This window comes from Thalassolituus sp. UBA6592 (assembly GCF_002433655.1).
Classification (GTDB): domain Bacteria; phylum Pseudomonadota; class Gammaproteobacteria; order Pseudomonadales; family Oceanobacteraceae; genus Venatoribacter.
Genome location: NZ_DJIO01000082.1, coordinates 929 through 53,894, shown reverse-complemented (window position 1 = coordinate 53,894; position 52,966 = coordinate 929). Strand labels below are relative to the sequence as shown.

49 protein-coding genes and 1 pseudogene are annotated in these 52,966 nt (G+C 51.3%); 32 read left to right on the top strand and 18 right to left on the bottom strand.

Annotated features, from left to right (window positions below; translation table 11 throughout):
• Positions 1 to 167: 167 nt before the first annotated feature.
• Entirely contained in the window at positions 168 to 1,421 is a 1,254-nt protein-coding gene (nhaD, locus tag B2Z72_RS08360) for a sodium:proton antiporter NhaD (RefSeq protein WP_297004529.1), read from the bottom strand.
• A 316-nt stretch (positions 1,422 to 1,737) separates the two neighbouring features.
• On the opposite strand from nhaD, the gene B2Z72_RS08355 reads away from it, so the two are divergent.
• Entirely contained in the window at positions 1,738 to 2,115 is a 378-nt protein-coding gene (locus tag B2Z72_RS08355; protein ID WP_297004527.1) for an endo alpha-1,4 polygalactosaminidase, read from the top strand.
• Positions 2,084 to 2,446, top strand: coding sequence for an endo alpha-1,4 polygalactosaminidase (locus tag B2Z72_RS08350; RefSeq protein ID WP_296982879.1), 363 nt, complete (start codon positions 2,084 to 2,086; stop codon positions 2,444 to 2,446). Before B2Z72_RS08355 ends, B2Z72_RS08350 begins: the two co-directional genes overlap by 32 nt.
• 81 nt (positions 2,447 to 2,527) lie before the next feature.
• Here the strand turns inward: B2Z72_RS08350 and B2Z72_RS08345 are convergent, their stop codons facing one another.
• Together B2Z72_RS08345 and B2Z72_RS08340 are read right to left on the bottom strand one after the other, a co-directional pair.
• Positions 2,528 to 3,175 (bottom strand): cyclic nucleotide-binding domain-containing protein, encoded by a 648-nt coding sequence (locus B2Z72_RS08345; RefSeq protein ID WP_296982878.1) that lies wholly within the window; start codon positions 3,173 to 3,175, stop codon positions 2,528 to 2,530.
• 419 nt (positions 3,176 to 3,594) lie between these two features.
• On the bottom strand, positions 3,595 to 5,190 hold the full coding sequence (locus B2Z72_RS08340) for an ABC-F family ATPase (RefSeq protein WP_296982877.1): 1,596 nt from the start codon (positions 5,188 to 5,190) through the stop codon (positions 3,595 to 3,597).
• Between the two features lie 253 nt (positions 5,191 to 5,443).
• Here B2Z72_RS08340 and B2Z72_RS08335 point away from each other — a divergent pair, with 253 nt between their 5' ends.
• Positions 5,444 to 5,734, top strand: coding sequence for a SemiSWEET family transporter (locus B2Z72_RS08335; protein ID WP_296982876.1), 291 nt, complete (start codon positions 5,444 to 5,446; stop codon positions 5,732 to 5,734).
• 78 nt (positions 5,735 to 5,812) lie between these two features.
• Here the strand turns inward: B2Z72_RS08335 and yeiP are convergent, their stop codons facing one another.
• Entirely contained in the window at positions 5,813 to 6,385 is a 573-nt protein-coding gene (yeiP, locus tag B2Z72_RS08330; protein WP_296982875.1) for an elongation factor P-like protein YeiP, read from the bottom strand.
• 246 nt (positions 6,386 to 6,631) lie between these two features.
• Between yeiP and B2Z72_RS08325 the strand changes: the two genes are divergently transcribed.
• Complete coding sequence (locus B2Z72_RS08325) at positions 6,632 to 7,633, top strand: hypothetical protein (protein ID WP_296982874.1); 1,002 nt, start codon at positions 6,632 to 6,634, stop codon at positions 7,631 to 7,633.
• Positions 7,634 to 7,666: 33 nt separating this feature from the next.
• On the top strand, positions 7,667 to 8,212 hold the full coding sequence (locus tag B2Z72_RS08320) for a DUF924 family protein (protein ID WP_296982873.1): 546 nt from the start codon (positions 7,667 to 7,669) through the stop codon (positions 8,210 to 8,212).
• Positions 8,213 to 8,271: 59 nt separating this feature from the next.
• On the opposite strand, the gene B2Z72_RS08315 is transcribed toward B2Z72_RS08320, so the two are convergent.
• From B2Z72_RS08315 to B2Z72_RS08305, 3 genes are all read right to left on the bottom strand, one after another.
• A complete protein-coding gene (locus B2Z72_RS08315) occupies positions 8,272 to 9,330 on the bottom strand; it encodes a CvfB family protein (protein WP_296982872.1) in 1,059 nt (352 codons plus the stop codon).
• A 75-nt stretch (positions 9,331 to 9,405) separates the two neighbouring features.
• Positions 9,406 to 9,990 carry a hypothetical protein gene (locus B2Z72_RS08310; protein ID WP_296982871.1) on the bottom strand — a complete coding sequence of 195 codons (585 nt, stop codon included), beginning with the start codon at positions 9,988 to 9,990 and terminating at the stop codon, positions 9,406 to 9,408.
• Positions 9,991 to 10,126: 136 nt separating this feature from the next.
• Positions 10,127 to 10,405, bottom strand: a complete 279-nt coding sequence (locus tag B2Z72_RS08305) for a peptidylprolyl isomerase (RefSeq protein WP_296982870.1) — start codon at positions 10,403 to 10,405, stop codon at positions 10,127 to 10,129.
• Between the two features lie 172 nt (positions 10,406 to 10,577).
• On the opposite strand from B2Z72_RS08305, the gene upp reads away from it, so the two are divergent.
• The 3 genes from upp to gtfA all read left to right on the top strand — a co-directional run bounded on the left by upp (position 10,578) and on the right by gtfA (position 14,230).
• Positions 10,578 to 11,204 (top strand): uracil phosphoribosyltransferase, encoded by a 627-nt coding sequence (gene upp, locus B2Z72_RS08300; protein ID WP_296982869.1) that lies wholly within the window; start codon positions 10,578 to 10,580, stop codon positions 11,202 to 11,204.
• A gap of 92 nt (positions 11,205 to 11,296) precedes the next feature.
• Positions 11,297 to 12,589: a uracil-xanthine permease family protein gene (locus B2Z72_RS08295; RefSeq protein WP_296982868.1), complete on the top strand. Its 1,293-nt coding sequence runs from the start codon at positions 11,297 to 11,299 to the stop codon at positions 12,587 to 12,589.
• A gap of 198 nt (positions 12,590 to 12,787) precedes the next feature.
• Positions 12,788 to 14,230: a sucrose phosphorylase gene (gene gtfA, locus B2Z72_RS08290; protein WP_296982867.1), complete on the top strand. Its 1,443-nt coding sequence runs from the start codon at positions 12,788 to 12,790 to the stop codon at positions 14,228 to 14,230.
• Positions 14,231 to 14,253: 23 nt separating this feature from the next.
• On the opposite strand, the gene B2Z72_RS08285 is transcribed toward gtfA, so the two are convergent.
• Positions 14,254 to 14,670, bottom strand: a complete 417-nt coding sequence (locus B2Z72_RS08285) for a cyclophilin-like family protein (protein ID WP_296982866.1) — start codon at positions 14,668 to 14,670, stop codon at positions 14,254 to 14,256.
• Between the two features lie 232 nt (positions 14,671 to 14,902).
• Positions 14,903 to 16,588 carry a 2-isopropylmalate synthase gene (gene leuA / locus B2Z72_RS08280; protein ID WP_296982865.1) on the bottom strand — a complete coding sequence of 562 codons (1,686 nt, stop codon included), beginning with the start codon at positions 16,586 to 16,588 and terminating at the stop codon, positions 14,903 to 14,905.
• Between the two features lie 341 nt (positions 16,589 to 16,929).
• On the opposite strand from leuA, the gene B2Z72_RS08275 reads away from it, so the two are divergent.
• The 5 genes from B2Z72_RS08275 (at position 16,930) to B2Z72_RS08255 (ending at position 21,966) form a co-directional block, all read left to right on the top strand.
• Positions 16,930 to 17,415 carry an Lrp/AsnC family transcriptional regulator gene (locus tag B2Z72_RS08275; protein WP_414716364.1) on the top strand — a complete coding sequence of 162 codons (486 nt, stop codon included), beginning with the start codon at positions 16,930 to 16,932 and terminating at the stop codon, positions 17,413 to 17,415.
• Between the two features lie 94 nt (positions 17,416 to 17,509).
• On the top strand, positions 17,510 to 19,138 hold the full coding sequence (locus tag B2Z72_RS08270) for a sensor histidine kinase (RefSeq protein WP_296982863.1): 1,629 nt from the start codon (positions 17,510 to 17,512) through the stop codon (positions 19,136 to 19,138).
• Positions 19,139 to 19,216: 78 nt separating this feature from the next.
• On the top strand, positions 19,217 to 19,576 hold the full coding sequence (locus B2Z72_RS08265) for a translation initiation factor Sui1 (RefSeq protein WP_296982862.1): 360 nt from the start codon (positions 19,217 to 19,219) through the stop codon (positions 19,574 to 19,576).
• A gap of 1 nt (position 19,577) precedes the next feature.
• On the top strand, positions 19,578 to 20,138 hold the full coding sequence (locus B2Z72_RS08260; RefSeq protein ID WP_296982861.1) for an NAD(P)H-dependent oxidoreductase: 561 nt from the start codon (positions 19,578 to 19,580) through the stop codon (positions 20,136 to 20,138).
• Positions 20,131 to 21,966: a monovalent cation:proton antiporter-2 (CPA2) family protein gene (locus B2Z72_RS08255; RefSeq protein ID WP_296982860.1), complete on the top strand. Its 1,836-nt coding sequence runs from the start codon at positions 20,131 to 20,133 to the stop codon at positions 21,964 to 21,966. The genes B2Z72_RS08260 and B2Z72_RS08255 overlap by 8 nt, the downstream gene beginning before the upstream one ends.
• A 122-nt stretch (positions 21,967 to 22,088) precedes the next feature.
• On the opposite strand, the gene B2Z72_RS08250 is transcribed toward B2Z72_RS08255, so the two are convergent.
• The gene (locus tag B2Z72_RS08250) at positions 22,089 to 22,484 is read right to left on the bottom strand and encodes an acyl-CoA thioesterase (protein ID WP_296982859.1); all 396 of its coding nucleotides are present in this window, start codon (positions 22,482 to 22,484) and stop codon (positions 22,089 to 22,091) included.
• Between the two features lie 223 nt (positions 22,485 to 22,707).
• Between B2Z72_RS08250 and B2Z72_RS08245 the strand changes: the two genes are divergently transcribed.
• Both B2Z72_RS08245 and tadA read left to right on the top strand, forming a co-directional pair.
• On the top strand, positions 22,708 to 23,208 hold the full coding sequence (locus B2Z72_RS08245; RefSeq protein WP_297004525.1) for a MotA/TolQ/ExbB proton channel family protein: 501 nt from the start codon (positions 22,708 to 22,710) through the stop codon (positions 23,206 to 23,208).
• 148 nt (positions 23,209 to 23,356) lie between these two features.
• Positions 23,357 to 23,920: a tRNA adenosine(34) deaminase TadA gene (gene tadA, locus B2Z72_RS08240; protein WP_349676713.1), complete on the top strand. Its 564-nt coding sequence runs from the start codon at positions 23,357 to 23,359 to the stop codon at positions 23,918 to 23,920.
• 50 nt (positions 23,921 to 23,970) lie between these two features.
• On the opposite strand, the gene mltF is transcribed toward tadA, so the two are convergent.
• Complete coding sequence (gene mltF / locus B2Z72_RS08235) at positions 23,971 to 25,416, bottom strand: membrane-bound lytic murein transglycosylase MltF (protein WP_296982856.1); 1,446 nt, start codon at positions 25,414 to 25,416, stop codon at positions 23,971 to 23,973.
• 503 nt (positions 25,417 to 25,919) lie between these two features.
• Between mltF and purL the strand changes: the two genes are divergently transcribed.
• The 5 genes and pseudogenes from purL to B2Z72_RS08210 form a co-directional block, all read left to right on the top strand.
• The gene (gene purL, locus B2Z72_RS08230; protein WP_297004523.1) at positions 25,920 to 29,807 is read left to right on the top strand and encodes a phosphoribosylformylglycinamidine synthase; all 3,888 of its coding nucleotides are present in this window, start codon (positions 25,920 to 25,922) and stop codon (positions 29,805 to 29,807) included.
• Positions 29,808 to 30,186: 379 nt separating this feature from the next.
• Positions 30,187 to 30,471: a hypothetical protein gene (locus B2Z72_RS08225; RefSeq protein ID WP_296983228.1), complete on the top strand. Its 285-nt coding sequence runs from the start codon at positions 30,187 to 30,189 to the stop codon at positions 30,469 to 30,471.
• Between the two features lie 5 nt (positions 30,472 to 30,476).
• A complete protein-coding gene (locus tag B2Z72_RS08220; RefSeq protein ID WP_296983227.1) occupies positions 30,477 to 30,893 on the top strand; it encodes a helix-turn-helix transcriptional regulator in 417 nt (138 codons plus the stop codon).
• Positions 30,890 to 31,384 (top strand): hypothetical protein, encoded by a 495-nt coding sequence (locus B2Z72_RS08215; protein WP_296983226.1) that lies wholly within the window; start codon positions 30,890 to 30,892, stop codon positions 31,382 to 31,384. Before B2Z72_RS08220 ends, B2Z72_RS08215 begins: the two co-directional genes overlap by 4 nt.
• A gap of 50 nt (positions 31,385 to 31,434) precedes the next feature.
• Positions 31,435 to 31,560 (top strand): annotated as a pseudogene (locus B2Z72_RS08210) (transposase); the annotation flags it as partial.
• A 1,441-nt stretch (positions 31,561 to 33,001) separates the two neighbouring features.
• Here B2Z72_RS08210 and B2Z72_RS08205 read toward each other — a convergent pair.
• The 3 genes from B2Z72_RS08205 to B2Z72_RS08195 form a co-directional block, all read right to left on the bottom strand.
• Positions 33,002 to 34,006 (bottom strand): transposase, encoded by a 1,005-nt coding sequence (locus tag B2Z72_RS08205; RefSeq protein WP_414716368.1) that lies wholly within the window; start codon positions 34,004 to 34,006, stop codon positions 33,002 to 33,004.
• A gap of 185 nt (positions 34,007 to 34,191) precedes the next feature.
• Positions 34,192 to 34,656, bottom strand: a complete 465-nt coding sequence (locus B2Z72_RS08200) for a nuclear transport factor 2 family protein (protein ID WP_296983224.1) — start codon at positions 34,654 to 34,656, stop codon at positions 34,192 to 34,194.
• 331 nt (positions 34,657 to 34,987) lie between these two features.
• Positions 34,988 to 36,163, bottom strand: a complete 1,176-nt coding sequence (locus B2Z72_RS08195; RefSeq protein WP_296983223.1) for a PilT/PilU family type 4a pilus ATPase — start codon at positions 36,161 to 36,163, stop codon at positions 34,988 to 34,990.
• A 434-nt stretch (positions 36,164 to 36,597) separates the two neighbouring features.
• Here B2Z72_RS08195 and trxA point away from each other — a divergent pair, with 434 nt between their 5' ends.
• From trxA to B2Z72_RS08170, 5 genes are all read left to right on the top strand, one after another.
• A complete protein-coding gene (gene trxA / locus B2Z72_RS08190; RefSeq protein ID WP_296983222.1) occupies positions 36,598 to 36,966 on the top strand; it encodes a thioredoxin in 369 nt (122 codons plus the stop codon).
• 342 nt (positions 36,967 to 37,308) lie between these two features.
• On the top strand, positions 37,309 to 38,604 hold the full coding sequence (gene proV, locus B2Z72_RS08185) for a glycine betaine/L-proline ABC transporter ATP-binding protein ProV (protein WP_296983220.1): 1,296 nt from the start codon (positions 37,309 to 37,311) through the stop codon (positions 38,602 to 38,604).
• A complete protein-coding gene (gene proW / locus B2Z72_RS08180) occupies positions 38,601 to 39,719 on the top strand; it encodes a glycine betaine/L-proline ABC transporter permease ProW (RefSeq protein WP_296983219.1) in 1,119 nt (372 codons plus the stop codon). Before proV ends, proW begins: the two co-directional genes overlap by 4 nt.
• 69 nt (positions 39,720 to 39,788) lie before the next feature.
• The gene (gene proX / locus B2Z72_RS08175) at positions 39,789 to 40,802 is read left to right on the top strand and encodes a glycine betaine/L-proline ABC transporter substrate-binding protein ProX (RefSeq protein WP_296983217.1); all 1,014 of its coding nucleotides are present in this window, start codon (positions 39,789 to 39,791) and stop codon (positions 40,800 to 40,802) included.
• Between the two features lie 175 nt (positions 40,803 to 40,977).
• The gene (locus tag B2Z72_RS08170; protein WP_296983215.1) at positions 40,978 to 41,448 is read left to right on the top strand and encodes an SHOCT domain-containing protein; all 471 of its coding nucleotides are present in this window, start codon (positions 40,978 to 40,980) and stop codon (positions 41,446 to 41,448) included.
• A 154-nt stretch (positions 41,449 to 41,602) separates the two neighbouring features.
• Here the strand turns inward: B2Z72_RS08170 and ypfH are convergent, their stop codons facing one another.
• Positions 41,603 to 42,232 carry an esterase gene (gene ypfH / locus B2Z72_RS08165; RefSeq protein WP_296983213.1) on the bottom strand — a complete coding sequence of 210 codons (630 nt, stop codon included), beginning with the start codon at positions 42,230 to 42,232 and terminating at the stop codon, positions 41,603 to 41,605.
• Between the two features lie 102 nt (positions 42,233 to 42,334).
• Positions 42,335 to 42,892 (bottom strand): cytochrome b, encoded by a 558-nt coding sequence (locus tag B2Z72_RS08160; protein WP_296983212.1) that lies wholly within the window; start codon positions 42,890 to 42,892, stop codon positions 42,335 to 42,337.
• Between the two features lie 499 nt (positions 42,893 to 43,391).
• Between B2Z72_RS08160 and B2Z72_RS08155 the strand changes: the two genes are divergently transcribed.
• From B2Z72_RS08155 to B2Z72_RS08140, 4 genes are all read left to right on the top strand, one after another.
• On the top strand, positions 43,392 to 44,042 hold the full coding sequence (locus tag B2Z72_RS08155; RefSeq protein WP_296983210.1) for a glutathione S-transferase family protein: 651 nt from the start codon (positions 43,392 to 43,394) through the stop codon (positions 44,040 to 44,042).
• On the top strand, positions 44,039 to 44,653 hold the full coding sequence (locus B2Z72_RS08150; RefSeq protein ID WP_296983209.1) for a hypothetical protein: 615 nt from the start codon (positions 44,039 to 44,041) through the stop codon (positions 44,651 to 44,653). Before B2Z72_RS08155 ends, B2Z72_RS08150 begins: the two co-directional genes overlap by 4 nt.
• A gap of 362 nt (positions 44,654 to 45,015) precedes the next feature.
• Entirely contained in the window at positions 45,016 to 46,020 is a 1,005-nt protein-coding gene (locus tag B2Z72_RS08145) for an HlyD family secretion protein (protein ID WP_296983208.1), read from the top strand.
• A gap of 6 nt (positions 46,021 to 46,026) precedes the next feature.
• Positions 46,027 to 47,580, top strand: coding sequence for a DHA2 family efflux MFS transporter permease subunit (locus B2Z72_RS08140; protein WP_296983206.1), 1,554 nt, complete (start codon positions 46,027 to 46,029; stop codon positions 47,578 to 47,580).
• A gap of 85 nt (positions 47,581 to 47,665) precedes the next feature.
• On the opposite strand, the gene B2Z72_RS08135 is transcribed toward B2Z72_RS08140, so the two are convergent.
• Complete coding sequence (locus B2Z72_RS08135) at positions 47,666 to 48,535, bottom strand: LysR family transcriptional regulator (RefSeq protein WP_296983205.1); 870 nt, start codon at positions 48,533 to 48,535, stop codon at positions 47,666 to 47,668.
• 158 nt (positions 48,536 to 48,693) lie between these two features.
• Between B2Z72_RS08135 and B2Z72_RS08130 the strand changes: the two genes are divergently transcribed.
• Positions 48,694 to 49,416 carry an NAD(P)-dependent oxidoreductase gene (locus tag B2Z72_RS08130; RefSeq protein WP_296983204.1) on the top strand — a complete coding sequence of 241 codons (723 nt, stop codon included), beginning with the start codon at positions 48,694 to 48,696 and terminating at the stop codon, positions 49,414 to 49,416.
• A gap of 129 nt (positions 49,417 to 49,545) precedes the next feature.
• Here B2Z72_RS08130 and B2Z72_RS08125 read toward each other — a convergent pair whose 3' ends face one another.
• Positions 49,546 to 50,265: a proteasome-type protease gene (locus B2Z72_RS08125; RefSeq protein WP_296983201.1), complete on the bottom strand. Its 720-nt coding sequence runs from the start codon at positions 50,263 to 50,265 to the stop codon at positions 49,546 to 49,548.
• A gap of 312 nt (positions 50,266 to 50,577) precedes the next feature.
• Between B2Z72_RS08125 and hemH the strand changes: the two genes are divergently transcribed.
• On the top strand, positions 50,578 to 51,597 hold the full coding sequence (hemH, locus tag B2Z72_RS08120; RefSeq protein ID WP_296983200.1) for a ferrochelatase: 1,020 nt from the start codon (positions 50,578 to 50,580) through the stop codon (positions 51,595 to 51,597).
• Between the two features lie 297 nt (positions 51,598 to 51,894).
• Complete coding sequence (locus B2Z72_RS08115) at positions 51,895 to 52,716, top strand: crotonase/enoyl-CoA hydratase family protein (RefSeq protein WP_296983199.1); 822 nt, start codon at positions 51,895 to 51,897, stop codon at positions 52,714 to 52,716.
• The last annotated feature ends 250 nt before the right edge of the window (positions 52,717 to 52,966 follow it).

Genomic DNA, 52,966 nt, shown 5'->3' with positions numbered 1-52,966 from the left:
AGCCGAAGGCGTATCCGGTGCCATGGCCTGCATTGGATAAGCTGCCGCAGCCGATGCAGCAGTGGCTGGTGGAGCACAGGGATTATATCGAACCCCTGCATCAGCGTTACCAACAGTACCGCTGAGCAGGAAGAGAAGAGACTGCAGCTGCAGTAGTCCTGGCAGGCTCAGTTGATGATCTGACCAAGCAGCAGGGTAGAGCTGTAGCCAAAGGTGTAGGCAATCAACAGCGCCAGCAGAAATTTCAGATAACTGCCGAAGGTCAGCTCGTTGATTTTGCTCATTGCCACAATACCGGCAGATGAGCCGATAATCAGCAGTGAACCACCCACACCCACAGCGTAGGTCAGCGCCATCCATTCCTGCAGACTCATGGTCACGTCAGCTTTCAGCAGAGCGGCGGTCAAAGGCACGTTATCAATCACAGACGACAGCAGCCCCATCAGGTAGTTGGCGGCCCAGGCCGGCATGATTTCGTACAGGCTGACAAAGCTTTTCAGCGCGTGAATTTCTTTTAGCGAGCCAACGATCAGCAGAATACCGAGGAAGAACAGCAGAGTATCAAACTCAATCTGACGGATGTAATTCAGAATCGGATGATTTTCCGTGTCTTCGCCATAGGCGCGGGCCACCAGAAACATCACCGACATACCGGTTAAGAAAGACAGCACTGGCGGAATATCAAACAGCACGTTACCACCGATGGTGGACAGAATGGTCAGCATAAAGACAGCACCAATCACCAGATCGACACGGGCAAGGTCGTTCTTTTTGTGATTGATCACGGCCACATCTTTTAACGGCAGGGACAGCATAAAGGCCAGCAGCAATACAGCGCACAGGGCGGGAACGGAAAGGAACAGCAGATTGGTGATGGTCACCTTGCCATCAAGGAAAATCATCAGCGTGGTAACGTCACCGGTAATCATGGAAACGCCACCTGAGTTGACTGAAAACACCGCAACCGTAGCGAAACGCAGGGTCTTTTTAGCTGGCAGATTGAGCGACAGAATCAGTGCCACAGAAATCAGTGTGGCGGTAATGTTGTCGGCCAGCGATGAAAAGACAAAAGCAAACAGGCCGGTCATGATCAGCAGTTTCCGTTCCGATACCTGCTGCGGCAGAAAGCGGTAAATCAGGCTTTCGATCAGACCTTTTTTGTTCAGGTAAGCAACGAACGTCATGGCTGCCAGCAGGAACAGCCAGAGACTGGCGATCTCCGCAATATTCTCATCCAGCCCTTCACGCACCAGTGCATGTGTTTCTTCATTCGGGCTGAACATAAACAACAGCACCCAGGACAGCGCACCGAGAAACAGCACCACCTGTGCCTTATTAATGTGAATGACTTCTTCGAGTATGACTCCGAGGAGACCCAGCAGGGCCAGGGCGATCAGGACGTAGGGCAGAAAATCGGGCATGTTATTAAAGTATCCGCAGGCAGGCTCAGTAAAAGAACGCCCGTTGTGAGTAATACCCGCAACAGGCCGGTGCTCCATTGTAAAGTTGAGTCAGTTGCTCAGAAAGTAGTAAAAGTGCGGCAAATTGTCAGATTGTTGAAAAAATGGCGCCAGATGCACGGGCTGTGTGGCCCGCAGTCATAGCAGTGATCTGCGCAAAAGACTGTTTTTCTGTGCGTTGGTGCGGCTTTTATTGCCTTTATTGCCGCTGGCAGGTGATTCCGGCGTCTGATTGGTTATGCTCAACTTCGCGGACGATACAAACTAAGGAATTTCAATGACGCATTTTTCTCTGTGGCGGCGCAGCCTGCTGACACTTTTTATCGCGGCTTCGGCTACCGGTCTGACAGCTTGCGGAGGTGGCTCTGGCGGCGGCTCAGGACCGGACAATGACAATGCAAATCAGAACGATCCGGACACCTCAGCCCCAGATCCTGTGAGTGGAGGTGACTGGTATCAGCCGGCGCCGGGTGTGAGCTGGTACTGGCAGCTCAGTGGCGATCTGAATACCGGCTACAGTGCAGAAATTTATGACATCGACCTGTTCGACAATTCTGCCTCAGTCATTGCTGATCTGCAGGCTGGCGGGCACAAAGTCATCTGTTATTTCTCTGGCGGTTCCTATGAAGACTGGCGTGGGATTAAGCGCTGCTGATCAGCTGAGTTATAACCGCTTTATTGCCAACGAAGCTCATACGCGTGGTCTGGCCGTTGCTCTTAAAAACGATCTGGATCAGGTGACTCAGCTGGTGGATTATTTCGATTTCGCAGTGAACGAGCAGTGTGCGCAATACGATGAATGCGATCTGCTCGATCCCTTTGTTGCCGCCGGTAAGGCCGTACTGCAGGCAGAGTATGCCAGTGAATATCAGAGCACATCGGGTCTGGCATTGCTGTGCAATGAGATGGCGGGCTCTGAGTTCAGTACGCTGGTGTTACCGCTGGATCTGGATGACAGCGTCGCGCCACGCGGCTGTGACGACTGACGTTTAACGGGGTGATGCGGAATGCGGTGATAAGCAGCTGAAGACTGACTCCGCGGCGGAGTCAGTCGGGCAGAGGTCTGGTCAGAACTGCTGCCAGCTGCCGCCCCTGTTCAGGGATTCGTTCCATTCACACAGCAGGTCTGCCTGAATGTGTGCCTGTTCGAACAGGAATTCCAGTTCTTGCGGGGTGTTTTTTTCACCGGAGTACAGTGGCAGTTTGCGCAGGCGGGCAACCAGCGGGTGATCCGGAACCTGCATTTTGTTCTGTTCCAGTGTCCAGCGGATGTGGTTGCTGAGCATCCTGAAGAAGCTGATCTTGGTACTCAGGCTGAACAGGGTAAAGTCATGCAGATCGTTAAAGTGCTGATAATCAATGCCTGCCAGCAAAGCGCTGCGGCCGCCCACTTTGATCGAAGCGGAGCGTTTTGATTTCATCACCATGGCCATCACGCCGAACATTTCGCCCGGGTTCACCGTGTTGATGATGTCCTGATCATTGTCGTCTGACATCACCGCCAGCTGACCTTTGAGCAGGAAATAGAGTACGTTGGCATCTTCCCCGCGATGCAAAACAATTTCATTTTCATCTGCAGTCACAAACTGAGTCACACTCATCAGTAATTCAAACTGAGTGGGATCTGTCTGGATCAGATCTTTGAAGAAGGTTACGCCGTTAACGATACGATGAAGGGTATCGATCGGGTATTCTTCGCGGGTAATTCGACGCATGGTTTCTCCACAGTTTTTGCCGCAAACGGACGCGGTATGTCGGAATATAACACGCGACCAGTGGCGTTAAAGGTCGTATCCGGCAATATTTCAGGTGAGCATTGATCTGTGTGACAGGGATCGCAGGTTGACCACGCAGACTCCGGTTTCACTGCTATGGGATATTTATAAACAGCTGTGCCAGTCTGGAAGGAATGCGTAGTGAATTTTACCGGAGATGTCACGATCACTAGCAGCTAGTGCAATTTTCGCAGCGGATAATAACAGATGTAAAATGGCTCATCATGTCCATTTATCAGACTTTATGACCAGTTGTCCGTGGCAGGGTTTTCCATAAAAAAACCGGAACAATCGTCCCGGTTTTTTTAATGGTTTTGCTCAACGCCTTATGAATAAATTATTGCTTATAAAAGCATTATTTATTCAACGCCCTGGGAGCGCAGGTACTCATCATAAGTACCGTGGAAGTCGACGATCTGGTTATCGCGGATTTCCAGAATACGGGTTGCCAGAGAGGATACAAATTCACGGTCGTGAGACACAAATACCAGCGTACCTTCGTACATTTCCAGTGCCATGTTCAGCGACTCAATGGATTCCATATCCATGTGGTTGGTCGGTTCGTCCATAATCAGTACGTTGTGATCCGCCATCATTAATTTACCGAACAGCAGACGGCCTTTTTCACCACCGGAGCAGACTTTCACTTTCTTCTTGATATCGTCCTGATTGAACAACAGACGACCCAGAGTACCGCGTACGATCTGATCATCGTGTTTCTCGGTTTTCCACTGCTCCATCCACTCGAACAGATTCAGGTCTTTGGCGAATTCGTATTCGTGGTCCTGAGCGTAGTAACCGATGTTGGCATTCTCTGCCCATTTTATCTCGCCACCGCTTGGTGTGATGTCGTTAACCAGACACTTCAGGAAGGTGGTTTTACCCACGCCGTTAGCACCGATTACCGCGATCTTTTCTCCGGCTTCAACCAGCAGGTTGGTGTTTTTGAACAACGCTTCTTCGCCTTCATAAGCGTGGCTCAGGCCTTCGACTTCCAGCGCCAGACGGTGCAGTTTCTTTTCCTGATTAAAGCGGATAAACGGGTTCTGACGGCTGGACGGCTTGATGTCATCCAGTTTGATTTTATCAATCTGCTTGGCACGGCTGGTGGCCTGCTTGGATTTGGAGGCGTTGGCCGAGAAGCGCGAAACGAACTGCTGCAGTTCAGCAATCTGGGCTTTCTTCTTGGCGTTTTCGGACTGCAGACGTTCACGGGCAGCGGTCGAGGCGATCATAAAGTCGTCATAGTTGCCCGGATAGATTTTGATGTCGCCATAGTCGATGTCGGCCATGTGCGTACATACAGCGTTCAGGAAGTGACGGTCGTGGGAGATGATGATCATCGTACACTTCATGTTGTTCAGAATGCCTTCCAGCCAACGGATGGTGTTGATATCCAGGTTGTTGGTTGGTTCGTCGAGCAGCAGGATGTCCGGGTTAGAGAACAGTGCCTGTGCCAGCAGCACCCGCAGTTTCCAGCCCGGAGCCACTTCGCTCATCGGGCCGTTGTGCAGTTCTGAATCAATACCGGCACCGAGCAGCAGTTCACCGGCACGGGATTCAGCGGTATAGCCGCCCATTTCAGCGAACTCACCTTCCAGCTCGGCGGCGCGCATATAGTCGTCTTCGGTGGCTTCCAGGTTGGCGTAAATCGCATCACGCTCTTCTTTAACAGCCCACATCTCTTTGTTGCCCATCATCACAGTGTCGAGCACGGTGAATTCTTCAAAGGCGAACTGATCCTGGTTCAGCTTACCCAGACGTTCATTCGGGGTGACGCTGACGTTACCTGCGGTAGGCTCCAGCGTACCGTCGAGGATCTTCATGAATGTGGACTTACCACAGCCGTTGGCGCCGATCAGGCCGTAGCGGTTACCTTCCCCGAATTTGACGGAGATGTTTTCGAACAGCGGCTTGGCACCGAACTGCATGGTGATATTAGCGGTGGAGATCACAGAGGAGTCCTGAAACTGGTGTTTGTGGATAGTTGAATGGCGGCGATTATACGGATTTTGCGGCGAAAAAACGAACACCCGGGCAGTCTGGCAGGTCCGTCAGTTTTACCATCATATTTCCTGAACAAATCCGTTGGTTTTTTGAATACATAGCCCCTGCCGTCTGTATTTAAATCAGTGGCTGACCCGCATCGCTCAGGGCAACGAGCCTTAAGCGCATGCCTTTTAAACCAGCCCAGTAACGGAGAGTTCCATGACAACAGCTGCTGCCACGCAAGAGCACTATGAAAAACTGATCAACCGCCTCGGCTGGTTTGCCTCTGTAATGGGCATTCTGATGTTCTCATCCTACATCGACCAGATCCGCCTGAATCTGAATGGCCAGCCGGGTTCGGTGATTCTGCCGCTGGCGACCACGGTCAACTGCTTCGCCTGGATGGCGTATTCGTATCTGAAGCGCGACCGCGACTGGCCGCTGTTCTGGTCCAACAGCGTGGGGGCTGTGTGTGGCTTTGCCACGGCGGTGACGGCGCTGATGTACTGAAGTGCATGCCTCACGCAGCTATAAAAAAAGCGCCCACAGGCGCTTTTTTTGATCGTGCACTAAGTGCTTACTTCGCGCTTATTTACCGGCGCGGCCGAGAAAACGACGTTCCTCGATGTTGATACGCACAACATCACCGGTAGAGATATGCTCAGGCACCTGTACAACCAGACCTGTGCTCATGGTGGCAGGCTTGGTACGGGCAGTGGCTGAGTTACCTTTTACGGAAGGTTCGGTGTCAGTGATTTCCAGCTCTACTACTAAGGGCAGATCCAGACCCACCGGGGCACCGTCGATCAGAATCACCTGTACGCCTTCAGTCTGTTCGTTGATAAACAGCACTTCTTCAGCGATAGAGTCTTTGTTCAGGTGGTATGGGGTGTAGTCTTCGTTGTCCATGAAAATGTACTCGTCGCCATCGGCGTAAGAGAACATGGATGGACGCTTCACCAGATCGGCCAGGGTCAGCATTTCAGAGTCCTTGAAGGTCTCGTCGACTTTGTGGCCGCTTACTACGTCGTACATACGCATACGGTACAGGCTGCCGCCAGCACGGCCCTGTGGTACGGAACGTTCAATATCTTTTACGAAGTACACGCTGCCGTTGTATTCGATCGCAGCGTTCTTTTTGATTTCACTGGCTTTTGGCATAACAGAGAGCTCCTGAGTGGCACCGGGGCGCCGGTCAGATATTAAAAAGAAGGCGATAATACTTGTTTCAGCTGCTGAAGACGATACTCATGACATACTGGTCAGGAAAATAACCACAGAGCTGAACCTGACCTTTAATGCACAGGTCAAAGGGTGTCTGAGAGGAAAGCTCAGAGGATGGCCAGAATTCCGACAGGCTTATACGATCACTTTTAATAACAACGGGTTAACAGAAACAGGACACCTATGTATACGGATGACGATCTGACTTACGCCACAGAACAGGGCGTGTTCAGTGCTGAGGCGGTTGCTGACTTCCGGCGGCTGATGAATGAGCGGCGCGACTCGGTCGCCGTGGATGAAGAAAACTTCCGCCTGATCACCAGCTTTAATGATGTCTTCGTGGTGATTGCCTGCACGGTATTGCTGTTGTCTGTGTCATGGCTTTTGGGCGGTGCCGGAGATGCGGTGCGCTATCTGGCGGTGGCCGTCGCATCCTGGGCTGTGGCGGAGTTTTTTGTGTTACGCCGGCGCATGGCGTTACCGGCTATTTATCTGCTGTTTACCTTTATCGGTGGCCTGAGCGCGATGATGCTCAGCATTGTAGACAGTGATAACAGCTGGCAGATGTTGCTGGCGGCTGTGGTTGTGTTTACCGGAGCCTGTCTGCACTGGTTGCGTTTTCGTGTGCCTGTGACCATCGCCGCCGGCACCGTAGCGGTTATTCTGGCGCTGATGATTGTGATCGGTGGCGTGCTGGATTTATCTGCGAACGGTCTGCTGGTGTACGTTTTCTGCGCCGGTATCGGCGTATTTCTGCTGGCCATGGTCTGGGATTCCCGTGATCAGCAGCGTATTGGTCATCAGTCGGATGTGGCGTTCTGGCTGCACTTACTGGCCGCGCCGTTAATGATTCATCCGGTGTTTTACTGGAGTGGGCTGGTCAATGCGGAAGCGTCAGTGGCGCCTGTGGTGCTGGTGGTCGCGATGTACGCACTGATTACTCTGATATCGATTGCCATCGACCGTCGGGCACTGATGGTGTCGGCGCTGGGTTATGTGATCTATTCCATCGCCAATGTGATGCAGGAATACGGCAATATTGAATACGGTCTGGCGTTGACGGGTCTGATCATTGGGGCGTCGCTGTTATTACTGTCGGCGTTCTGGCATAAAGCGCGGCGCTGGCTTTTAGGCTGTTTGCCTGATTCTGTTATGCGCTGGCTGCCAGCGGTCGGCAGCGCCTGATCAGTCTCCATGGGAACATAAAAGGAAAATATGATGAGCGATTCCGCGCAGGACGTGCTGGATTTTTGGTTCTCGGAACTGAAGCCCAAACAATGGTGGGTTAAAGATACGCAACTGGATCAGCAGATTGCCACGCGTTTTGGTCATGTGCATCAGCAGGCACATAACGGCGCGCTGAAACATTGGCGCACAACGCCATCAGGGCGTCTGGCAGAAATCATCGTGCTTGATCAGTTTTCGCGCAATATCTTCCGAGAGAAGCCGCAGGCCTTTGCCTGCGATGAGATGGCGCTGCTATTGGCTCGTGAAGCGGTGGAGAAGGGCGCTGATCAGCCGCTGCCGGTTCAGCAACGGGCGTTTATGTATATGCCGTTTATGCACAGTGAATCTTTGGACGCTCATAAACAGGCGCTTACGTTGTTTGCTCAGCCTGGACTGGAGGCGAATCTGGCGTCAGAGCATAAGCATCTGGCTATTCTGCAGCGTTTTGGCCGCTATCCACATCGCAATAAAATTCTCGGGCGGGAATCCACGGCTGAGGAAACGGAGTTTCTGACTCAGCCGGGATCGTCTTTCTAGACGTGGTTACTTCCGGGCGCTGGTTATTACCCGGGCAATAGTTACTGCCCGGGTAGTCGTTACTTCTTCAGGCCTAAGGTCTTGCCGGTTTTGGCCTTCGGATTACGGTAGACCTTTTTCGCGCTACTGTTTTTTGCCGTCTTTTCGCCGCTGGCAGCGGCATCCTGATGCCTGGCGTTTTTAGCTGAGGATTTCTTATTGGTCTGGGTTTTCTTTTCCGGCTCTGCCGCTGTGCGCGATGCACGGGTCGATTTGCTGTCTTCGGCACTGGCGAGACGAATCTGATCGTCTTCAATCATGATTTTGCGTTCTTTAAACAGCTTGCCGATGGCCATTTTGAACGTACGTTTGCTGACGCCGAAATGCAGTTCGATTAAATCCGATGGCGAACGGTCACTGAGGCCCAGTACACCGTTACCTTCTTCCAGTTTTTTCAGAATACGCTTCGCCAGTGGGTCGGCTTTGCCGTGACCTGCTGGTTCCAGCATCAGGTCGAGACGCATGTCTTCACGCAGGCGCTTAACATAGCCCAGCATGCGCTGACCAACACGGATAGGTTTGCGGATGTCGTCGTTATAAAGAACGCCCCAGTATTTGTTATCGACGACGGCTTTGTAGCCCAGGTCAGTGCGCTGGGCGATCAGCATTTTTACCGCGTTACCTGTGTCGTAGGCGTCTTCCACTCCGCCCCAGGCGCTTTTCACTTCATCTTTAATAAAGCGGTTTAAGCGTGTGCTGCCGATCAGACGGCCGGTGTTATCCAGGGTGATGTAAACGGCGTATTGCTTGCCGGCTTCCATGCGTTGCTTCTGCTCGGCAAAAGGCACGAACAGATCTTTCGCCAGACCCCAGTCGAGGAATGCCCCGGTGTTGTTAACATCCACGGCTTCCAGCCATACCACTTCGCCCACCTGACCGCGTGGGCGCTGCGTCGTGGCGATCAGACGATCTTCGGAATCCAGATACACAAACACCGGAATCTGATCGCCAATAGCGGTATCGGCCGGAATCTGTTTGCGTGGCAGGAGAATGCGGGTGCCTTCTTCGTCTTCCAGATACAGTCCCTGAGGCAGTTCATCAGTCACGGTCAGGGTGTAATAGTGTCCGGGTTCGGTCATGGGATTCTCGATTGAAAGCAGGAGGGGATGTAAAGCCGCATAATAGCACAGCCCGCAGCCGCTATCAGTGTCTGATCACTGCAGCGCTTCCAGCTGCCGGACCAATCTGCGCGGTGCGATGCGCAGGGTTTCCGGCATACCGGGTACCACCCGCATGGAGACCGTCATACCAGGCTTCAGACGTTCGGCCAGCCGGCCATCATCATCTTTGAACTCATGCATAACGGTGCGGGTTTTACCGTCATAGTCGGTAGAAATATACAGGTCGGTGAATATCTCACAGACTTTTCTGTTGTTCTTCGGGCCGCTGAACTCTTCCCGTTGCTCAATACTGACTTCGGTGACTTCTGCCTCGATATAGCGACCGTATTTGCGGCTTAGTTCCGATTCGTAGTAATACTCCGTGCTGTTGATAAATCCTTCTATACCTAAGCGAAAGAAGAAAAAGGCGGCATAGCCAAGAGCGCCCGCGCCGGCCACTGTCAGCAGCATGGTGTCGAATTCTTTTTGTCCGGCAGCAGTAACTGCTGCACCTGAACAGATAATGGCCAGAAAGCCGGGGATCAGACCAATCAGAAAGATAATGGCGGAGGGGAATATGTTGTTGATGGCGTGCTTGCGTTTAAGCGCACGCTGTTCCTTCAGCGGGATACGTGTCATTCCATGACCTTATGTTGTCAGTGTCTGTTAAGCCGCATTTAGTCAGTGCTATGTCTTACTCAGAGGCTTGTCTTACTCACCGGCTAAGCGATGTTTAACTGAATGCGGTGATCAGTTATTGATAAAACACATTCTGTCAGTTGCGGTAAATGGTTTCAATAAGGTGCCAGCCAAAGCGGGTTTTTACCGGCCCCTGAACTTTGAGTAACGGGCCTTTGAATACCACGTCATCAAAGGCTTTCACCATATCGCCTTTGTTGAACTCGCCAAGGCTGCCGCCGTTCTTTTTGCTCGGACACTGGGAATATTTCTGCGCCAGCTTGCTGAAGTCTGCGCCGCCATCCAGCTGCTTTTTCAGGTCTTCAGCCTGTTCACGGGTTTTTACCAGAATGTGTCGGGCGCAGGCGCGGGGCATCGGAGTCTCCGTTGATGATCCTGTGTCGGTGAGTATTGAGCGGCGGGCATTGTCGTTCAGATTGTCTGAAAGTGCAGTAAAAATTGACCAGCTGGTTAAAATTCTGCTGCCAGCAGGGGCCGCTCTGTGAGAAAATTATGTGCACTATTGTACCTTAGAAACAGAGGCTAATATGAGCGTTCACGAAATAATTCATCCCCTGGTCCGCCATAAAATCGGTTTAATGCGTAACAAAGGGATGAGTACCCGCGGCTTCCGCCAACTGGCGGGCGAGGTTGGCAACCTGCTGACTTACGAAGCAACCAAAGATCTGGATCTGGAAGATTACACGCAGGATGGCTGGTGTGGCCCGGTAACCTGTCAGCGTATCCGCGGTAAGAAAATCACTGTTGTGCCGATTCTTCGCGCCGGTCTGGGCATGCTGGATGGTGTGCTGGAACTCATTCCAAGCGCAAAAATCAGTGTGGTTGGCCTGTACCGTGATGAAGAATCCCTGGAGCCTGTCAGCTACTTCGACAAACTGGCTGGTGATATTGATCAGCGTATGGCGCTGATTGTTGACCCTATGCTGGCCACTGGCGGTTCTATGGTGGCGACCATTGATCTGCTGAAGAAACACGGCTGTACCAGCATTCGTGCGCTGGTTCTGGTAGCGGCACCGGAAGGCATCAAAAAAGTTCAGGATGCGCATCCGGACGTTGATATTTACACGGCGTCTGTTGATAGCCACCTGAATGAACAGGGTTACATCATCCCGGGTCTGGGCGACGCCGGCGATAAAATCTTTGGTACTAAGTAAAACCCTTAGTACTAAGTAAAACCCTTGGTACTAAGTAAAACCCTTGGTACTGGGTAAAACCCTTGGTAATAGTCTTGCGGGAAAATTTTTGAATGCAAACGAATTCTGATTCGTCTATGGGCTGGCGGACAATTCTGTCCGGCGGTCAGATGTTATTTGTGGCTTTCGGGTCACTGGTTCTGGTGCCTCTGCTGACTGGTCTCGACCCCAGCGTTGCTCTGTTTACTGCGGGTCTGGGCACACTGATTTTTCAGTTAACCACCAAACGTTCTATGCCGGTTTTTCTGGCATCGTCTTTTGCTTTTATCGCACCGATTATTTACAGCACCCAGACCTGGGGCACTCCGGCCACCATGGGCGCGCTGTTCTGTGCTGGTCTGGTGTATGTGGCGCTGTCAGCTGCAGTTGCGCTGCGTGGTCCGGGCTTCCTGCACCGTTTACTGCCGCCAGTGGTAACCGGTCCTATCATTATGGTGATTGGCCTGGGTCTGGCGCCTGTGGCGGTGAATATGGCGATGGGGAAAGCCGGTGATGGCTCTGTTGAGCTCTTTCCTTATGCTGATGCGCTGATGGTTTCTATGCCAGCACTGATTACCACGCTGCTGGTGGCGACACTGGGTAAAGGTATCTTCCGTCTGGTTCCGATTCTGTCCGGTGTTGCGGTTGGTTATGCCGTCGCAGCGGCCATGGGCATGGTGGATTACAGCAAAGTTACTGACAGTGACTGGATCACCTTCCCGGCATTTGTGATGCCGGAATTCAGCCTGGCTGCCATCCTGTTTATGATTCCGGTGGCTATTGCTCCGGCTATTGAACACGTTGGAGATGTACTGGCCATCGGCAGTGTGACCGGTAAAAACTACGTACAGAAGCCGGGTCTGCACCGCACGCTGCTGGGTGACGGTCTGGCAACGTCTGCGGCTTCTCTGTTTGGTGGTCCGCCAAATACCACCTATTCAGAAGTTACTGGTGCCGTCATGCTGACCCGTGCTTTCAATCCGGTGGTTATGACCTGGGCGGCAGTATTTGCTATCGCACTGGCCTTTATCGCTAAAATCGGTGGCATTCTGCAGACCATTCCGGCGCCGGTCATGGGCGGCATTATGGTGTTGCTGTTCGGTTCCATTGCCTGCGTTGGTATGAACATCATCGTGAAGGGTAAAGTGGATCTGAGCGCTCAGCGTAACCTGGTGATTGTTGCCACGACGCTGGTGTTCGGTATCGGTGGTATGGCCATCGGCGGCGGCGGCTGGGATCTCAAAGGGGTGAGTCTGTGCGCGCCGGTAGCGATTCTGCTGAACCTGATTCTGCCGCATGCGGATCCGGTTAATGATCTGCACGAAGAGCAGGGCATGGTTGACGACTTTATTGACCACTCTCGTTAATAACGCGCCAGACAATGCTGTTAAAAAGCCGCCTTCATTGTGCGGCTTTTTTGTTTCTGCAATCCGCTGATGCATGGTCATTGCTGCCATTAAGCTTTAATTAGCGCAAAATCAGCCGGAACTCTGCCCCGGGTTTGCACTTCTCAACACAGACGTTAAGGTAAAAACGCACTCATTCAAAAACCCGCGGAGACTGGCATGTCATTATCCAGAGGTGTTCACCTGATCTGTTATCCCAACCGTATGGGCGATAACATTCACGATCTTCATGAGGTGCTGAAAGAGCACTTTCCTGATGCCATCAGCGGAGTCCATCTGCTGCCTTTTTATCCATCCAATGCTGACAGCGGTTTTTCACCACTGACGCACCTTGAAGTCGATCCGGCCTTTGGTCAGTGGGATGATGTATCAGCCCTGGCGGCGGATTACGATTTGTGTGTTGATCTGGTGATCAATCATATTTCTGATGACTCTGAAGAATTTAAAGATTTTCTGCAGAACGGCTTTTCTTCGCAATACGCTGATTTATTTGTGCATGTGGATGAAATGGAGCCCATCAGTCACGATGATCTGGCGAAGATTCATATCCGTAAAGAGAAAGAACCCTTCCGTGAAGTGACATTCGCCGACGGTACGACCAGCCGGGTATGGTGTACCTTTACCGAGCATCAGGTGGATCTGAATTACATCACCAAGAATGCCGCGCGCGAATTAATGGCTAAATACATGACGTTTTTAACCGGCATTGGCGTGAAGTTATTCCGCCTTGATGCTTTTGGTTATCTCACCAAAGAGATCGGTACCAGCTGTTTTCTGGTGGAACCGGATGTCTATCGTCATCTCGACTGGTTTAATGAACTGGCACAGTCGCAGGGTGCAGAAGTGCTGCCGGAAGTACACGATCACACCAGTTTTCAGTACGCCATCAGTCGCCGTCATATGTATTGCTATGGCTTTGCGCTGCCACCATTAATGCTGCACTGCATGCTGTCGAATAATTCCCGCTATTTAAAAGACTGGCTGCGCATGTGTCCGCGCAACATGATTACTGTGCTGGATACCCACGATGGTATCTGTATTCCGGATGTGGAAGGTGTCTTGCCGGAGACAGAAATTGCCGGGCTGGTGGGAAATCTGAATGACCGCAGTGCCGATCCGATTCTGCGTCGCTCTGCATTAAACCCGCACAGTGTGGGTGCGATTTATCAGCTCACCTGTACCTTTTACGATGCCATGATGCAGAACGATGATGCCTACATCTGCGCCCGGGCCATTCAGTTTTTTGCGCCGGGAATTCCCCAGGTGTATTACGTCGGCCTGCTCGGCGGTGAAAACGATTACGACCTGAGTGATTTAACCGGCGAGGCGCGGGATATTAACCGGCACTTTTACAGTCTGGATGAAGTTGCAGACGCGATGAAAAAAGACGTAGTGCAGCGTCAGCTGGAATTAATGTGCTTTCGTAATAATTACCCGGCGTTTGAAGGGCATTTTGAACTGAAATCGTCCGGTGATGACTGTGTCTGTCTGGGCTGGCGTCACGGAGAATCGTACGCAGAACTGTTCGTTGACCTGAATTTTAAAACCGCACGGGTGACTTATATTCAGGAAAATGGCGAAGAAACCACCTGGCAGTGCTGAAGGGGGAGAAGTGAAACCAGCGGCTATTGGCCGCTGGCGGTTTTAACCGGCGAGTGTTTCAGGTCTGTTTCGAGATCGACTTCCACTTCACAGCCGGTGCGGATATCGGCAAAGGCTGCCAGATCATCCAGAGCATCTGCCCAGACGGTGCTGGGATGCGCCAGACGTATCTCCCGGCCACTGGATAATGGCGTTGGCCCAAAGCCCATAATAATGCTGCTGCCATCACTCCAGAAGGCGACGTCACCGGGAGACAGTTCGGTTTCACCAATATTGGTTTGCGGAATCACCGGCAGAGGGCAGTCAAACATCAGGGTGTCGCCCCAGCGTCTGACCCGGGCTTTAAAAGGCACAATATCGGCGATGGCTCGGGCGATCTGATTATTCCGTAACACCAGACGTACCTGTTGCTCATTAATACGTACCGACAGCATGTTCATAGCATTCCCCCTGCACGATAAACCTGAACTTTCAGCTGAATTTTTGCTGAGCCTGTAGAGTTTAGCCTGTACAGACAATCCGGCATCAACGCCTGTGAAAAAACGTCTGGACGGTCTGTTCAGTAAGACAGCCTGAAAGACAAAAACGGTCTCCCGCAGGAGACCGTGTCTTACTGAACAGATATTCAGGTTACCAGAGCACAGAAACCTGCGCCCGGGTTATTTTGTTTCTTCATGCAACCGCATAGCTGTCAATCATGGCCTTGTTAACGGTGATGAGAATGGCACTTAATCCAGCTGACAGAGTGTCGGTATCCTGGGCCGCTGCAGTAAAGCGCTGGCCGCGGATATTGGCCTGAATAAAGGCCATGGCACTGGCGTCTGAGCCTTCACCCAGGGCCTGCTCATCAAACTGCACGACCTGAATATCCGTACCGGTTGCCTTGTGCATGGCATCAGCAAAAGCGCTGATGGCTCCGGTACCATGGCCATGGATCAGTAACATTTGTTCACCGTCGTTAATGGACGCCTGAATGTGATATTCACCGCCCTGCTTATCGACCTGGTAACCGGCCAATGAGTAGTGCCCTGTGGTAGGCATAAACTCGTTGCGGAATACTTTAACAATGTCAGCGGTATCCAGCTCGCCGGCGCTCATCTCACTGGCCTGCTGAATTGGCTGAGCCAGTTCAATCTGCATCCAGCGCGGCAGGGTGATGCCCATGGCCTGTTCCAACAGATAGCTGGCGCCACCTTTACCGGACTGGCTGTTCACCCGGATCACCGACTGGTAGTTGCGGCCGAGATCCTGAGGATCAATCGGCAGGTAAGCAACATCCCATGCTTCATCATCCTGCTGTTGCGACAGACACTTACGGATAGCATCCTGGTGGCTGCCGGAAAACGCGGTATATACCAGCTCGCCGACCCATGGATGGCGCGGATGTGTCTTGATGTTGGTACAGGCTTCCACGGTGGCGATGATGTCGTCAGCGATGGAAATATCCAGCTGCGGATCAATGCCCTGGCTGTACATGTTCATCGCCATGGTGACGATGTCCATATTGCCTGTGCGTTCACCGTTACCGAGCAGGGTGCCTTCAATACGGTCGGCGCCAGCCAATAAGGCCATTTCTGCCGCGGCAACACCACAGCCACGGTCGTTGTGCGTGTGGATCGAGATGGTCACGGCCTCTCGCTGATTCACATGGTCACAGAACCACTCCACCTGATCGGCAAACACGTTCGGCATGGCGCTTTCAACGGTTGCAGGCAGATTAATAATGGCTTTGTTATCCACCGTTGGCTGCCAGACATCAATCACGGCGTTACAGACTTCCACGGCAAAATCCGTTTCTGTGCCGGAGAAGCTTTCCGGAGAATACTGAAATACCCATTCGGTCTGTGGATACTTACCGGCTTCGCTCTGTACTTTGCGTGCACCTTTTACGGCAATATCAATGATGCCCTGTTTCTCCAGCCCGAAGACTTTTTCACGCTGCACCGGAGAGGTGGAGTTGTACACGTGCACAATCGCCCGGCGCGCGCCGATCAGGGATTCATAGGTGCGTTCAATCAACTCGTCACGGGCCTGAACCAGCACCTGAATGGTTACGTCGTCCGGAATCTGATTGTCTTCAATCAACCAGCGTACGAAGTCGAAATCCGGCTGTGATGCGGCCGGGAAGCCCACTTCGATTTCCTTAAAGCCCATTTTCACCAGCAGGCCCCACATGCGTTGCTTCTGCGCCACGGACATAGGTTCGATCAGTGCCTGGTTGCCATCACGCAGGTCTACAGAACACCAGTGCGGTGCTGCTGTCAGAGACTGATCCGGCCAGCGGCGGTCAGTTTTTTTGATCGCCGGGAAAGGGCGATACTTGCGATGGTCAAAACGTGCATTGTTCGGCGTAATCATGGTGTTTCCTGCCAGTTTTCTGCGTTAAGTCGGATTATATTGTTACTGTTTAAGCCGGATCTGTGTTTCCGGTGTGCCTCTGCGCTCTTGTGAAGTGCTGTCTCTGGCGTGTTCCCGTTTCCTCAAACAACGTCAGGAAACGACTTTCGGATAGAAAGCTGAACTGGTTAACAGTATATGCACAGTATATGCGTACCATTAGCGGGAATGATTGCAAACTTGCTATTATTTCCCCTGCTTTGTGGCACATAATTTCAAATAAGTGTCGGAAAGAGGCGATTTATGCCAATTATAATTATTGACCTGATATGTCTATCAGGGAATTCACCCGGAGAGGCGCAGTGAGTACCGATTTACCCAAACTTGATCGAATTGATCTCCATATTCTTGAGTTGCTGCAGGAAAATGGCAGTCTCAGTAATCTGGAGCTGGCAGATAAAGTAGGGTTGTCACCATCGCCATGCTCCCGCCGGGTCAAAGCGCTGGAAGACAGCGGCCTGATCGAAGGCTACCGTGCGCATCTGAATGCCGGGCTGCTGGGGCTGGATCTGCTGGCGTTGATTTCCATAAGCATGGACCGCCACACGCCGGAGCGTTTTGAGAACTTTGAGCGCCAGGTCGCGGCCTGTGCCGAAGTACTGGAGTGCTACCTGATCACAGGTCAGGCCGCAGACTACGTACTCAAGATCATCGTGCGCGATATGAACGCCTTTCAGCAGTTTCTGCTCGGCACTCTGACCCGTATTGAGGGTGTGACCGGCGTACATTCCAGCTTCGTTATGCGTAAAGTCATCGACCGCAGCTCCCTGCCGCTGAAACAACGCTGAACGATACGCTTTCCTTTATGGTCACAGCGACTTCTCGTCTATACTGCTGTATGCACGCTTGTGCAGGCAATGATACAGGCACTGAGGAGTTGTTGTGGCTACCCGGCTATCATCCATCGAAAGTAAGCTGACAATTTATGTACTGATCTTCAGTATCCTGTTTGGCGTACTGTTCAGTGCTGTGCAGATTGGCGTCGACTATCGTGGCGAAAGTCAGCGCTATCTCAATAACACCGCCGAACTGCTTGAACGTCAGAGTTCACCGGCGGCCCTGTCTCTCTACAACTATGACAAGCGCGCCATGCAGGCCATTCTCGAGAGCCTGTTGCTCAACCCGGCGGTGGTTGCCGCGAGAATTCATGAGCAGGAAACCAATTTTGAAGCCCGTGCCGGATTGGGTGAAGCCAAGCTGAATCAGAGTACTGACGCCCAGTATTATCAGATGCAGAGCGTGACGCTTAAGGAGCCGGCGATCTACAGCCCGGAAGAAAAGCAGATCGGGCAATTACAGATCTGGATTGATCTGCGTCTGACCCGTCAGGGTTTTGAACAGCGGGCGATGCTGACCCTGTTGCTCGATGTACTGCGTAATGTGGTGCTGGCGGGCGTACTTATCTGGGTTTTCCGTCTGCGTCTGACGCGGCCGCTGACCCGTCTGATGACCCGCCTGATGGAAATTGATCCGAATAAACCACAGCAGTACAGCCTGTCGGTGGAAAGCAGTCTGCGTGATTCCGAACTGGATGATCTGGTCAGTAAGATGAATGCGCTGCTGACCGCCATGCAGAAAGAAGTTGTGCAGCGTCATTCTGCAGAAAAAACCGTACGCCAGCTGAATGAACAGTTGGAAGAAAAAGTTCGGGCCCGTACTCAGGCACTGCACGACACCAACAGTCAGCTGCAGAGCAGTCTGGATGAATTACAGCGTACTCAGGATCTGTTGCTGCAGGCGCAGCGTATGGCCTCCATGGGCCATCTGGCCGCAGGTATGGCCCATGAAATCAATAACCCGATTGCGGTGGTGTACTCCAATATCGCCACGCTCAGTGAATACCTGTCCGAGCTTATTCATCTGGCAGATCAGTATCAGTCGGCAGAACATCAGATCGCCGATAAAGCTATGGTGTTGGCACTGGAATCCCTGCGCACCAGTATTGATCTGGACTTTGTCCGCAGCGATGCGCCGGATCTGGTGCGCACGTCGCGCTTAAGCCTGGAGCGGGTGCGCAATATCGTCAGTGATCTGCGCACCTTTGCTGACAGCAGTGAAATGCGCAAAGAAAATGTCTCACTGGATAATCTGGTGTCTGAAGCTGTGCGCGAGCTGGAACTGGATAAAAGCGAGACGGTTAAAGTGTATCAGCTGCTAAAACAGCTGCCGGCGGTCAGTTGCAGCGTTGATCAGATACGCCTGGTCTTCCGCCACATTCTGCATAACGCGTCCGACGCTATGCCATCCGGTGGCACCATTGAAGTCGCTGGGGAACTGCAGAAAAAATATGTCTCCGTTATGATCAAAGACAGCGGAACCGGCATGAGCGAAGAGGATCTTAAATGCGCGGTGAATCCTTTCTTCACCCGCAAAGAAATCGGCGAAGGGACTGGTCTTGGCCTCACCGTTGCCTATAACATAATGCACAACCACGGTGGTGAACTGGAAATCGAAAGTGAACTGGGCAAAGGCACCACGGTCACTCTGCGTTTCCCTGTCACTGCTGCCTGAACAGCGGTCTGCTATGGCGGATATTGAAATCCGCTGTTCCACAAATCCGCAATATTTCCGACATCAGAATGATCTAACATGGCAAAGAAATCTTCATCCGGTGGACTGGTCTATTCCACAGAATTTGGCCGCGCCTGTCCCGAGTGTGGTAACCCCATTACTGAATGCACCTGTCATGGGCCTGAAGCACCTCAGGGCGATGGCATTGTGCGTGTCAGCCGTGAAAGCAAAGGCCGGGGCGGCAAAGTTGTAACCCTGGTCAGCGGAATTCCTCTGGCGGGTGCTGAATTAAAAACACTGGCCAAAGAGCTGAAAAAGAAATGCGGCGTGGGCGGTGCGTTAAAAGATGGTGTGGTTGAAATTCAGGGGGATCAGCGCGATCTGCTGGTCAGTGAATTAACAAAACGCGGTTTTACCGTAAAAAAAGCAGGCGGTTAAATTGGCCAGGGCTTTGGTTGTATATGCACACCCGCGACATCAGACGTCGCGGGCATGCCGGCGTCTGCTGGACGCCATCCGTGATCTTGAAGAGGTCACACTTTGCGACCTGTATGAAGAATATCCGGACTTCCATATTAATATCGGTAAGGAACAGCAGCGCCTGCGGGAACATCAGCTGGTGGTGTTTTTATTTCCGTTGTACTGGTACAGCGCTCCGTCTCTGTTAAAAGAGTGGCAGGACCGTGTACTGAACTTCGCTCTTGATGACGTACCGGGCCGGGCCGGGGAAGAGCATGATCCGTTAGTCGGGCGCATGCTTTGGGTGGTTACTTCTGCGGGCGCTTCCTTTACGTCGTTCAGCGAAGAGGGCGGTAACCGTCATCCTCTGGACGCTTATCTGCTGCCCTATGAACAGACCGCCCGTGTCTGTGGCATGGCCTGGCAAAAACCATTTACCGTGTGTCAGGCACGGCGTAAACCGCAATCTGTGCTGGAGCAACAGGCGCATTCCTTCCGCAGTATCCTGCTGGAAAAATTACAGGAGCTGAGTCATGCATAACGATTCTTTTATGCTGCAGGCTTTTGTATTTTTATTATCTGCAGTGATTGCTGTACCTCTGGCCAAACGTATTGGTCTGGGATCGGTCATGGGGTATCTGTGTGCCGGTGCAGTGATCGGACCTTTTGGTCTGGGGCTGATGGGGGACGACGTTGAAAGCCTGATGTCGTTTGCTGAATTTGGCGTGGTATTAATGCTGTTTCTGATTGGTCTGGAACTCGACCCGTCCGTGCTGTGGCGTATGCGGGTGAGTGTGCTGGGCCTCGGTGGACTGCAGGTGGTGGTGACCACACTGGTGTTTTTTCTGGCCGGGATAGCGCTCGATTTCAGCTGGCAGGTGAGCCTCGCCGTTGGCTCCATTCTGTCATTGTCTTCTACTGCCATTGTGCTGCAGACACTGGAAGAAAAATCTCTGTTAAAAACCGAAGCCGGACAATCGTCTTTTTCTGTGTTGCTGTTCCAGGATATTGCGGTTATTCCGTTGCTGGCCATCCTGCCACTGCTGGCCATGGATTCGCCTGCACTGGCCAATAAGGCTGATCATGTTCCGGGCTGGGAAACAGCACTGAAAGTTATTTTAGTGGTGGCAGCAATCGTTTTTGTCGGCCGTCTGGTGAGCCGCTATCTGTTCCGCATTATTGCCGAAACCCGCATGCGTGAAACCTTTACCGCCACGGCGCTGATGCTGGTGGTGGGAATTGCGTTACTGATGAACACTGTTGGCCTGTCACCGGCGTTGGGCACGTTCGTGGCCGGTGTGGTTCTCGCTAACAGCGAATATCGCCATGAACTGGAATCGGAAATTGAGCCATTTAAAGGTCTGCTGCTGGCGCTGTTTTTTATCTCTGTTGGCGCCAGTATCGACTTCGAATTTCTGCTCGCCCATCCGTGGCTGATCAGTGGATTATTACTGGCGCTGATATTTGGCAAAATGCTGGTTCTGGTCATACTGGGCTGGCTGTTCCGCTTAAGCGGCAAGAGTAATTCTGTGTTCACTTTTGGTCTGGCGCAGGGCGGTGAATTTGCTTTTGTATTGTTTTCCTTTGCCCAGGATAACCGCGTATTAAGCAGCGATATCACCGCACCTTTAACCGTGGTGGTAGCATTGAGTATGGTGGCTACACCACTGCTGATGAATATTAATGAACGCTGGGTATTACCGAAGCTGTCGGGTAACGTCGGCCAGCCGGATGTACCGGATGAAATTGATACCCACGACGCCCGTGCGATTGTGGTTGGCTTTGGTCGCTTCGGACAGATCGTTGGCCGTATGCTGCGTATCAGTGGTTTTAATATCACCATTCTTGATCACGATGCGGTACAGATCGACACCGTGCGTAAGTTTGGCCACAAGGTATTTTTTGGCGATGCGTCGCGCCCGGATCTGCTGGTTTCAGCGGGTATCGAAGAAGCAGAATTGCTGGTCATTGCTATTGATGATCATAACCGTGCGGTGGATCTGGTTAAGCTGGTTAAGCGGCATTTTCCGCATATCCGCGTTCTTGCCCGCGCCCGCGGCCGTCATCAGGCGGTGGATTTAATCCGTGCCGGTGCTGACCATGTGGAGCGTGAGACGTTTTATTCGGCGCTTATGCTGGGGCGCAGTGCCCTGCAGGCGCTGGGCTTCCGCGCCTATCAGGCGCGCCGCTCCGCTGAGCTGTTCCGTCATTACGATGAACTTATGCTGCAGGAAATGGTGGAGTCGCCGGACGATGAAAAAACCCGCCTGAATATCGCCCGCCAGAATGGCCGCGACCTGCAGGATCTGATGCAGACCGATATGTTGTCTGAGGTGGAAAACCAGGAACAGAACTGGGACCGCAGCTGATTAACTGCTGCTTTCTGCACTGTGTCTCGACTGTCTCTGAACTGTGTCTGGACTGTCTATGAACAGCAAGCCCGGCTCACAATCATGTGAGCCGGGCTTTTTTATCGGTTTATATACCGCTGTCAGAGCGTCTGCAGGTGCGGTATCAGCTGTTCGCGGATGCTGTCCGGAATAGCCACGGATTTTTTCGCATCGTGATCAAAGTGAACCATGATGGCACAGCCTTTGGCGCCCAGTTTACCGTCCTGCCAGGCTTCGTGAGCAATGGTCATGGAGCTGTTACCCAGCTTCTGAATATAAGTGCGCAGTTCAATATCGCGCCCATAAAACAGCTCACCGAGATATTCCACTTCAATTTTGGCAATGATCAGGTGCCAGTCCTGCGGATTAAGATCCGGGGTAAACATCCGGAAGACCGGGGTGCGGCCCTCTTCAAACCAGACCGGCAGAACGGTGTTGTTGATATGCCCGAGGGCATCGGTGTCGCCAAAACGCGGCGAAATGGTCAGAGTCCACATGCTTGTTATTTTCCTGTTTATTGCTGATAGCAGACATAGTAGAAGCTAACGTCCGCTTTGTTAACCCAGACAAGGGTCTGACGGCCACTCTCAGTCGCTGGTCATGCGGCTGTCATCGGATTGTTCAGAAACTGTCATAAGGCCGTACCAATCTTCCGTTGATAGCAGGCGCTCTTATCTTATAGCGCGGCAGCTCTTTACGACGTTGAGCAGGGGAGATGTTATGGAAGATGTCATGTTATTTATCGAGCGTGGTGGGGAAGTGGTGTATCCCATCATGCTGGTGATTTTTCTGCAGTGGATGTATCTGATCGAGCGCTTAATTTACCTGAAACTGGTACACCCCTCCCGCCGCAGCAAAGCCATGCAGGAATGGCAGTTACGCGCGGATAAGCAAAGCTGGAGCTCAAGACAGATTCACGACGATCTGCTCGGCGCACTGCGCATGGGGCTCGACAGCGGCTTTCCAACCATTCGCATGTTTATTGCGATATGCCCGCTGCTGGGTTTGCTCGGCACCGTAACCGGCATGATCGAAGTATTTGATGTGATGATGCAGTTGGGTGCCGGCAGCCCCAAAGCCATGGCATCCGGAATTTCCAAAGCCATTCTTTCCACCGTGGCTGGTATGGTCGGGGCTATTTCAGGCTTACTCGCACAGTCGGTTCTGCTGCGTATGTGTGAGCGTGAAAAGCGCAGTCTGGAGTCGACACTGAGTTTCTGATTCCGCATCCCTTCCCGTCTGAGTTCAGCAGCCTTTCCTGACGGAGTTCAGCAGTGGAGTTCACTAGCAGAGTTTAATTGCAGCTGCGTTCGCTTAAACGGCCACATCCGTTATTATTCCGCCATCGGATACAGGTGGCGTTATGACAATCCAGCAGCAGTTAATTACAGACGATGAACAGGGCATGCGTGCCGCACTGGCACAGGCACAACTGGCATATGATGCCGGCGAAGTACCTGTGGGGGCTGTGGTCGTTCTTAATGGCGAAATCATTGGCGCAGGTTATAACCATCCTATTTCGGGGCTGGATCCAAGCGCTCACGCGGAAATGGCAGCCGTGCGTAACGCCGCACAGAACATCGGTAATTATCGTCTGCCCGGTGCGACCCTGTATGTCACCGTAGAACCCTGCACCATGTGTACCGGGCTGTTAATTCACAGCCGTATTCAGCGGCTTGTGTACGGCACCACCGAACCCAAAGCCGGAGCGATCGAGAGTGCCCTGCAACTGCCGCAGCAGCCATTTTATAATCATGTGATGGATATTCAGGGCGGGGTGCTGGCAGAGGAATGCTCGACCCTGATGTCGGAATTTTTCGCTATGCGCCGCGAGGCAAAAAAACGCCTGAAGCAATCGCTTCAGGCGGCAGGGAAGTCTGCAGCAGATACGGGCGAGGGAGAGACAGACCCGGATGCTGCAGATGAGAGATAAGACAAATCAGCAATAAAAAAAGCGGCATTAAATGCCGCACAGAAAACTCACTAAAGGAGTGGAGGAATCACCGTCACCAGTGAAGAAGACAGCTGCATCGAAGGATCGCCTTCTTCCGGAAACTCCTGGTGTTGTTCACGTTCTTCGTTCCACACCAGGACGTCGTAGTAACGACGGATATTCTGTACGTAATCCACCGGTTCCTGACCACGGGCAAAACCATGGCGGGTGTAGCGGTAGTAACGTTTCTGACTCAGCAGTGGCAGGGATTCTTTTACATCGATCCACAGATCCGGATTGCCACCGGTTAATTCGGTAATTTTGCGCGCGTCGGTCAGGTGACCATAACCTACGTTATAAGCCGCCAGTGCCATCCAGGTACGGTCTGGTTCCTGAACATTCTCCAGACGGTCGCGCAGCTTAGCCAGATACTGGCTGCCGCCCATAATGCTCTGCTGCGGGTCCAGGCGGTTTTTAATACCCAGTTCGCGGGCTGTGTTACGGGTCAGCATCATCAGACCACGAACACCGGTAAAGCTGCGCGCCTGAGGATTCCAGTGGCTTTCCTGGTAACCAACAGCGGCCAGCAGACGCCAGTCGATCTGGTGCAGTTCGGCGGCTTTTTCAAAATCGGCTTTATAAGTACCCAGCTTTTTCTCGGTTTGGCTGAGGAAGCGGCGGGCACCCACGTAATCCAGTTTATCCAGATGGCCGTAGTAACGTTCTGCCAGGTTGGCCATCAGATTGATGCTTTCTTCCGCGTTAAAGAATTCGCTGGCGGCATTAAACAGGCTGTCGTCACGGCTGTATTCAAATGCCCAGCTGATGTTCTGCTTTTCGCTCAGATCAAACGCCACGGCCAGATTAGGAAAGTAGGCCTGCAGTACGCGGAATTCGTTGGAATCTACTACGGTAAAGTCGATGTTGCCGGAAGCCACCATCTGTAACAGGTCTGATACTTCCAGATCCGAGCTTTCGCTCCAGCTCAGTTCAGGAACCTGAGTGGCCTGCCAGATGCGCAGACGTTCAGAGTGGCTTGAACCTTCCGAGACAACCAGCTGACCACGGGTCAGATCAGTTACCTGTTCCGGCTTAATGCCACCACGGCGGTAGATTACCTGTTCGGAAATCTGCATATAAGGTTCGGAGAACCGTACCCAGCGATCACGATCCGGTGTCTGGGCGAGGCCGGCCGCCGCAAAGTGCGCGCCTCCGTTCTCCAGGGTGCTGAAAACGTCGTTCAGGTTTTCCGCAACTTTTACCTTCAGCTCGACACCCAGATGATCGGCGAACGCTTTCGCCAGTTCATATTCGTAACCGGTTGGGCCGGTACGGTCTTCATAGTAGGTGGTCGGGCTGTTGCGGGTAATCATCACGATTTCACCGGCCATACGGATCTGCGCGACATTGTCAGGGCGCACGCCGCCAGTCAGCGTGCCGAAGCACACTGTCAGCAGTGCCGCTAATGTCAGTAGACGTGTTATGCCAGAAATCATGCCAAAACCTGAAGTTGTGCACTATTATGGTGCAAAATTTGTTAATCTGGGCCCATTTTGCCGTGAGCTTGCATAAAAAACAACCTATGACTGTGATAGATTTCACTAAAACTCAGATGCCTGTGACAGTTGTATGGCAGGTGTGTGACTTAAGTCGTTGAAAATATTGTGTTTCTTAAATGGGAACTTTTTCAGGAATAAGTAAGTTGAAACGAATTGTTGCTGAATTCTCAATTATTGCCCATTTATAGTGCGCTTTGTTTCGTTGGCTGTTTTACCGCGGCGGCGTGTGTCCCGTTCCTTCGAGTGACGATGCTGAGTTGATCGTGATAAAGGATCTGCAGGAACGGCTGCCGGCTGTTATGAAATAAAGATTCAGGCAGGCTTTGCGCCTGAAAACGACATTAGTCAGGGCTAAAACCTGACCAAATCTGGTGTGCACAGCCGCTCTCCGGTATCATTCGCGCTCATTTTTTGCCCTCACTCTCTGGAGTAATCCCGCAATGCTCGAGCTGCGTGGCGCACCAGCGCTTTCACCATTCCGTCAGAACAAAGTCCTGAACAAGCTGCAGCAGGCGCTGCCGCATGTGACCGGTGTTTATGCCGAATTTATGCACTTCGCAGATCTGTCAGCCGAGCTGACTGAGAGTGAGCGTCTGGTTCTGGAGCGTATCCTGCGCTACGGCCCGAAGGCAGAAGTCAAAGAACCTGCCGCAGAGATGCAGTTGGTGGTTCCACGCTTCGGTACTATTTCACCATGGTCATCGAAAGCGACGGATATTGCGCATAACTGTGGTTTAAGCAGCATCCTTCGTCTGGAACGCGGCATTGCCTACTATATAGAAGGTGCAAAAAGCGAAGATCGCGACATTATCGCTTCTTTATTACACGACCGCATGACCGAAACCGTGCTGAGCAGCAGCGCCGCAGCCGAAGCGCTGTTCTCCCACGCTGAACCTGCGCCACTGACCACCGTGGATATTCTTGCCGGTGGCCGTGAGGCACTGGTAGAAGCCGATAAAAATCTGGGCCTGGCACTGGCCGACGACGAAGTCGATTATCTGGTGGAGAACTTCAACAAGCTGGGCCGTAACCCAACCGACGTTGAACTGATGATGTTCGCCCAGGCGAACTCTGAGCACTGCCGCCACAAAATCTTTAACGCCAGCTGGACCATCGACGGCGAGGATCAGGATAAATCCCTGTTCCAGATGATTAAAAACACCTACGAGTGCTACAACGAAAACATTCTGTCTGCCTATAAAGACAACGCCTCCGTTATCGTTGGCCCGAACGCCGGTCGCTTCTTCCCTAACCCTGGAACAGCTGAATATTCATACCATCAGGAAGATATGCACATCCTGATGAAGGTGGAAACTCATAACCACCCGACCGCCATTGCCCCGCATTCCGGTGCAGCCACTGGTTCTGGTGGTGAAATCCGTGACGAAGGTGCAACCGGCCGTGGTTCCAAGCCAAAAGCCGGCCTAACCGGTTTTACCGTGTCCGACCTGAAAATCCCGGGCTTCGAGCAGCCATGGGAAAGCCACTACGGCAAGCCAGAGCGTATTGTTTCTGCGCTGGATATTATGATCGACGGCCCATTGGGCGGTGCGGCATTTAACAACGAATTCGGCCGCCCGAACCTGTGCGGTTACTTCCGTACCTTCGAGCTGGAACATGACGGCGAAGTCCGCGGTTACCACAAGCCAATTATGATTGCCGGTGGTTACGGCAACATCCGTGGCGAACACGTGCAGAAGGGTGATATCCCTGTTGGCGCCAGCCTGATCGTTCTGGGTGGCCCGGCCATGCAGATTGGTCTGGGTGGTGGCGCGGCGTCTTCTATGGCGTCTGGCCAGTCCAATGCTGATCTGGATTTCGCTTCTGTACAGCGTGAAAACCCGGAAATGGAACGCCGCTGTCAGGAAGTGATCGACCGCTGCTGGCAGCTGGGCGACGCTAACCCGATTGCCTTTATTCACGACGTAGGTGCCGGCGGTATTTCCAACGCTTTCCCGGAACTGGTGGGTGATGCCGGTCGCGGTGGCGAATTTGAACTGCGTAACGTACCGAACGACGAGCCGGGTATGAGCCCGCTGGCGATCTGGTCGAACGAATCTCAGGAGCGTTATGTTCTGGCGGTAGCGCAGGAAGATATGGCGAAATTCGACGCTATCTGTGCCCGTGAACGAGCGCCTTACGCTGTGGTTGGTTACGCCACGGAAGAAGAACACCTGACCGTGACCGACGAACACTTCGGCAACAAGCCGGTGGATATGCCGTTGCAGGTTCTGCTGGGCAAACCACCGCGCATGCACCGCGATGTAAAAAGCAAAGCAGCAAAAACCGAAGCCTTCAGCAGCGCGGGTATTGATCTCGCCGATGCGGCTGCCCGCGTACTTAAGCTGCCGACTGTAGCGAGCAAATCTTTCCTGATCACCATTGGCGACCGCTCCATTACCGGTACCGTAGCCCGTGATCAGTTTGTTGGCCCATGGCAGGTGCCGGTGGCCGACGTTGCCGTGACCACTTCTTCTTACGACACCTACGCCGGCGAAGCCATGGCTATGGGTGAACGTACTCCGGTCGCACTGTTGGATGGCCCGGCCTCCGGTCGTCTGGCCGTGGCCGAAGCGATTACCAACCTGGCGGCAGCGCCGATTAACAAGCTGGCAGACATTAAAATGTCCGCTAACTGGATGTGCGCGGCTGGCCACGAAGGTGAAGACGAAAAACTCTACGCCACTGTAAAAGCTGTGGGTATGGAGCTGTGTCCGGATCTGGAAGTGACTATTCCGGTGGGTAAAGACTCGATGTCGATGAAAACCCGCTGGCAGGATGAAGGTGCGGACAAGGCCGTCACCGCACCAGTCTCTCTGATTATCACCGGCTTTGCTCCAGTGACCGACGCACGCAAAGTGCTGACGCCACAAATAAAGATAGATGCTGGTGGAACTGACTTGGTGTTGGTTGACCTTGGCCGTGGCCAGAACCGTATCGGTGCTTCCTGTTTTGCTCAGGTATTCGGCAAAGTCGGCGATGTACCGGCGGATCTGGACGACGCAGAAGATCTGAAAGCCTTCTTCGCTGTGGTTCAGGGCCTGAACGCCGACGGCAAACTACTGGCTTACCACGACCGTGCCGATGGTGGTCTGTTCGCCACCCTGACCGAAATGGCATTCGCTGCGCACTGTGGTTTGGATGTGTCTATGGATCTGCTGGCAGAAAGCCAGGACGATCTGGCCGCTGCTCTGTTCGCTGAAGAGCCGGGCGCTGTGATGCAGATTAAACGCGCCGATGTTGAAGAAGTACTGGCGCAGTTTGAAGCCGCAGGGCTGGGTGATTGCACCGCCGTGATCGCCACACCAAACGACGATGACCAGATTACCTTCAGCTTCCAGGATGAAGAATTCCTCAGCGAATCCCGCGTTAACTGGCAGCGCCTGTGGGCACAGACCAGCTATGAAATGCAGGCTCTGCGTGACAACGCCGACTGCGCCAAACAGGAATTCGACGCTCTGTTAGATGCCGAAGACCCGGGTATTCACGCTGAGCTGACCTTCGATATTAACGAAGACATCACCGCTGATCTGCCAAACTCAGATTCTGCCGATGCACCGAAAGTGGCGATCCTGCGTGAGCAGGGCGTGAACGGCCAGATCGAAATGGCAGCCGCTTTCGACCGCGCCGGCTTCCGTGCCGTTGACGTACACATGAGCGATATTCTCTCCGGCGCCGTCACTCTGGAAGGCTTCCGCGGCCTGGTGGCCTGCGGTGGTTTCTCCTACGGTGACGTACTCGGCGCCGGTGAGGGCTGGGCCAAATCCATCCTGTTTAACGAACAGGCCCGTGGCCAGTTTGAAGCCTTCTTCCGCCGTAACGACACCTTTGCACTGGGTATCTGTAACGGCTGTCAGATGCTCTCCAACCTGCATGAACTGATTCCGGGTGCCGAGCACTGGCCACACTTTGTGCGCAATATGAGCGAACAGTTTGAAGCCCGTGTCGCCATGGTCGAAGTACAGGAATCCGACTCCGTATTCTTCGCCGGTATGGCAGGCTCGCGCATGCCAATCGCCGTGGCTCACGGTGAAGGCCGTGCGGAATTCGCCGACGAAACCGACATCGACGAACTGGCTGGCCAGATAGCCCTGCGTTACACCGACAACTACGGCAAAGTAACCGAACAATACCCGCTGAACCCCAACGGTTCACCACAGGGTATTACCGGCCTGACTGCTGCGGATGGCCGTGTGACCATTATGATGCCGCACCCTGAGCGGGTTTTCCGTGCGATTCAGAACTCCTACGTGCCAAACGAGTGGGATGAAGATGGCGCCTGGATGCGGATGTTCCGTAATGCGCGGGTGTGGGTTGAGGAGAACTGAGGTTCTCTGAGATCTGTGTTTGACTGAAAAGGCCGCTTATGCGGCCTTTTTTTGTGGGTGGGTGGGCCGGTGTTTTCTACGGCTGCTGAGCGAGTTACACTCGTGTTGTTGAAATATTGGAAATTACTTCAATTGGTCGCACTTTGCTTTTCGATAGAAAAAATCAATGGTCGGGAAAAGGATAGAAATTTTTCTGAGTTAATCTATATGTTAACCTATAGGTCTTTAATTGAGCCCCAAAAAGTCTAACGTCAATGATGATGAACTTACGATCGAAGATGAGTACATAGGTCGAAAGTACAGAGTAGTGCATTGTGTCGGGGCGAAAGCCTCACTAAAGCAAGCGTTAATCTCTCTTACGAAGTCGAGACGTAGGTCAATGCAAGACCGGTTGGCCGCTTTTTTTAAACGTTTTGCCGATGGAGAGCGCCTGTCTAGAGATAGCTTTCCGCCAGAAGGTGATCTACCGACGAGCAGTGGGGGAGTGAGTAATGGAAAGTTCTATGCTTTTAAAAAAATTCCTTTAAGAGCTTACGGCTGGCATTCCAAGTCAAAGCCAGATGTTTTTTACATTAGCCATTATATATACAAGGATTTTGACGACCTAAGTGCTGCAGATATTGATAGGGTCGGAAAAAATTGGAAGGCATTAGAAGAGAGGTAAAGTCGATGAGTGATGCAAGAGATTTATTCTACGGCAGCGATTACAAATATTCTGATTCGGAAGAGCGTTCTTATCAGCGTAGTGATCTTATTGTTAATGTCACCGAAGACCTGCTGGTCGCGATGGAAGATTTGGATATATCGAAAAGTGAATTGGCAAAAAGACTTAGCAAGAGCAAAGCGTATGTTTCGCAGATCCTGGACGGTAGTCGAAATATGACATTGGGTACTCTTTCTGATATCTGCTTTGCGCTTGGTGTCAAACCGAAAATAATAATTCCGGTTAAAAGAGAATGCACTATTGTTACTTCTGCTTGGAGAAATAGTGTAGATATCTCTACAGAAAGCAAAAGAGTTGTAAGCTCTTCGGTTACGAAAATCCAAAGTGTACATAAGTGGGGTTCAGTGGAGAATGCTGCATGACTACGGAGTCTGATTTTTTACAGAAGGCTCAACAGGCTTTGATGTTTGAATCGGTTTTACTACGTGACTCAAAAATCAATATGAAAGAATCTATTGATGTTAGAGATTGGAGTCAGGCTAAGATAATAAATCAATCCTTGAGTGGTGTTTATGCTATTAAGCATGAAGAAGCTGAAAAAGAGGATGATGGAAGTAGGTTTTGGATTTACACGTTCTTCTATGAAACTGGAATTAGATGCGTTCCTGAACAAGAAGAAGCTGATAGCAGTAATGAAGATTACCAGCCATTTTTAGAAATTCGGGTTAAGTGGTCTGTGCGTTATTGGTCTAAGAGTGCTTTGCCTGAAGAGTCTCTTCACGCATTTTCAGTTGATAATGTTGGCTATCATGTATGGCCATATTGGAGAGAGTACGTTCAGTCTACGTCAGCGCGAATGGGGTTGGTTGATAATGCTCCTAGGATACCTTTGTACACTAAGTGCACTAAATAGGGACTCGTCCTAGGGCCTGTTAACACTAATTTTGATAGAATATCGTGATTATGGAAATCACAAAATCTCAGTTTAAAATTATCGAGCACCTGCTTCCGCTGCAGCGAGGTAACGTAAAAATACCCAATCTACAGGTCATAAACGCTGTTTTGTACGTTGCTGAGCATGGTTGCAAATCAATAAAGATTAAATGAGACAGTCATGATAAGAAGATAGAACGAGTTTTCTTGGATGGCTGCTCTCGAATTAATAAATAAGACAGTCATAATAAGAAGATAGAACCAGTTTTCGTACATGGCTGCTCTGGCTCTTCGGTTTAAGGAATTAAATGAGACAGTCATGATAAGAAGATAGAACCAGTTTTCTCACATGGCTGTTCTGATTTACGAGTTTATAGGCGTCTTTTGGAATTTTGGTATCGGAAAAAGGCCAGAATTGCAGTATTAGGCGACTACAGGCAGATTGCAGGCACGGTAGAGCCTGCCTGTTCAGGCATTTGAGGGGACTGACTATTTGAAGCGGTTAACTCAGTAGTTTTTGGCTGGATCTTAGTCCGGATGCTCTGAATCGGGATTTGCCATGACAGAAGTGTTTAACTTTCGCTTTAAGTTCGTATGCTAAAATAAATAAGACAGTCATGATAAGAAGATAGAACCAGTTTTCTTGCATGGCTGCTCTGGCTCTTCGGGTTAAGAATCGTCTCTTTGAAATAAATAACAAAATAAACAAGACAGTCATGATAAGAAGATAGAACCAGTTTTCTCACACGGCAAGAATAAATAAGACAGTCATGATAAGAAGATAGAACCAGTTTTCTCACATGGCTGCTCTGGCTCTTCGATATTACCGCTATCTTGCCGCACGCTTCGTCTAGATACGTAACAAGAATAAATTAGACAGTCATGATAAGAAGATAGAACCAGTTTTCTTGCATGGCTGTTCTGACTCTTCGGGTTAAGAATCTTCTCTTTGGAAATTTGTCATCGGGGAAAGGCCAGAATCACAGCTTTAAGTGACTACTGGCAGATGGTAGGCACCAAATAAATAAGACAGTCATGATAAGAAGATAGAACCAGTTTTCTTGCATGGCTTTTCTGCTTTTCGATCTATGAGGCGTCTTTTTGGATTTTGGTATCAGGAAAAGGCCAGAATTACAGTGTTAAGCGACTGCTGGTAGATTGCAGGCACGGTTGAAATAAATAAGACAGTCATGATAAGAAGATAGAACCAGTTTTCTCACATGGCTGCTCCGGCTCTTCGATAATACCGCTATCTTGCCGCACGCTTCATCTAGATACGTAACAATACCTACTGAAAAACACGATCCTGAATGAGCAGGTATGAATCGCCTGATCACCCTGCAAATCAGGTGTGGCAGAACTCACTGTGTATAAATCATATATATTCTTAATGGGGAGAATAAATGAGACAGTCATGCTAAGAATAGATAGCCAATTTTCTTGCATGGCTGTTCTGCTTTAAGAATTGATGGGCGTCTTTTGGAATTTTGGTATCGGAAAAAGGCCAGAATTGCAGTATTAGGCGATTACAGGCAAATTGCAGGCACGGTAGAGCCTGCCTGTTCAGGCATTTGAGGGGACTGACTATTTGAAGCGGTTAACTCAGCAGTTTCTGGCAGGATCTTAGCCCGACAGTTCTGAACCGGGATTTGCCGTTACAGAAGTGCTTAACCTTCGCTTTCAGTTCGTATGCGGAACCAACCAGGCCTTTGAACTCACTCTCGAAGTTCTGAGTCATGTAAAGCCAGTGCTCCTGATCAATATCTAAGCGGATTAATGCTGGCGGGAGATTGGACTCTATCTTTCCTCGTTTGCCTTCTCTTATCTGCTTACCCGTCCAGTCAACCAGCTCAATGTAATCTGTCAGGCGCATGTGAATACCATCGGGCATTTCCTGTCGTGGATTTCCGGCAAAATTAAGCAGTTCCTGGATTTGCTGAAATGGGTGGTTAGGGCTGGAAGCTTTCTTAGCCTTAAGGCTGCGTTTCTTTATTGAGGTAAAGTCAGAAGTTTCCGGAGTTTTGGCCATACTGGCACGAACCGGATTCAGATCTACGTAAGCCATGCAGGCAGCCAGAGCTTTTTCATCCAATAATGCCTGGGATTTAAAGCGTCCTTCCCAGAAATGCCCGGTGCAGTCGTCCTCTTCATTGGCCATGCGGGCGATGGTTTCATTCAGCCGGCGCATAAACCAGCTGACAGACATTAATCTTTCCCGCCATTTAGACACATAATCGGAAACCAGATCCTTTTCTGGTTCTGACAGTTCATCACCTTCCAGATACTTGTGCGACCATAAGGTGCCTTTGTAGAGCTGATGCCAGCGCTCTATAACCTCTCGGGCAGACCAACTCTCAGCCTTTGATTGGTTGATATGAAGAACGACATGGAAGTGGTTAGACATAACGGCATAAGCTGCGATATCTACAGCATATATCTGCGCTTGTTCGAGAATCAGGTTTTCGATCCAGCCTCGACGGTGTTCAAAATTGCGTCCGTATTCATCACTACCACACAAAAAGGCTCTGCGTACACAGCGGGATACACAGTGATAGTAGGGGGTTGCTTCAAGTGATATCAGCTCTTTTCTTGGCTTGGGCATCTCGTGATCCTTCACGTTCCGGCTATGACATTCAGAATAGTGAAGGACTGAAATTTTTGTATCGGACAACCTTCTTACTATGACTGTCCACATAAAGAAAACGGTAATGTGTTCAATAAGATCGCTGTATTTCTGTTGAATGACCTCACTGAATTTTAGTCCAGCGAGGCCAAATTGTTATCGTCTTAAAACATTCCATTATCGTTAGCAGATTCTTCAGGGATAGCCTGAGTTGTATCCCAGTGTTCAACGATTTTTCCATCTTTCAAACGGAATATATCGGTAATGGCATTGCCACGGGTACCAGGGTCACGTACAGCATGTACATGCAAAATCACGTGATCATCATCGACAAAAACGGATTTTATTTCGCTGTGCGCATTGGGATGTACTTTCTTCAGGTAGGCGACGAAATTACGGAAACCTTCTTTACCGTCAGCAGCTTTTGGATTGTGCTGAATGTATTCGTCCCCGATCAAAGCAATCGCTGCATCCGCATCTTTCTGATTGATCCCTTTCTCATAGAAATCGAGCACAACCTGTTTGTTAACCCGCTCCTGCTCAGTGTAGTGGTTATCAGCAGTTTGAGCCCAGCTGCTAAGGGGAGATGCAATCAGGGTCATACCTAATACGAGAGTACGAAGGTTCATAGCCGTTCCTTTGGTAGTTAACTATCTGATTCGTTGGAACGGTTCAGGGTAAATTGGTTCTTGATCTCAGCAGGACAGTCTGGTGTAAGGACATGATAAATAGGCTGCCTTGACGGGCTCTGGACTAGGTATTGTAGATGCTGGCTAGCTAATACTTCATACGTTCTTCTTATTATGACTGTCCATGGAAGGAAGTCGTGGAGCCTGCTTAGTCAACAATTCATACGTTCTTCTTATTATGACTGTCCATAAAAGAGATTCATGCGTTCTCCTTATTATGACTGTCCATAGAAAAGAAAAACGGGCCGTCAGGCCCGTTGGTATGCAGATATCAGGCGCAGGCTTCTGTTCTGCCACCATCATCCATCAAACTGAGTTCCAGTCCGGACGCGGTCGCTGTAGCGGGTTTTGGCGCCACTTTTTTTACGGCAGTAGGTTTGGCTTCTTTTTTGTTGTCACCAAGTTTGATGCGCAGGCGCAGGTTGTTTTCGGAGTCGGCGTTTTTCAGTGCCTGTTCCAGGGTGATTTTTCCCTGCTTATAAAGATGGTAGAGAGCACCATCAAAGGTCTGCATGCCGAGGTTTTCGGATTTGGTCATGATCTCTTTAATACCGGGGAAATCGCCTTTGATAATCAGGTCTTCGACGGTTTTATTACCCAGCAGAACTTCTACAGCTGCCGTCCGCTTGCCGTCTTTGGTTGGAATCAGGCGTTGAGAAATAATCGCTCTCACGTTCTGGCCAAGGCCTAACAGGATCTGATTACGGCGTTCTTCCGGGAACATATTCACAATACGTTCGAACGCCTGGTTGGCGTTGTTTGCGTGCAGGGTTGAAATAGCCAGGTGACCTGTCTCCGCAAAGGCCAGAGCGTGTTCCATGGTTTCTGCATCACGGATTTCACCAATCAGGATAACATCCGGCGCCTGGCGTAAAGTGTTTTTCAATGCTGCTGCATAGCTTTTGGTGTCAGTACCCACTTCGCGCTGATTGATAACACTCTTCTTATGTTTGTGCACAAACTCAATCGGATCTTCAATGGTAATAATGTGACCATATGTGGTGGCATTGCGATGATCAATCAATGCAGCCAGTGAAGTCGACTTACCGGAACCGGTACCGCCTACAAACAGAATCAGGCCACGCTTAGCGTTAATCGTTTCTTTCAGAACCGGAGGCAGATTAAGTTTTGCGATATCTGGGATTTCGGTATTAATATTTCGGGCAACCATAGACACTTCGTGTTGCTGTTTAAAAATATTAATGCGGAAGCGGCCAGAAGAATTCGACAGCGCCATATTCAGCTCCATTTCTTCCTCAAACTCCTGCTTTTGAGCATCCGACATAATTGCGTAGGCAATTTTTTCGATATCGCCCGGGCCCAGTACGTCACGGCTGATGGGCTTTAATTGTCCCTGGAATTTTGCACAGGGTGGAGCGCCTTTGGTCAGATACAGGTCGGAGCCATCATGTTTTGCCAGAAGGTGAAGCCAGTTGTCGATATTCATGTGAACTCCTTGTTCGCTGCGCTGTGTTACATATTTTTCTGTTTTGTTTCAGCTGGTTACTTCTGTTGACGAAATGAATTGTCTTCATACCAGCCACGTTGCAAAAAATATTAGCAGTACTGCTGAACCCTTATTCAGCTATTATTGCGGCCTTGCTCACAGAATTACGTTGTAACAATGACAAAGCGTTCACGGTAATACGCTCTGAGCAGAGAAGCTGCCTGAAGGTTACGAAGCTGTTCCTGTTCGGGAGATTCGTATATAGCGGGATAGTCTGTAGCAGGCGTATCTTTATACAGAATTTATGCCGCCAGTAGCTGCTGCTGGCGGCGTTTTCGTGGTGTTGAACGGTTGACGAACGTTTTACAGGCTCTGTTTCTGTTATCGTTAAGCTGTTCTTTTTGACCGAGATTACTGTTTAACGGAAGGTGACCATGACGGGAAATTCAGATGCTGCTCCGCTTGCCGGCGCGGTTCAAAATCTGGATGAGAATACATTTTCTCAGTTTGTCCGCGGCGCGCAGAAGCCGGTTATTGTGGATTTCTGGGCAGATTGGTGTCAGCCGTGCCAGCAAATGCTGCCAATACTGGAAGAAGCTGCTGTGCAGCTGGACGACCGCGCGATCTTTGCCAAGGTGAATACGCAAACAGCACCAGCAGTGGGGTTTCAGTACGCGATCAGAACCATTCCCACTCTAATTCTGTTCAGTCATGGTCAGGAAGTCGGGCGCCGCGCGGGTGTGCACACGGTTGCTCAGTTGCGGCAATGGCTTGATTCAGTCAGTGAGCCGATCGAGAAATAGCTCCTCCATGACTGTCGTTTATTCTGTTGTCATTCAACCTGCTCTTCTGTCTGATGATTAGAGTCAAATGTAATTCAGAGCAGCTTAAATCTTTCTGGTTGCTTGTTTTCTGAGCATTTTTTCATCTCGAGCGATCAGAGCATTTCAGCGGATTTCCATGCTGAAGTTCTTTTTTTACCAGCGATTCCCTCTGTTTTCGCCTCTTTATGTTTTGCCATTATTGACACTTTACTTGACAGGAGCATTCCTTTGTCGGCCCTTTGAAGCTTAAATCAAAGTCCGGTATGGTAAAAAGTACTTACAGTTCTAAATAATTGGGTGTAAATACAGGCCCTGAGTACTATGACTTCAAGCATTTCTACCGCCAGCGAATCTTCTGCATTGCAGCCGGAAAGTACGTCAGCTGGCCCAGATTCTTCCGCAGCCAGTGCAATCAAACTGGAGGTCCGGCATCTGTTTAAGGTCTTCGGTGAGCCCCCTCAGGCCGCTCTGGATCTTATTGATCAGGGCGTAGATAAAGACGACATCTTTGCCCGTACCGGTCTTACTGTCGGGGTTAAGGACGCCAGCCTGAGTATCCGTGAAGGTGAAATCTTCGTCATCATGGGCTTGTCCGGATCGGGGAAGTCCACTCTGGTACGCCTGTTAAATCGCCTGATTGAACCAACAAGAGGGCAGGTTTTGATTGATGGCGAAGATATCGCAGCCATTGATCAGAAGCAGTTGCGCGAGGTACGCCGCAAGAAAATCAGCATGGTATTTCAGTCTTTTGCTCTGATGCCGCACATGAATGTGCTGGATAACGCAGCGTTTGGCCTGGAGCTGTCAGGCGAGCCTGTGCGTGAGCGACGTCAAAAAGCCCAGAATGCGCTGGAACAGGTTGGCTTAGGTGCCCATTCCCATTCCTACCCGGATGAGTTATCCGGCGGCATGCAGCAACGGGTTGGTCTGGCGCGCGCTCTGGCTAATGACCCGGATATTATGCTGATGGATGAGGCCTTCTCGGCTCTCGATCCATTGATCCGTACGGAAATGCAGGACGAGCTGGTAAAACTGCAGACCGAACAACGCCGTACCATTGTATTTATTTCTCACGACCTGGATGAAGCCATGCGCATTGGTGACCGTATCGCCATTATGCAGAATGGTGAAGTGGTTCAGGTCGGCACACCTAACGATATTCTGGAAAATCCGGCCAACGATTATGTGAAGTCTTTCTTCCGTGGCGTTGATGTCTCGAATGTCTATGCGGCTCAGAATGTTGCAGAAATTCAGCCCAATATAACCATTGAAAGCAGCGCCAGTGTTGAGCAGGCAAGAGCACAATTAACCGACAGCGGTATGGAGTACGGCTACGTTGTGGATGGCGAACAACAGTTTGTTGGTGTTGCCTCGCTTGCAGAGCTGGATAAAGAAAAACCGTCTGCACCTGTTCAGGCGCATCTTACAACAGCAGAAGATGCGACAACCGCTGAAGCAGAGACCCCGGTACGCGAATTAATCTCCACCGTTGCGCAGTCTGACTACCCGGTACCTGTAGTGAAAGAAGGTGAGTTTATTGGCAGCATCACCAAAGAGAAATTACTGGAAACACTGGATCGTGAAGAGAGTGATGGTGAGGGGAGTAAAACATCATGAGCGACGAAAATAATCCCTTTGCTGGTCAGTCTGAAGAGGCTGCATCAAACACGGCAGAAGACACAAACCCGTTCGCAACAGAGAGCAGTGCAGAAGCAGACCCGTGGGGTAATTCTGAGCAATCGGAAGCGAATTTTGCGGCTGAGTCCTGGCTGCAGGATGACAGTGTGCAGGAAGCCACTGAATTTACGTTAGCGGATCCCTTCCCGGAAGCCTGGATTCCGCTACAGGATTGGGTGGAGCATGGCCTTGATTGGGTGGTTGATCATTTCCGTCCATTTTTTACCGGGGTCAAAGTTCCAATTGATGCCACGCTGAATTCCATCGACATGTTGCTCAATGCAACTCCGCCACTGTTGATGATCGCTGTTTTCACCTTGCTTGCATGGCAACTGGCTGGCGGACGTTTAGCGATCAGTACCGCAATTGGCTTGTTTGTGCTGGGCGCTATCGGTGCCTGGAGTGAGGCGATGACGACCCTGTCGCTGGTATTAACCTCGGTATTCTTCTGCATTTTACTCGGCTTGCCGCTGGGTATCTTAATGGCGCGGCATGAGAGCCTTAATCGCTTTTTAAGGCCAACGCTGGATGCCATGCAAACCACACCAGCCTTTGTTTATCTGGTGCCTATTGTGATGCTGTTTGGTATCGGTAACGTCCCGGGCGTGGTGGTGACCATCGTATTTGCCATGCCCCCTGTTATCCGTCTTACTAATCTGGGGATTCGTCAGGTACCGGCGGATCTGATTGAAGCATCCTCTTCTTTTGGTGCCAGTCCGCGCCAGATGCTTTTCAAAGTTCAGTTGCCGCTGGCGATGCCAACCATTATGGCGGGGGTTAATCAGACGCTGATGCTGAGCCTGTCTATGGTGGTTATCGCTTCAATGATTTCTGTCGGTGGTCTGGGGCTTATGGTACTGCGTGGTATTGGCCGGCTGGACATTGGCCTTGCCGCGGTTGGCGGTATCGGTATTGTTATTCTGGCGATTATTCTTGATCGTCTTACTCAGGCGCTGGGTCAGGATGCCCGTGCCCGTGGTGTCCGTCACTGGTATCAGACCGGTCCGGCCGCGCTGTTGCTGCGGTTATTTTCCGCGGATAAATCCACACGTTGATCTTTTTCAATCCCTTGTTTTGATCTGGCGATTATCAGATCCGTTAATACGCGCAATCAGGAGATATTTATGAAACGCAGTCCAGTTACCAACGGTATTCTATCCGGTATGTTATGCAGTGCAGCAACGCTGGGATTAACGCTGAGCAGCACGGCGGCGGCGGAGTTACCAGGTGCCGGCGTCAGTGTTCAGGCTTTCCACAGTCCAATTGCTGAAGAAAAATTTCAGACCATCATTGTAAATAAAGCGCTGGAGAAGCTTGGCTACGATGTGCAGGAAATTAAAGAGGTGGAATACAGCGCTGGCTATACAGCTATTGCCAACGGCGATTTAACCTATACCACGGTTAACTGGTATCCCCTGCATAACACCATGTATAAAAACGCCGGTGGTGATGATGTGTTCTTTCGTCAGGGGGATTACATCAAAGGGGCTGCTCAGGGCTATCTGATGGATAAAAAAACCGCGGATAAATACGGCATCACTAAGATCACTGATCTGAAGAAACCGGAACTGGCCAAACTGTTTGATACCAATGGTGACGGTAAAGCCGATCTCGCTGGCTGTAATGCGGGTTGGGGTTGCGAAGGTGTGATCGAATATCAGCTGGACGAATTCAAACTGCGGGATTCCATCAGTCATAATCAGGGGCAGTACGCTGCGATTATTTCCGACACCATTGCCCGTTATAACGATGGTGAACCCGTGCTGTATTACACCTGGACGCCTTATTGGGTATCCGGCAAGCTGGTACCGGGTAAAGATGTGGTCTGGCTGGAGGTGCCTTATTCGGCCAATCCGAATGGTACCGACACCGCGCTGGCCAATGGTAAGAACTATGGCTTTGATATCAACTCTGAGCGTATCGTGGCGAACAAAGCCTGGGCTGAGAAGAACCCGGCCGCAGCCAAACTCTTCTCTGTTATGAAGTTACCGATTAATGCGGTGAACGCAGAGAATATGATGATCGCTAATGGAGAAGACTCGATTAAAGACATCGAACGTCATGCTGAGCTATGGATTAAGGCGAATCAGAAGACTTTCGATGGCTGGGTAGCTACCGCGATGAAAGCTGCTGAATAAAACTTCAGTCAGCTGAAGCCGGGCATTGCCCGGCTTTTTTATATGTCAGCAACAGACTTTCTGAGCATATTGAGTTATCTATTGCTGCGCTGATGAGCAAAAATCCGGTATTCTCTGACCTGAGTTCTATTCATTGTTTACGGGTTGGCTGAGGCCAGCCCCGGAGACCGATACCATGATCAAACCGATTGCTGTGGCATTGATGTTACTGCCGCTGTCTGCATTTGCTGAAGACGATGTAAAACTGCTTGAAGCTGGCCAGGAATCGGCCTGTAAGCTGGTTAAACAGGATGTGTGTAAAAGCACCAGCATGAAGCCGCAGAAAGAATGTATGGAGTGGCACCAGGAGCATGCAGCTGATGCCAAAGCGGATGCTATGGTAATGCGCGGCTCGGAAGAAAGCCGTCGCACACGTCCTTCGTTATCCGGCAATAAGATGGTAACGACGACAGCCATTACTGCTGACTACTATCAGTGTGGCTTTAAAGAGAAAAGAGAAAAAGCCATGAGGGCTGTGAATAAAGCTGAATACGGTGTTGATCACTTTGAGAAACGTCTGAAAAATCTGGAAAAACTGAAGAAGAAAGGTCTGATCACTGAAGAAGAGTATCAGGCTCAGCGTAAAGAGATCATCAGCGACATCTGATCGTCTTTTCCAGCTCCGGCCTGTAGCCGGGATCAAAAGAGGCCGCGTCAGCGGCCTTTTTTATTGCGGCAGCGGTTTGACCATTTTATCCGGCTACCGCTTTCTCTGGCTGTAGTTTTCTTGGGCTGTAGCTTCTGTTGGTCAGGCTGGCTGATCACTCTTCTTTACGCAGGTATTGCTGCATGCGCATGGCTTCTTCACGGGATATGCCGTGTTCCAGATCATCAAATATATCCAGCGTGACATCAGCCTTCAGAGCCTTCAACTGAGCAAAAGACTGCTCTGCCTGGCGCACATCCATTACCCGGTCGAGACGGCCGTGCAGCAGATGAATACGTACCCCTTTGGCCGGGCTGGAAGGCTCTGCAGCAAAGCGGCCGGATAAGGCAAAGATACGTGCAGCGGGTTGTTTGTCGACCATTTGCGTCATGCTCAGAGCCATAATCGCACCCTGTGAGAAGCCGATCAGAGTGGTATTCTCGGCGCCGAGATCACTGACAGCCTGCCAGTTTTCAATACAACGGATAAATTCTCCCATCGCCTGTTCAACCCGCTGTGGACGGTTTTCTTCCGTCACATTTTTTACCGAAAACCACTGGCGTCCACCTGGCGCGAGATCAAAGGCATACGGTGCAGCGACACAGATAACCGAAGCCTCCGGCAGAGTAGCAGCGATCAGTTTGGCCAGTGGTGCCATGCTTTGTGGTTGACTGCCAACGCCGTGAAACAGCATATACAGGTGTTGTGGGTTGGCTGGTTGATTAACCAGAATGGGTTCAGACATGAGGAGCCTCATTTAAGTGGGGGAAGTATTCAGTGGACGGGAATAAAGCAGGCAGCCGGGGAATCCCCGGCTTTAGGTTTGCTGTCACCTGTAGCAGGTCGATTATCGTTTACCCGGCAACATGGATTCCATAGTACCGTCTTTGTCGATTACCTTGTGTTTGATGGCAAAGAATATATGGCCGGCAATAACCAGCAGCATAAACCAGGAGCCCCAGCGGTGAATGGGGCCGGCGATGGCCTGAATAGCTTCGGATTTATCAACCAGAGGTGGCAGATTAAACAGGCCTGCAACCGGAATCGGATAACCGGCCGAAGAGCTCAGAGTCCAGCCAGCCAGCGGAGTAATTATCATCAGGGCGTACAGCAGGATATGACCGCCGTGGGCAGCTTTCGCCATCATTGGGCTCATGCCTGTCAGTTCTGGCGGACGGTGGGTCAGGCGCCATGCAATGCGCAGCGCAATCAGGAAAATGGTGATCGATGCAATCTGCTTGTGCAGAGTAATCAGGCTGCCTTTGTACTCATTCAATGCCTGATCGGCACCATATTCAAAGGTGGATGAATACAGACCAATGGCGCTGGCGACGATGATCAGGAGTGCCATCAGCCAGTGCAGGGCTTTGGCGGTTGCAGTGTAAGAACGGACAGAATTTTCCATAAAGCTTCCGGATAGTGTGTTATTGGATATATCACTGCCAGGCTCGCTCAGAGGGCGCTGAAGGGTATAGGCAGCCACTAAGCACTGTGAGTCTGGCAGGCGGTCAGAGCAGGGTCATCATAGCGAAAGTTACAGGGTTAAAAATCAGAATTAATGGGAACAAACGTTCTGAATTTTCGAAATATCTACACCATTGATAAGGGAATCGGTATAGCCAGCAGACGCCGCCCGGAGCAAAAGGAACATTGGTGATCTGTCTGTCCGTTTATGTCGTATTAGCAACAGCCGGGAATTTGCTCAGAGTTCAGAGCGAATTTTATATCTATATGATTTAAAAGGTTTTTATAATTTCTGAATGATCGAGCTGCATAGTGGAAGGCGTTCCGCTGCTGGCCGGATTCTTGCTGACCACCTGTCGGATAAGTATCTGATGGGAGCCGTCTGGTGGTTGCTCTCAGGTTAACAGCGCGCGGGCTAAAGACAGAACAGGGAGCGTATTTTGGCGAATCTTAAGTTTTATATGACACCAGGCTCATGCTCAACCGGCATCCATATTCTGCTGGAAGAATGCGGACCGGTATTTGAAGTGTATCTGGTCAACCTGATGGCCGGAGATCAGGATGCGGCAGAGTACCGGAGTTTAAACCCCAAAGGCACTATTCCAACTCTGGTGCTGGAGGATGGAACCGTACTGACTGATTTTCTCACCATCACGCTGTGGCTGGCGGAAACCTATCCCAAACGGCAGCTTTTACCCGAGTATCTTTTGCAACAGCTGCATCTGATCAGCATTGTGAATTACGTGGTTAACACGATTCACGGCCAGGGTTTCACCCGGATATTCACCACAGATAAGTATTCTGAACTGCCTGCAGAGCAGGAGCGGATTCAGCAGCAGGGACGCAAAATCGTCAGTGATGGATTTGAGTTAATAAGCGGTTGGCTGGGGCAGCAGGAATATCTGCATGAAACATTTTCCATAGCGGATGCGGCGCTTTTTTATACCGAATTCTGGGCGGTACATATCGGCCTGACTTTGCCGGAAAACTGCCTTCAACACTATAAAACTATGCTTAAACGTCCATCGGTCGCTCAGGTTCTGATGGAAGAAGGGTACGGAAAAATGGTGGCTGAGGCGATTAAGTTATGATGCAGATTGATCTTACCAAAACCCTCACCAAGGTACTTTTTCAGCATATAAAACCAGCACGACATCCACAGCCGGATTTACACTGGCGAACGGAATCGGCGTTAATCGGTAGTGATTTCTGTGTCGCGGCGCAGGAAGTTAATAGCGGTTACCTGATGATTATGTGCGGATTGGATAAACATGATATCCGCTATTTTCCGGAATATTTTGCCCGCCGCATGAGTAGCGAAATCATTATCATGTGCCGCAACATCGGTCTGCCGGATAATAAACCACTGCGTGACTACATCGCTCGTATGGCGCTGCAGCAGTTCTATTGTATGGATCCGGAAGTGGTCAGCGGTGGACCTCTGTTAAAAATTCTGGAGAAACTTGAGCGGCGTTTTCTGCACGAAAGGCAGCCTTTGCCTGTTGAAGCGGATGCCGCTCTGGAGTTTACCTTTCCACTTAATTGCAGTATCCCCCGCGATGGTTCAAAACCTTCAGCAGCTCAGGCGTTGGCAGAGCGCTGCCGAATTCTGGTAGGTGAACAGATGAAACTGGAGGCCAATAAATCCGTGATCAGCACGGAAGATAATATCGTGCGGGTGGATTTTTCTCAGGCTCGCTGATCGTTAACAATCAATAGGAAGCGCAGCTTCGGCTGCGTTTTTTATTGCCTTGCGATTATGCAAAACCGTTCGTGCAAAAACCGTTCAGGCAAAACCGTCGCCTGACCAATGAGCAATCCGGGTCTTTGCCTCTGTGCAGAGGCATTGCCAAAGAAACTGGCCCGTATCGCCTCAGGTGTTAATTGCCACTTATAGGGCTGAATGTGTCATCTGTGAATGCGTCAGCGGCAATCAGGAGGAAGATGGCTGGATAGTCGTAAATTATTGAGAGAAAAGACAAAATAAACCTGTTGGTCAAGTGTTTACACTGCTTACATTCAAGGTAGACTTAGCCTCCCTTATTTCCGTACCGGGTTTCTGTTATGCCAAAGAAAGTCAGAATTCTTATCGTACTTGCTGTCGTTGCGCTTGCTGCCGGGGTTTGGTGGTGGATGCATCAAGGGCGCGAAGAAACCGACAACGCGTATGTTAAGGCTGACATTGTGCCGGTTATGAGCCGGGTGTCCGGCAGTGTGCAGGATATAGCGGTAGCGGAAAACCAGATGGTCACCAAAGGTGACCTGCTGATTCAGCTGGACCCGGCACCGTTTCAGGCTCAGGTGGATCAGGCTGCTGCGTTACTGGCTCAGGCCAGCGCCAACCTTGCTCACCTGGATGAAAGGGTAGAAGCGCAGAAGGCGCTGGTAGAGGCGGCAACCGCCAGCGTGGCAGCGGCAAAAGCGGACTGGCAGCGCACGGGCCAGCAGCTGGATCGTCTGAAGCAGCTGCAAGGGAAACAATATGTCGCGCAGGATGATCTGGACGCTGCTGAGCTTAATCGCACCGCATCGCTGGCACGTCTTAATCAGGCCCGCGCCCAGCTGGCCTCTCAGGAAGCCAATCTGATTTCCCTGCAGGGAGAACAACCGCAATTACAGGCCGCGGTTGATAAAGCCGCTGCTGATCTGAAAAGCGCTGAGCTGAGCCTGCAATACACCAGTCTGCTGGCGGCACGGGATGGCGTGGTAACCAGTCAGCAGGTGCAGTTGGGGCAGATGGTCAGCCCGCAGTTACGCCTGTTCAGTCTGGTGACTCAGCCAGTCTGGATTTATGCCAACTTTAAAGAAACTCAGGTGGCGGATATCCGCGTTGGCCAGAGCGTAGAAATTCATGTGGATGCGCTGGACGGCAAAGTATTTAAAGGCAGGGTAGACAGCTTTTTTGCAGCAACCGGCTCTGAATTTGCGTTAATTCCGCCGCAGAATGCGACCGGTAATTTCACCAAAGTGACTCAGCGTTTGCCGGTGAAAATTGTATTCGATGACGGCCAGGATCTGAGTCTGATCCGCGCCGGTATGTCGGTAGTCGTGACGGTTATTACCGGGTAGTCTGTCATGAGCAGAGGCGACGTACCGGTTAAACACTGGCTGGCCATTGGTGGAGCCCTGCTGGGTTCCTTTATGGCCATTCTGGATATCCAGATCACCAACTCTTCGCTGAAAGATATTCAGGCGGCGTTGGGTGCCACGCTGGAAGAATCCTCGTGGATTGCAACCTCCTATCTGGTGGCGGAAATGATCGCTATTCCACTGACCGGATTTTTTGCTGCCTGGCTGTCACCACGTCGTTACCTGCTGTGGAATACCACAGGTTTTATTATTTCCTCGCTGCTGTGTTCCTTCGCCTGGAATCTGGAATCCATGATTGTGTTCCGCGCCATGCAGGGCTTTACCGGTGGTGCATTAATTCCCATGGCATTCACCTTAATTCTGCAATTATTACCGCTGGAAAAACGTCCGCTGGGGATGGCGTTGTTTGGTGTTACCGCGACCTTTGCTCCGAGCATCGGCCCAACCTTAGGTGGCTGGCTGACCGAAGCATTCAGCTGGCACTATATTTTTTATCTGAACGTGATTCCCGGTGTGGTGGTGTTATGGCTGCTGGCGGAAGGTCTGGATAAACAGCCCGGCGATTATGAGCAGCTTAAGCGCATTGATGTGTTTGGTATGGTAACCATGGCATTGGGCCTTGGCTGCCTGCAGGTGATGCTGGAAGAGGGCTCCAAAGACGATTGGTTTGACGCCGAATATATCCGCTGGCTGGCGGTCATTTCTGCCGTCAGTCTGGTGTTGTTTGTGCGCAAGCAGCTGACCACTCAATACCCGCTGGTGAATCTCAGATTATTTTACAGCCGTGATTTTTCACTTTCCTGCGTCACTTATGTGGCATTGGGGGCTGGCCTGTTTGGTTCTGTTTATCTGGTGCCTTTGTATCTGGCCTCGGTGCATGACTATACCGCACTGGATATTGGCCTGGTGCTGATGTGGGTGGGTTTCCCACAGCTGCCGTTTTTCCCTCTGATTCCGCGCATTATGCAGAAGATCGAAGCCAAGTACCTGGTGGCGTTCGGCTTTGCGGTGATGGGTGGCAGTATGTTTATGAACATTCATATGACCACCGAATACACCGGCGCCTACCTTATTCCGGCCCTGTTGGTCAGGGCACTGGGGCAGCCGTTTATTATGGTGGCTTTATCTGTGATGTCGGCACAGAACCTGAAACCGGAAGACACTGCGTCGGCTTCAACACTGTTTAATGTGATGCGTAATCTGGGCGGCGCTGTCGGCATTGCCGTATTGGCGACTCTGTTATCAGACCGTACGGATTTTCATTTGCTGCAGATTCAGCAAAGTGTCGTCAGCGGCACTCAGGCGGCGGCAGAATACATGCACAATATGGGCATGATGCTGGGCATTCATGGCGGTCCGGAAGAGCAGAAATACGGCATGCTGATGGAAGAGATGACCAAGCAGGCGATGGTAATGTCGTATAACGAAGCCTTTTTTGCCCTGGGCAGCATGATGCTGATTGCCGCACTGGCATCGCTGGCGATCCGGTCCGCACCTGTAGGTCAGGATGGGCAGGGTGCTCCGGCAGGAGCGCATTAAGTCCCGCAGCGCCCAGGTATTTTAATTCACGTCGAACCCATTTTACGTCGAATTAACAGTCGAATATAAATGCGCAGGGTATTTGTTAAGCGGCTGATAAATACTCCGCCAATAAATCAAATACCCGTTTTACTCTGGGATTAGTCCGTAGTTCTCTGTGACTGACCAGCCATACCGGTAATGTAATTAATACGCCGTGTTGTGAATATGCCCGGCGCAGATCCGGGTCGGCATCGCCGATGGCTTCAGGCAGCATAGCCAGACCATTACCCTGTTTAATTAATTGCCATTGCAACATCTGGAAAGGCGTTGTTATCTGAATATCCGCTTCGCTTATCGGCCATCCGGCACTGTTGAGCAGTTGTAAGAACCTGGGGTTATCATCAAAGGCAATCAGCCTTGGGCGGATATTCGGCGTGTTTTTCAGTGCCTGAATATAGTCTTTATGACCGTACATCCAGATGTTTTCTTCTTTTACTTTTCGCGCAATTAAATCCGCTTCCTGTGGACGTACACTGCGTACCGCAATGTCGGCTTCGCGGCGTTTTAAATCACTGATGTTGTTGGTCACCAGAATTTCGGGCTGAATACCAGGTTCACTCTGCTGTAATTGTTGAATAAATCCAGGCATATGGAAGAAGGCATCGGTTTCACTTACTGACAGAACGACAGGCCCCTGCAGCTGTTGTGACTGTCCGGCTGCGGATAATGAGAAACGGCTGGCGGCGTCCCCCATGGCCTGTACATGACGCAGCAGATAGCGTCCGCTTTCAGTCAGCACCAGACCTTTCCCCACCCGCTCAAACAGGGTGACACCGAGTTCACTCTCCAGTGCTGATACCTGGCGGCTGAGGGTCGGTTGGCTCATCTGCAGTGCCCGGGCGGCGGCAGACAGGCTGCCGTGTTCTGCGGTGGCGAGAAAGGCGCGGGCGTGGTTCCAGTCAAAGTCTGACATTCTGCATATCCTTTGCGATTAGCTGCCTGATGCAAGCAGCTTCTGATTTATGTATTCATAAATGAATACATCGTATGCGATTTAAGGCAATTTAATATCCGGTAGTGAATAATCATACTGGCTCTTATTGATCAGGCAAAGACCATTCAGGAGAGCGTATGACAGGGTGTAAAAGAGAGTACATGACAGAGCTGCCCGTGCGGCGGGTGTGCATTATTGGCGGTTCCGGCAAGCTGGGGCAGTATCTGATTGAGCACTCGCTGGCCAAAGGCTGGCAGGTGAATACTGTGTGTCGGGAGCGCAGCACTGGCAAGCTCCGGCGCTTTGCCGACCGGATACGAATTTTCGCTGGCAACACCAATGACTGTGGCGTTGTTAAGCAGGCGGTGCAGGGCTGTGATGCAGTCTTCTGTGTGTTGGTGCCCTGGGGTGTCGAAGGATATGCCACGGGGACAGCGCAGGCACTGCTTGACCACGCCCCAGATCATGCACGACTGATCTTTTCCTGCGGCTGGCATATCCGTCACAGCGACAAAGATTACTACAGCTGCTGGTTTAAGCTGCAGGTCTCGCTGTTCTCTGTGTTAGCGCGCTGGCTGAGGTTTGCCGATATCAGTGATCAGGAGCGGGCCTGCGAGCGCATATTTGCGTCCCCGCGCCCATGGACCGTGGTTCGTTGCAGTGACCTGGAAGAGGGGGCCTCTCAGGGCCTGCCTGTGTGGCGGCCGGATGTGGGCGACCCGGCGCTGGCCGCTAATCGTACACGGCGTACGGATTTTGCGTTATTTATGACAGAGGCCGTGCAGGAGCGGACGTTGATTCATCAGGCGCCGGCGATTTCCAGAGGTGTGGATGCCGTGTCTGTGTTGGGATCTGGATGAGTTGCGGCGACGTTTCGGGGTTAAGTGCCGGGGTTAAGTGCCGTGCTTAAGTTGGGGCTTGCAGCGGAGGGCTGAGAGAGCAGGCCGCCAGCAGGCAGCCTGATCAGATTCAGAGTGCAGAGATGTCTGTTACTCTTCCATCATCAACGGAATACCATCAAACAATTCACGCATGCCGTCAGACCAGGCACGACGCAGTTTGATGAAGTTCTCATCGTGCTCGTCGATACGACGGATGCCCGGGCTTTGCAGGGCGTCGTTGTAGTATTCAATCACATCCAGTGGCAGACCCACCGACAGGTTACTGCGCAGGGTGGAATCCATGGAAATCAGTGAACACTGCAGTGCGCGGTTCAGTGGTGTGCTGAAGTTGATGATACGGTCCAGAATCGGTTTGCCGTATTTGCTCTCACCAATCTGGAAGTATGGCGTGTCTTCACAGGCTTCAATAAAGTTGCCCTGCGGATAGACATGGAACAGACGCGGCTCATCACCTTTGATCTGACCACTGACCAGCATATTGCAGCCAAAATCCACGCCCTGATTCTGCCCGGAATCGCGGGTGATGATTTCACGGATGGTTTTACCCACCAGTTCCGCCACATCATACAGGCTGGGCACGTTCAGAATGTGGCGCTCGGCGCTCTTAATCTGGTGCTGCAGCACGGTAATAACACTTTGGGTCGTCGCCAGATTGCCCGCACTTTGCAGGAATATGACCCGTTCACCCGGTACTTCCTGTACATGCAGTTTGCGGAAGCTGGCAATATGATCCACGCCCGCGTTGGTGCGGGAATCGGAAGTCAGAACCAGTCCGTCTTTCAGTTTCAGCGCGACACAATATGTCATGAGTTAGTTCTCCCAATGATCCGTCCGGCCTTCTTCCGACGTTGTATTTAAGGGGCTTACTTACTATAGCTGGTTAATTAACGACCAGAGTAAGCAGCACTTTCTGTTGAGCCGGTGCCGAAGGAGCGCGAAGGTTGCCCCACGGATCAGATTTTGTCCAGTGTCTCTTAGGGTTGTTTCTTAATCAAAGCTGACTGAGGCGTCAGCTTTTTAATTGTGCCTGGATGTGTAATGGCGGATGACCCTGAACAAGCCTTCTATTAAACTTATATACTTACGCAAAACTTATACAAAAAGTGCAGGAGACAGTCCGTGACCGCTCAGCAAACTCCGCCGTTTGGTGTTCTGCTTGCCAACCTGGGTACCCCAAAAGCGCCGACGGCAGCGGCCGTTCGTGAATATCTGGCAGAGTTCCTGTGGGATCAGCGCGTAGTCGATGTTCCGCGTCCACTCTGGTGGCTGATTCTTAACGGCATCATTCTGCGTGTGCGCCCCGGGCGGGTGGCGAAAGCCTATCAATCGGTCTGGACAGAAGACGGTTCGCCGCTTATGGCCATTTCCCTGCGCCAGCAAAAAGCATTGAAAGAGGCGCTTAAGCAGGCTTATGGCTGCGATATTCCGGTGGCTCTGGCCATGACCTATGGCGAACCATCCATGGAACAGGCAGGGCTGGAGCTGCGCAAAGCCGGTGTGGAAAAAATGCTGGTGCTGCCGTTGTATCCGCAATATTCCTCCAGCACGACCGCAGCGGTGTTTGACCGTCTGGCGAAAGGCCTGGGCGCCTGCCCGCATCTGCCGGAAATGCGCTTTATTAACGAATACCACGTGCATCCGCTATACATCAAAGCACTGGCGCAGTCAGTGCGTACTTACCGCGAAGAGCACGGCAGCGGCGATAAACTGCTGATGTCCTTCCATGGGGTGCCTGAGCGTTACGAACAGAAAGGTGATCCTTACCCGGCCCAGTGCCGGGCAACAGCGGCCGCTGTTGCTGCAGAACTCGGACTGGCCGATGATCAGTGGCTGTGTTCCTTCCAGTCGCGTTTTGGTCGGGAAGAGTGGGTTAAACCTTATACTGATGAAACCCTGAAGCAGTGGGCGCAGCAGGGCGTCGGACGGGTGGATGTCATCAGCCCGGCATTTGCCGCTGACTGTCTGGAAACCCTGGAAGAGCTGGAAGTGGAAAACCGCGGCTACTTTATGGAAAACGGCGGTCAGGATTATCACTATATTCCCTGCCTGAACGACAGACCGGAGCACATTGCTCTGTTAACTGAGCTGGTGCAAAGCAACACGTCAGGCTGGCTGATACAAAGTACCCCTGCAGGCTGACGCTGAACGCATAGCCTGCGCATATACTCCCATCTGTTTACCGGCAGGCAAAAGCCGGTTATCGATCTGTACAGGATGATCATGGCCTGCTGCTCCGGGCTGTGGAATCATCCTGCACTCAGCTGACCCTCTTACTCAGATACAGACAGCAGCTGACACAGATAAATACAGCAACGATAACAACTCAGCGTCAGATTTTCTGTGGCTGTCAGGCAGCTCAATCCGACTACCAGTCAGACCACCAGACAGAAAACCAGTCAGACCAACCAAAGATCATCCATTACCGGGGCATCCGCTATGACTCAATCCCATTCTTCCCGCATTCAGTGTGATGTGCGCGAGCATATTGCTTACGTGGCCATGAACCGCCCGGATAAGCTTAACGGGCTGGATATGGCCATGTTCACGGAGATGATTGCCACGGCTAAACGCATTCGCAAAGACCGTGACATCCGCGCGGTGGTGTTATCCGGTAACGGTGATTCTTTCTGCGCCGGACTGGACTTTAATGCCGTCAGTAAAAATCCGTCGATGATCCCGAAGATCTTTCTCAAGCTGCCCTGGAGCAAACAGAATATCGCCCAGCAGATTGCCCACTGCTGGCGCGATCTGCCAGTGCCGGTGATCTGTGCCATTCATGGCAACTGCTTCGGCGGGGGGATGCAGATTGCGCTGGCCTGTGATTATCGTATCGCCACGCCGGATGCCAATTTATCGATCATGGAAATGAAGTGGGGACTGATTCCGGATATGAGCGGCATGGTCACACTGTCGCGCTTAACCCGTGTGGATATCGCTCAGGAGCTGACCATGACGGGGCGTCAGTTTCCGGCGACTGAAGGCTTTGAATACGGCCTGATCAGCAGGCTGGCAGACGATCCAAAGGCAGAAGCCGAAGCGCTGGCGCAGGTGATTGCCAGTAAATCACCGGATGCTGTTGCCGCTGCCAAATATCTGTTTAAGAAGACCTGGAAGGCCGATACCTGGAAAGCACTGCGCTGGGAGCGCTGGGTTCAGGCGCGCCTTTTGGGGCGTAAAAACCAGAAAATTGCCATGGCCAACGGTCTGGCGAAAGATAAAGAGCCAAAACCTTTCCGCCAGCGTCAGAGTTTTAAGTAAGCGGTATGTGTTTGCGCCGGAAGCAGCAGTACTTATGTATAGCCTGCTTTCGGGTGCAATTGCCGTGCTGAAGCCGTAAAGTCGAAACAAATAATAAGCGGGAGACACCTATGTCACCGGCACGACTGACGTTACTCACCACCATTGCCATGCTGGCGTTCGCAGCTAATTCACTGCTTAACCGCATGGCGCTGACAGAAACCGATATTGATGCGGCGAGCTTTACCTTAATCCGTCTGTTCTCGGCGGC

Bases quoted from the DNA above. Each gene is read 5' to 3' on its own strand.
- nhaD (WP_297004529.1), bottom strand. From the start codon at position 1,421: ATGCCCGATTTTCTGCCCTACGTCCTGATCGCCCTGGCCCTGCTGGGT.
- B2Z72_RS08355 (WP_297004527.1), top strand. From the start codon at position 1,738: ATGACGCATTTTTCTCTGTGGCGGCGCAGCCTGCTGACACTTTTTATC.
- B2Z72_RS08350 (WP_296982879.1), top strand. From the start codon at position 2,084: ATGAAGACTGGCGTGGGATTAAGCGCTGCTGATCAGCTGAGTTATAAC.
- B2Z72_RS08345 (WP_296982878.1), bottom strand. From the start codon at position 3,175: ATGCGTCGAATTACCCGCGAAGAATACCCGATCGATACCCTTCATCGT.
- B2Z72_RS08335 (WP_296982876.1), top strand. From the start codon at position 5,444: ATGACAACAGCTGCTGCCACGCAAGAGCACTATGAAAAACTGATCAAC.
- yeiP (WP_296982875.1), bottom strand. From the start codon at position 6,385: ATGCCAAAAGCCAGTGAAATCAAAAAGAACGCTGCGATCGAATACAAC.
- B2Z72_RS08325 (WP_296982874.1), top strand. From the start codon at position 6,632: ATGTATACGGATGACGATCTGACTTACGCCACAGAACAGGGCGTGTTC.
- B2Z72_RS08320 (WP_296982873.1), top strand. From the start codon at position 7,667: ATGAGCGATTCCGCGCAGGACGTGCTGGATTTTTGGTTCTCGGAACTG.
- B2Z72_RS08315 (WP_296982872.1), bottom strand. From the start codon at position 9,330: ATGACCGAACCCGGACACTATTACACCCTGACCGTGACTGATGAACTG.
- B2Z72_RS08310 (WP_296982871.1), bottom strand. From the start codon at position 9,990: ATGACACGTATCCCGCTGAAGGAACAGCGTGCGCTTAAACGCAAGCAC.
- B2Z72_RS08305 (WP_296982870.1), bottom strand. From the start codon at position 10,405: ATGCCCCGCGCCTGCGCCCGACACATTCTGGTAAAAACCCGTGAACAG.
- upp (WP_296982869.1), top strand. From the start codon at position 10,578: ATGAGCGTTCACGAAATAATTCATCCCCTGGTCCGCCATAAAATCGGT.
- B2Z72_RS08295 (WP_296982868.1), top strand. From the start codon at position 11,297: ATGCAAACGAATTCTGATTCGTCTATGGGCTGGCGGACAATTCTGTCC.
- gtfA (WP_296982867.1), top strand. From the start codon at position 12,788: ATGTCATTATCCAGAGGTGTTCACCTGATCTGTTATCCCAACCGTATG.
- B2Z72_RS08285 (WP_296982866.1), bottom strand. From the start codon at position 14,670: ATGAACATGCTGTCGGTACGTATTAATGAGCAACAGGTACGTCTGGTG.
- leuA (WP_296982865.1), bottom strand. From the start codon at position 16,588: ATGATTACGCCGAACAATGCACGTTTTGACCATCGCAAGTATCGCCCT.
- B2Z72_RS08265 (WP_296982862.1), top strand. From the start codon at position 19,217: ATGGCAAAGAAATCTTCATCCGGTGGACTGGTCTATTCCACAGAATTT.
- B2Z72_RS08255 (WP_296982860.1), top strand. From the start codon at position 20,131: ATGCATAACGATTCTTTTATGCTGCAGGCTTTTGTATTTTTATTATCT.
- B2Z72_RS08250 (WP_296982859.1), bottom strand. From the start codon at position 22,484: ATGTGGACTCTGACCATTTCGCCGCGTTTTGGCGACACCGATGCCCTC.
- B2Z72_RS08245 (WP_297004525.1), top strand. From the start codon at position 22,708: ATGGAAGATGTCATGTTATTTATCGAGCGTGGTGGGGAAGTGGTGTAT.
- mltF (WP_296982856.1), bottom strand. From the start codon at position 25,416: ATGATTTCTGGCATAACACGTCTACTGACATTAGCGGCACTGCTGACA.
- purL (WP_297004523.1), top strand. From the start codon at position 25,920: ATGCTCGAGCTGCGTGGCGCACCAGCGCTTTCACCATTCCGTCAGAAC.
- B2Z72_RS08225 (WP_296983228.1), top strand. From the start codon at position 30,187: ATGCAAGACCGGTTGGCCGCTTTTTTTAAACGTTTTGCCGATGGAGAG.
- B2Z72_RS08220 (WP_296983227.1), top strand. From the start codon at position 30,477: ATGAGTGATGCAAGAGATTTATTCTACGGCAGCGATTACAAATATTCT.
- B2Z72_RS08215 (WP_296983226.1), top strand. From the start codon at position 30,890: ATGACTACGGAGTCTGATTTTTTACAGAAGGCTCAACAGGCTTTGATG.
- B2Z72_RS08205 (WP_414716368.1), bottom strand. From the start codon at position 34,006: ATGCCCAAGCCAAGAAAAGAGCTGATATCACTTGAAGCAACCCCCTAC.
- B2Z72_RS08200 (WP_296983224.1), bottom strand. From the start codon at position 34,656: ATGAACCTTCGTACTCTCGTATTAGGTATGACCCTGATTGCATCTCCC.
- B2Z72_RS08195 (WP_296983223.1), bottom strand. From the start codon at position 36,163: ATGAATATCGACAACTGGCTTCACCTTCTGGCAAAACATGATGGCTCC.
- trxA (WP_296983222.1), top strand. From the start codon at position 36,598: ATGACGGGAAATTCAGATGCTGCTCCGCTTGCCGGCGCGGTTCAAAAT.
- proV (WP_296983220.1), top strand. From the start codon at position 37,309: ATGACTTCAAGCATTTCTACCGCCAGCGAATCTTCTGCATTGCAGCCG.
- proW (WP_296983219.1), top strand. From the start codon at position 38,601: ATGAGCGACGAAAATAATCCCTTTGCTGGTCAGTCTGAAGAGGCTGCA.
- proX (WP_296983217.1), top strand. From the start codon at position 39,789: ATGAAACGCAGTCCAGTTACCAACGGTATTCTATCCGGTATGTTATGC.
- B2Z72_RS08170 (WP_296983215.1), top strand. From the start codon at position 40,978: ATGATCAAACCGATTGCTGTGGCATTGATGTTACTGCCGCTGTCTGCA.
- ypfH (WP_296983213.1), bottom strand. From the start codon at position 42,232: ATGTCTGAACCCATTCTGGTTAATCAACCAGCCAACCCACAACACCTG.
- B2Z72_RS08160 (WP_296983212.1), bottom strand. From the start codon at position 42,892: ATGGAAAATTCTGTCCGTTCTTACACTGCAACCGCCAAAGCCCTGCAC.
- B2Z72_RS08150 (WP_296983209.1), top strand. From the start codon at position 44,039: ATGATGCAGATTGATCTTACCAAAACCCTCACCAAGGTACTTTTTCAG.
- B2Z72_RS08145 (WP_296983208.1), top strand. From the start codon at position 45,016: ATGCCAAAGAAAGTCAGAATTCTTATCGTACTTGCTGTCGTTGCGCTT.
- B2Z72_RS08140 (WP_296983206.1), top strand. From the start codon at position 46,027: ATGAGCAGAGGCGACGTACCGGTTAAACACTGGCTGGCCATTGGTGGA.
- B2Z72_RS08135 (WP_296983205.1), bottom strand. From the start codon at position 48,535: ATGTCAGACTTTGACTGGAACCACGCCCGCGCCTTTCTCGCCACCGCA.
- B2Z72_RS08130 (WP_296983204.1), top strand. From the start codon at position 48,694: ATGACAGGGTGTAAAAGAGAGTACATGACAGAGCTGCCCGTGCGGCGG.
- B2Z72_RS08125 (WP_296983201.1), bottom strand. From the start codon at position 50,265: ATGACATATTGTGTCGCGCTGAAACTGAAAGACGGACTGGTTCTGACT.
- B2Z72_RS08115 (WP_296983199.1), top strand. From the start codon at position 51,895: ATGACTCAATCCCATTCTTCCCGCATTCAGTGTGATGTGCGCGAGCAT.